Origin of the sequence: Phocaeicola coprocola (assembly GCF_041333015.1) — a bacterium.
GTDB lineage: Bacteria > Bacteroidota > Bacteroidia > Bacteroidales > Bacteroidaceae > Phocaeicola > Phocaeicola coprocola.
This window is the reverse complement of record NZ_JBGKGM010000004.1, coordinates 230,686-288,356: the sequence shown is the minus strand read 5'-3', so window position 1 is coordinate 288,356 and position 57,671 is coordinate 230,686. Positions and strand designations below refer to the sequence as shown.

Genomic DNA, 57,671 nt, shown 5'->3' with positions numbered 1-57,671 from the left:
GGGTAAGTCGTCCACCTTTTCCTTTGCTCAAGCTGGTCTCTACGAACAGGATTTCTCCTCCTACGGCAGTCCATGCAAGGCCTGTTACTACACCTGCATATTCATTTCCCTGATACTTGTCGCGTGAATATTCCGGAACTCCCAGATATTGTCTGATATCGGCAGGTTTCAGTTCATGCAGCCCTTCGAACTTGTCGCTGGCAATCTCGAGAGCTATTTTGCGCATTACCTTGCTGATTTTCTTTTCCAGTTCACGTACTCCGCTTTCGCGTGTATAGTTTTCTATGATATACTCAATGGCAGGTTTGGTAAACTTTACATGTTCACGCTTTAAACCTGTAGCCTCCATTTCTTTCGGGATAAGATGGCGGCGGGCAATTTCTATTTTCTCTTCGGTGATATATCCACTTACTTCAATCAGCTCCATACGGTCGAGCAACGGAGTCGGAATCGTACCCAGATTGTTTGCCGTAGCAATGAACATGACTTTCGACAAATCGTAGTCGAGATCAATGTAATTGTCGTGGAACGAGTTATTTTGTTCCGGGTCGAGAACTTCAAGCATAGCTGAAGCTGGATCTCCCTGACGGTCACTGCTTAATTTATCTATCTCATCGAGGATGATAACCGGATTTGAGGCTTCTGCCTTGATAAGACTTTTAATGATACGTCCCGGCATTGCTCCGATGTATGTTTTGCGATGTCCGCGTATTTCTGCTTCATCATGTACGCCTCCTAGCGACATACGTATGTATTTGCGCTTGAGGGCGGCAGCGATAGAGCGTCCCAACGATGTCTTACCAACTCCCGGAGGGCCGTACAGACAAATGATCGGTGATTTCAGGTCGCCTTTCAGTTTTAAGACAGCAAGATGTTCCAATATACGCTCTTTTACCTTTTCCAGTCCGTAATGATCTTTATTCAGAACTTTTTCCGCGTTGGGTATGTTCAGGACGTCTGTAGTATAGACCTCCCATGGCAATGCCAATAACGTTTGCAGGTAGTTGAGCTGTACGTTGTAGTCGGGCGACTGTGGATTGATGCGTTCCAGTTTCGAAACTTCGCGTTCGAAAACTTCGGCTACTTCTTTTTTCCACTTTTTCTCCTTTCCTTTCTTGCGGAGTTCTTCTATTTCATCATCCTGTCCGTGTCCCAACTCATCCTGAATATTCTTTATCTGTTGTTGCAAGAAATATTCACGCTGCTGTTTGTCAAGTTCTTCCCGTGTACGCATCTGAATATCTTGCTTCAGATTCGCCAACTTGGTTTCGCGGTTGAGCACTTGTATCAGATTGTACAAGCGGTCTTTCAGTGTATTCTGGTTGAGCAAATGAAACTTGTCTTCTATCGAAAGAGGGAAGTTTGTACAGATATAATCTACAAGAATGTGGTTCTTTGGTAAATTCTTTAAAGCGAAAGTGATATCCGGGCTTATCTGTTCTGATGCTTCGATATAATTATTGCTTAACTCGATGCAGGTGTCCATCAAAGCCTTGAATTCGTCAGAATCTGTCGGTTCCATCTGCTCTTCTATCAGGCTTACTTTTCCTCTCAGGTAGGGGCGTGTACCTGTTGCTTCATCAAGATGTACCTTGATGTTGCTTGCCTGAAGGATGACAGTTGTGTTTCCACCAGGCATTTCGAATACGCGTAATACGCGTCCGATAACAGCAACAGGATGCAAGTCTGATATTCCGGGATCTTCTACTTCTGCAACTTTTTGTGTGGCAATGATAATATGTTTTTTATCTTTCATCGCGTCATGCACAAGTTTCAGTGTAGTACGTCGGCCAGCAGTGACAGGCATGACTACGCTGGGAAACATTACCATGTTGCGTAAAGTCATGATGGGGAATTCCTTCTCCAGTTCATCTGCTGACAGATTTTCGGGAGCAGTTTCTATTTCTGTTACCATTGAAAGTTCATCATTTCCAGTTTTTATCGAACTGTCCGTTTCTATTTTCTTTCTTCTTACCATATTCGCGTTTTGTGTATTTTTAATAAGAGCATGTTTGAAAGCTCAAAAACGAGTACAAAGTTAATCATTCCACTTCGAATACGGAAGCGGATTTGTCGTAAATGCAATGTGTCAAACAAAATAAATGACACTTTTACACTGAAAAGCCATGTATTTTATTTATTTTTGACGGAAAATAAGAAATATAAGTAATATGCCTAATCCATATTTTAAGTTCAAGCAGTTCACGGTTTTTCACGATCGTTGCGCCATGAAAGTTGGTACAGACGGTGTGCTTCTCGGAGCATGGGTGCAAGTCGACACGGCAAAAAGGGTGCTTGATATAGGGACGGGAACAGGTTTGATTGCCCTGATGGTGGCCCAGCGTTCTGCTGCTTGTGTCGTAGGAACTGATATTGACGGGGAGGCTGTAGAACAGGCAATGGAAAATGTAAATGCATCACCGTGGAAAAATCGGATCTGTATCTGCCGGAAAGATGTTATGCAGATGAATGGAGAGGAATATGGAAGTTTCGATGTAATAGTGTCTAATCCTCCCTATTTTGTGGAAGAAGTACGTTGCCCGGATGAACGACGGGATACGGCACGGCATACGGGAAACCTTACATTTGGAAATTTGTTGACTGCGGTAGAAAAGCTTTTGACGGAAGATGGAGTTTTTTCTGTGATTATTCCGGCAGATGCTGGCGATTTCTTCGTTTCCCTTGCTGCGGAGAAACATCTTTATATACAACGGAAGACGTTGGTTCATACTAAACCTGGGGCTGAGCCTAAACGTGTGTTACTGGCTTTTGGTCGGAAGATATGTGCCTATGATACAGAGCATCTGGTTGTAGAGCTGGATCGTCATGTGTACAGCAAAGACTATATTGAACTGACGAAAGATTTTTATTTGAATATGTAGATACTTTTACGCCCTATACCTGAACGGAATAGGGCGTGATCTGGTTAAAATCTTTAATTTCTTTTGGATAGCCTGCGTAATAAGTTGTGGTTTATCTGCAAAAGTTCTTTGTGCTTACGCGTAATGGCTGATGTAATCGGGCGGCTACCTATAAAATCGGTAAAATGTTGAAGCACATTAAATGCCTCTACACCCGACTTTGTTTTCTGTGGAGCTATTACTTTAAGTCCTTTTGAAATAACTTCCACCTCAAGGTCTTTTCCTCCCATAGCGGGATCTCCGTCGAAATGGAATACTCCTTCCTTCGTGCGATGTATGGTAATCTTTTTTTCTTTCAGTGTCTTAATGCGGCTGTTTTGGTCAATTGTCTTGTTGAACAGCTGGAAAGAAAGTGCCGGGACATCCAGAACAGTAAAAGGCTCAAGTATAGTGATATCCATCATGCCATCCGTAAGTGACGCCTGGGGAGCTATATAGGCGTTGTTACCGTATTGTGAAGCATTGGCACATGCTATTAAAAAGGCCTTATAACGTACAGTGCCCGAAGAATTTTCTATCTCGTATGTTTCTGGCCGATAGGTAAGACTTTCGTGCAAGGTATTTTCAAGATAGGTGAGTAGTCCTCTCTTTCCTGAATCGGCGAATTTAAGGCTTACGAAAGCATCGAAACCAACTCCGCAGGTGCAGAAGAAAGGGCGACTGTCTATCGTTCCGTAATCGATGGTTTTAATATAGCCTTGATTTAAGACATCAATAGCTCCGCGTGCTTCCAGAGGAATGTGCAAATGTCTTGCCAATCCGTTGCCCGATCCGCAAGGAATAATTCCCATGGCCGTGTCAGTATGTATAAGTGAGCGTCCTATTTCATTGATAGTTCCGTCTCCTCCTATAGCTACCACGGTGTCTTTTTTCTCTTCGGCAGCCTGGCGGGCTATTTCGATAGCATGTCCGGCATATTCGGTTTTACGTATCGTATAATTATATAATGAGTGGTCTAGTCTTTTCTCTATCTGGTGCAAGATAAACTCTTTGCTGTGAGTGCCTGATATAGGATTGACTATAAATACTATTTCTTTTTTTGAATCCATTTTGCGGGTGGGTTGGTTTTTAAGTAAACAAAAGTACGACTATTTTGTTTATCAGATGGTATTTTTTATGTATAAATGATGTCAGAGAAGTTTTTTTTGCTTTAACGAGCACATGAAATAATGAAAATTATTATCTTTGCACACTCTTTTTTGAAATTGCCGGCATGAAGCGTCCGGTTAATATAAATAATGTAAGTCGTTCAGGGCTTACCAGCTATTAGAATATGGGATTATTACAAGACAAACTAAGTAAATTCAGAACACCTCAGATGTACATGGAGAGAGGTGTGTATCCTTACTTCCGCGAAATTGACAGTGCTCAAGACACAGAGGTAATTATGGATGGAAAAAAGGTTTTGATGTTCGGATCTAATTCTTACATGGGACTGACTCACGACCAGCGCATTATCGATGCAGCTATTGCTGCTACCCGCAAGTATGGAACCGGATGTGCCGGTTCGCGTTTGTTGAACGGAACTCTTGATATCCATGTGGAACTGGAAAAGGAGTTGGCAGAATTTGTGGGAAAAGATGAAGCGTTGTGCTTTTCTACCGGTTTCACTGTAAATGAAGGTGTTATCCCACAGCTTGCCGGACGCGGTGACTATATTATTTGTGATGACCGCGACCATGCTTCTATTGTCGACGGACGTCGCCTTTCTTTTGCTACTCAGCTGAAGTACAAACACAATGACATGGAAGCGCTGGAAAAAGAGCTTCAAAAATGTGAACCTGATGCTATCAAACTGATTGTTGTAGATAGCGTATTCTCTATGGAAGGTGATTTGGCAAATCTGCCTGAAATCGTTCGCCTGAAGAAGAAATACAATGCTACTGTATATGTAGACGAAGCTCACGGTCTTGGTGTATTCGGAAGAAACGGACGCGGTGTATGCGATCATTTTGGAGTAACTGAAGATATTGACTTGATTATGGGTACATTCTCTAAGTCATTGGCTTCTATCGGAGGTTTTGTTGCTGGTGATAAGGATGTAATCAACTGGTTGCGCCACAATGCACGTTCTTACATATTCCAGGCTAGTAATACTCCTGCTGCTACTGCTGCGGCAATGGAAGCTCTGCATATTTTCAAGACAGAGCCGGAACGTCAGGAAAACTTGTGGAAAATTACAAATTATGCATTGAAGCGTTTCCGTGAAACTGGCTTTGAAATCGGAGAAACAGAAAGCCCTATTATTCCGTTGTATGTGCGTGATACAGATAAAACTTTTGAGGTAACTAAGCTTGCTTTTGATGAAGGTGTGTTTATAAATCCTGTTATTCCGCCTGCATGTGCACCTCAGGATACATTAGTGCGTTTTGCATTGATGGCTACTCATACAAAGGAACAAGTGGACTTTGCAATAGAAAAGTTAACTAAATGTTTCAAACAACTGGATATATTGAAATAACATTATATTCGACTTTTTTAAGGACTTTTGAAAGGAGGTTTTACTATGGGAGCTGCTGGTAATAAAAAACCGAAAGGCATGCATAAAAAACATGCTCCGGCTTATCAAGTAGAAGAGGCCATTCATGAAAATGACCTGAAAAAAGGAAAAAAGAAATAAATCGTTTTGACGGTTTGTTTTAGAAAAAGGGTTATATTTAGAGCGTCCGATGCTTTGCAGAGGAGCTCGGATATAACCCTTTTGTTATTATTATGTTTTAACTTTAATGTGATATGATACTGAATGAAAGAGACAGTCGCCATGAGCAGGTGTTACAGATTGCTCAACAGATGATGATTGCTGCACGTACTGCTCCGAAAGCGAAAGGAGTAGATATCATTGAGGTGGCAATGGTGACGGAAAGTAATATTCGTATTCTTTCGGATACGATGAAGCAGATGTATGAGGAGAACGGGTTTAAGTTTTTCTTGCGTGATGCTGATAATATTCTGGAAGCTGAGTGTGTGGTACTGATTGGTACGCACGACCATCCGCATGGGATGAACTGCGGGCATTGTGGTTTCGCAACTTGTGGAGAAAGAGAAGATGGTGTTCCGTGTGCTATCAATAGTGTAGATGTAGGTATTGCAATAGGTTCGGCTTGTTCTGTTGCAGCCGATAACAGAGTAGATACTCGTGTTATGTTTTCTGCGGGACTTGCCGCACAGCAACTTGACTGGCTGGATGGATGTACGCAAGTGTATGCTATTCCTGTAAGTGCGTCCTCTAAAAATCCTTTTTTTGACCGGAAGCCTAAAAATCCGTAATAAGTTTTGCCGCAGGAAGAGCATGCTTACTTCCTGCGGTGATTTCTTTAAGCTAAAATAAATTTTTCTACTACAGCTGCTACACCATCTTCATCGTTCGATAGAGTAATATAGTCAGCATTTTCACGTACAACAGGTTGAGCATTTGCCATTGCGACTCCTAAACCTGCGTATTGTATCATAGAGAGATCGTTGAAGCCATCACCTACAGCAATCATCTCTTCTTTTTTCATATTTATTTCTTTCAGCAGGACAGAAAGGGAGCGTGCTTTATCGATACCTTTGGGAACCAGTTCCAAAAAATAAGGTTCGGAACGGAATACGCCCATCCGATCTTTCAAGTGGTCGTACATTTCTTTTTCCAATACAGCCAGTCGGGTAGGATCTCCAACTATCAGACACTTGGTGATAGGATGATTTATTGCTTTAAGAAAATTGTCTACTTTCTTAATTTTCATAACATTAAGCAATGCTTCTTTGAGAACGTATTCGTCGTCTGGATGCTCTGTCAGTACGTATTCGTTCTCGTAGCTGACGATGGCGAAATTATTGTCTTTGGCGCACTGGTATAAATAGGGAAGCACTTCGGGGTCCAGTAGGTTTTTATACATCATTTCACCGGTTTTCCAGTCGATGATTTCTCCTCCATTATAAGAAAGAATATATCCCTCATACTTGTCCAGTTCCAACTGGTTTGCCAATGGGACAACTCCGTAGGTTGGTCTTCCTGATGCAAGGACTATTTTGAGTCCGCGTTTTTGTGCTTCAATCAAAGTGGTACGTGTATGTTCGGTAATGACCTTTTTAGAATTGGTCAGTGTTCCGTCAAGATCGAGTACTAAAAGTTTATATTTCATAATTTGTAAAAGGTGTTTTTTGTCTGTGCAAAGATAGCATAAATCGAATTTTATTCTTATATTTCGAGATAACAAATATTAGAATCTGTAAAAAGCTTCAGCTTTTTAGTTAGGTTTTTGGAAGAGATTTTCTTGTTTAGAAGTATTGCAGTATAATAATATAAGGAGATAGGTGTTATGGATATCTTTTGGGATTTTGCTTTACGGCTTTTTGTTGCTGGTGCAATGGGAGTTTTAATAGGCTTGGAACGTGAGTATCGTGCAAAGGAAGCTGGTTATCGTACTCATTTTCTAGTAGCTTTGGGAAGTGCATTGATGATGATTGTTTCTCAATATGGATTTATGGAAGTGCTGAAAACGGATTTGATTCGTCTGGATCCGAGTCGGATTGCTGCACAGGTAGTGAGTGGAATTGGTTTTATCGGTGCTGGGACAATTATTTTGCAGAAGCAGATTGTTAGGGGGCTGACTACAGCGGCAGGTATCTGGGCGACCTCGGGAATTGGGCTTGCGGTAGGGGCTGGAATGTATGCGGTCGGGATATCGGCTACACTGTTGGTCTTGTTGGGCTTGGAAACGCTAAGTTATTTTTTTAAAAGCATAGGCTTACGTAATATGATGATTGATTTCTCTACAGATGACAAAGAAGCTATCAAAAGAGTATCTAAAAAGTTTAATACACGAAATTATGTGGTAGTATCTTATGAGATGACAGAAGCATATACAAACGGAAAGAATGTTTATCACGTAAGTATGGTAGTGAAAGCTAAAAGGATAAATGAGGAAGGGTTGTTGCTGATGTTTTTACAGGATTTTCCGGATATAACAGTTACTCGGATTATCTGATTGGTAGGCCGTTCATAAAAGAACAACAGGTTGCATCTATATATAAAAAAGATGCAACCTGTTGTTTTTATGAATCCAAATTGAATTTTAACCGATGAATACATTAACGGTCAGAAATATGCAATCGCCTTCTTGATTCATGTCAAAATCAATTTTATCTTCTCTTGCCAACCAGCCTATGGCTGCATTCAACTCTCTATCCGACAAGCCGGAAATTTCTTTTAATTGTTCATATTCCCAGTGCTTATTGTCCTTTAATATGTTCCAAACAATGCCTGCGTTTTCGCCAATTTGCGTTTTGTTCATGTGGTTGTGATTTAAATGGTTTATATTAGGTTTTTAAAATGGTCTGTAGCAAAAATAAGCTAATTCCGAGGATATTGTATGTCTTTTTGATGAATTGTTTTCAAAATGTTCGGTTTTTAACTTTAATTATACTCTGAATGTTTTTTGCTTCTGTAGAGTGGTATTTTTTTGTTTGATTAATCGGATTTTCTATTTTTTTTCTGTTAACTTTGCAAAACGTAAAAAAGAAAGATAAAAATTATGAGGAGGAATAAGGTAAATTGGGTGGTCCCTAAAGGGGTGGAATTGACCGAGTTGGACAAAAAAGTGCTTTATTATCAGAATAAAGGCCATGAGGTTCCTACCCGCAAATTGATTAAAACTCCTGAACAGATAGAAGGTATTCGCAGGAGCGGTATGCTGAATACGGCAGTATTGGATAAAGTGGCAGAGGTGATTCGTGAAGGAATGAGTACCGCCGAAATAGATAAGATAGTATATGATTATACTGTAAGCCATGGAGGAATACCTGCTCCTCTGAACTATGAAGGATTCCCGAAAAGTGTGTGTACCTCTGTAAATGAAGTCGTATGTCACGGTATACCTTCGGAAGAAGAGATTTTGGAAGAAGGGGATATTGTCAATGTAGATGTTACTACTATTTTAAACGGATATTACGCAGATGCATCTCGCATGTTTATTATAGGTAAGACTACTCCGGAGAAAGAAAAACTAGTTCGTGTTGCTAAAGAGTGTTTGGAAATAGGCATAAATGCTGCGCAACCTTTTTCTTTTGTCGGAGATATTGGAAATGCAATAGAAAAACATGCTAAAAAGAACGGATTTTCTGTAGTTCGCGATTTGTGTGGACATGGAACTGGTGTTGAGTTTCATGAAGAGCCGGATGTATTGCATTATGGAAGAAAAGGAACAGGTATGTTGCTGGTTCCAGGTATGGTTTTCACTATCGAACCTATGATTAATATGGGTACATGGGAAGTTTTTATAGATGAAGAAGACGGATGGACGGTAGTGACTGAAGATGAATTGCCTTCTGCGCAGTGGGAACATACGTTTGTTATGACCGACAATGGTCTGGAAATATTGACATATTAATAATGAATATATATTATGGATACTATTATATTAGGTATAGAGTCTTCTTGTGATGATACTTCGGCTGCTGTCATAAAAAATGGCGTTTTGTTGTCGAGTGTTATAGCGAGTCAGGCTGTACATGAATCTTATGGAGGAGTAGTTCCTGAACTTGCTTCCCGTGCCCATCAGCAAAATATTGTGCCGGTAGTGCATGAAGCTTTAAAGCGTGCTGGTGTAACAAAGGAGCAGCTTAGTGCTATTGCTTTTACTCGTGGTCCAGGATTGATGGGGTCTTTGCTGGTAGGTGTGTCGTTCGCAAAAGGTTTGGCGCGCTCTTTAAATATTCCGATGATTGATGTTAATCATCTGCAAGGACATGTGTTAGCTCATTTCATTAAAGAATCAGAAGAAGATGCTGATCAACCCAAATTCCCTTTTATTTGCTTATTGGTTTCCGGTGGAAATTCGCAGATTATCCGTGTGAATGCGTACAACGATATGCAGGTTTTGGGGCAGACTATTGATGATGCTGCGGGTGAAGCAATTGATAAATGCTCTAAAGTAATGGGATTGGGGTATCCGGGTGGTCCTATTATTGATAAGCTGGCGCGACAGGGAAATCCTCTTGCATATACTTTTAGCAAACCTCATATTCCAGGGTATGATTACAGCTTTAGCGGATTGAAAACATCATTCCTTTATTCATTACGCGATTGGTTAAAAGAGGATCCTGATTTTATAGAGCATCATAAAACAGATTTGGCTGCTTCGCTGGAAAAAACGATTGTAGATATCCTTATGGATAAACTGCGTAAAGTGGTAAAAGATACAGGTGTAAATGAAGTGGCTGTGGCGGGAGGAGTATCAGCAAACAACGGTTTGCGTAATGCTTACCGCGAGCATGCGGCAAAATATGGATGGAAGATATATATTCCTAAGTTTGGTTATACGACAGACAATGCTGCTATGATTGCCATTACTGGATATTATAAGTTTTTGGACAAGGATTTTTGCACAATAGACAAACCCGCATATTCACGGGTTACAATTAAGTAACATTAATCAAAGAAATTATTATGTCAGTAGAAACTAAAACACTAAGCAAGGAAATTAGTGAAATATTTTGGCGGGAAGGTTTTACATTGGCTACAGCAGAAAGTTGTACCGCAGGAAATGTAGCTGCAATAATAACAGCTATTCCTGGAAGTTCTCGTTTTTATAAAGGGGGAATTGTTGCTTATGACAATAAAGTAAAGCAGGATTTACTTCATGTAAAAGCTGAAACTTTGGAACAATGTGGAGCTGTAAGTGAAGAAACTGTTATAGAAATGGTAAAAGGCGCAATGCAGACACTTGAAGTTGATTACGCAATGGCTACATCAGGTATAGCTGGTCCGGCAGGAGGAACCCCAGAAAAACCGGTCGGTACAATCTGGATTGCTGCAGGTAATAGCGAAAAAGTAATTACTGCAAAGTTGACAGAGGATGAGGGAAGAGAGAAAAATATACAGGCTGCAACTAAAAAAGCCCTGCAATTATTGCTTGAACTCTGCCAAAATCAAGAAAATGAGTGATGAAACGATAATTAGTTACAGAAAAGCTTGTGTATATAAAATAAAATCACTTATTTTGCACTCCGTTTGAGAGAAATAGGAATAAAACTATAAAAACTAGATAGAAATGTCGAAAATTTGTCAAATTACCGGAAAAAAAGCCATGATTGGCAACAATGTTTCACACTCAAAGAGAAGAACTAAAAGAACTTTCGATGTGAACTTGTTTACTAAGAAATTCTACTATGTAGAACAGGATTGCTGGATTAGCCTGAATATCTGTGCTAACGGCTTGCGAGTTATTAACAAAAAAGGCCTGGACGCTGCGCTGAATGAAGCTGTTGCTAAAGGTTACTGTGATTGGAAAACTATCAAAATTATTGGTTAATTAAAAGGAGAGAAAGACTATGGCTAAGAAAGCTAAGGGTAATAGAGTACAGGTAATCCTTGAATGCACAGAAATGAAGGATAGCGGTATGCCGGGAACTTCTCGTTATATTACTACAAAAAACAGAAAAAATACCGCTGAAAGATTGGAATTGAAAAAGTACAATCCTATTTTGAAAAGAGTAACAGTACATAAAGAAATTAAATAATAAGAAACCATGGCAAAGAAAACAGTCGCAACCCTTCAGACAGGTAAAGAAGGACGTTCTTATACTAAGGTTATCAAAATGGTTAAGTCACCTAAGACTGGTGCTTATGTTTTTGATGAACAAATGGTTCCTAACGAAAAAGTTCAGGACTTCTTTAAGAAATAATATTATTTTCTGATAGATAAAAAAGTTCCTTTTGTCGGAAGACAAAGGGGACTTTTTTTATTGTTTCTATTCTCTTGTGAGGGTGGATAATATGCTTTACAGGATCTGGTGTCGTAAATAATGATGTAATATTTATTTGTGAGTGAACAAGAATAGTTATATCTTTGTATCATAAATAGATAATAAACATAAGCCGTATGGGATTTTTTAGTTTTTTTTCGAAGGAAAAGAAGGAAACTTTGGACAAAGGTTTATCCAAAACAAAAGAAAGTGTTTTTGGTAAGATAGCTCGTGCTGTCGCCGGAAAGTCTAAAGTGGACGATGAAGTGTTGGATAATCTGGAAGAGGTTCTGATAACTTCTGATGTTGGAGTGGAAACAACACTGAAGATTATTAAACGCATCGAAAAAAGAGTTGCTCAAGATAAATATGTAAATACGCAAGAGCTTAATAATATTTTGCGTGAAGAAATTGCTGCTCTGCTTACTGAAAACAATACGGTCGATTCAGAAGAATTTACTGTTCCCGAAGGGAAAAAGCCTTACGTGATAATGGTAGTCGGAGTGAATGGAGTAGGAAAGACTACCACCATCGGTAAACTGGCTTATCAGTTTAAAAAAGCAGGGAAGTCTGTTTATCTGGGTGCTGCCGATACTTTCCGTGCCGCTGCCGTAGAACAGTTGGTGATTTGGGGAGAGCGTGTAGGAGTTCCTGTTATAAAACAAAAAATGGGATCTGATCCTGCTTCTGTTGCTTTTGATACTTTAAGCTCTGCTGTTGCCAATAATGCCGATGTGGTTATTATTGATACAGCCGGACGTTTGCATAATAAAATAGGCCTGATGAACGAGCTGACTAAGATTAAAAATGTAATGCAGAAAGTTGTTCCAGATGCTCCGCATGAAATATTGTTGGTGCTGGATGGTTCTACAGGACAGAATGCTTTTGAACAAGCCAAGCAGTTTACACTGGCAACAGAGGTGAATGCAATGGCGATAACAAAGCTTGACGGTACAGCGAAGGGAGGAGTTGTAATTGGTATCTCTGATCAGTTTAAGATACCTGTTAAATATATTGGTTTGGGCGAAGGTATAGAAGATTTACAGATCTTCCGTCGCCGAGAATTTGTTGATTCATTGTTTGGTACAGCTAACAAATGAGAAAAAATACAATAGACATTATTACGCTAGGGTGCTCCAAGAATCTTGTTGATTCGGAGAAGCTGATGAAACAGCTTGAAGCCAATGGATATAAAGTTACTCATGACAGTGAAAATCCTCAAGGGGAAATTGCAGTCATAAATACGTGCGGATTCATAGGTGATGCTAAGGAGGAGTCAATAAATATGATTCTTGAGTTCTGCCAGGCTAAGGAAGAAGGACGTTTGAAGAAGCTTTATGTGATGGGATGTCTTTCGGAGCGGTACTTGAAAGAACTGCAGGTAGAAATTCCTCAAGTAGATAAATTCTATGGTAAGTTTAACTGGAATGAACTATTGGCAGATTTAGGTAAGACATATCATTCAGATTTTGCTATAGAGCGTCATCTGACAACACCTAAGCATTATGCCTATTTGAAAATATCAGAAGGCTGTGACCGTAAATGTTCATATTGTGCGATTCCTATTATAACAGGAAAGCATGTATCCCGTCCTATGGAGGAAATATTGGACGAGGTACGTTTGCTCGTTTCAGAGGGCGTAAAAGAGTTTCAGGTTATCGCTCAGGAATTAACCTACTATGGCGTTGATCTGTATAAAAAGCAAATGCTTCCGGAACTCATAGAACGTATGGCTGAAATTCCAGGTGTGAAATGGATACGTTTGCATTATGCTTATCCTGCACATTTCCCAAAAGAACTGTTCCGTGTGATGCGTGAACATGATAATGTGTGCAAATACATGGATATTGCCTTACAGCATATCAGTGATAATATGCTGTCGAAGATGCGTCGTCACGTAACAAAAGAGGAAACATATCAGTTGATAGAGGAGTTTCGTAAAGAGGTTCCGGGAATTCATCTGCGCACAACGTTGATGGTAGGCCATCCGGGAGAAACAGATCAGGATTTTGAGGAGCTTAAAGAGTTTGTCCGTAAGGCACGTTTTGATCGTATGGGAGCATTTGCCTATTCGGAAGAAGAAGGAACTTACTCTGCGAAACATTATAAAGATGATATTCCACAAGACGTGAAACAGAAGCGTCTGGATGAACTGATGGAAATACAGCAGGAAATATCAAATGAATTGAGCCATAATAAAATTGGAAAGGAATTTAAAGTAATCATTGATCGCAAGGAAGGTGATTATTACATTGGCCGTACAGAGTTTGATTCGCCTGAAGTGGATCCGGAAGTCTTGATCAAAGATGAAGGCAGAATGCTTCGTACAGGATCATTCCATCAGGTGAAGGTTTATGATGCAGACGATTTTGATTTATATGCAACGTTAGTATAGCTTTTAAATAATTAAGCGGAAGACATGAACAATAAAGAGTTGATAGGCGAATTGTCACGCCGCTTGGGATATACCAACAAGGATGCGGCACGGTTGCTGACATCAGTTACCGGAATAATGGGTGAAGAGTTACAAGAAGGGAAAGTAATCGCTATTCAGGACTTTGGAACATTTGAAGTCAAGAAGAAAATGGAGCGAATTACTGTAAATCCTGTTACTAAACAACGCTTCCTTGTTCCTCCTAAATTGATTTTGAATTTCAGACCTAGTAATCTCTGGAAAGAACGATTAAAGAAAATCTTCGATAATGAGTGATAAATTCACACAGCAGGACTTGGCTGATTTGCTAGCGCAACGCCATGAAATGAATCCGGCAGATGCAGAAGCATTTGTAAGGACTCTTTTTGCTCTTGTCGAAGAATCTGTAATATCTGATAAATATGTAAAGATTAAGGGACTGGGGACTTTTAAGCTGATAGAGGTTGATGCCCGTGAAAGTATCGACATAAATACGGGGGAGAGGATTGAAATACGAGAACACTCACGTATTTCGTTTACTCCAGATTCAACGATGAGGGAGACCGTAAACAAGCCTTTTAGTCATTTTGAAACAGTTTTGCTTAATGAAAATACTCATTTTGATGATTTAGAGGAAACTTCTGAGTTGGAAGATGATACTGAAGGGCAAGAGGAAGAAACTGTTGAAACAGCTTTTGTAGAAGCTGAAGAAGCATCTCATTCTTGTTTAGAGGGTAGCACACAAACATCTCCCGAAGTAGCAGTGGAAGCTGTTGCTGTAGAAGAAAAATCTGATAAGCAGGAAGATGTTTCGGAAAATGTTATGCAAATGCCTCAAAATGAACTTCCGGAGATTAAGGAGGAACCTGTTCGAAAGAATATATTTCGTTTACCATGGTGCATGTTGGCTACAGTTTTGTTGGCTGGAGTTATTTTAGGAGGTATTGTCGTATGGAGTATGTTTTCAGGAAGAAGGTATATTCCTGAATCTGTAGTTGGGATTCTTATGGAGAAGCAGGCCTCTGACTTGAAACAAGATACTATTGTTCGTAAACCAATCCAGAAGAATTCGGTAATTCAAACTCAACAGATTCTACATGCAAAGGAAGACACTGTGCGTGAATCTGTAGCAATGAGTCCGACACCAGAAAAAACAATCACTCCAGTTGTGAAACGGGAAACCTTGGCAGATACGGTTGAGTATGCTATTACAGGTACAAAAACCACTTATACCATCAGACCGGGAGAAAGTCTGGTGCGTGTCGCATTCAAATTTTATGGAAATAAAAAATTATGGCCCTATTTGGTACAACATAATAAAGATATAATTAAAAATGCAGATGTGGTTCCTGTTGGAACTACGATTAAAATACCGGAATTGTCACCTAAGGCTGATAAGAAATAACGGCATACGTTTCGATATTATTTAAATATCTTTAATCCAATAAGACTTAAACGATAGAAGCAACTAGTTTTTTTAATAAAAATTAGTTGCTTCTGTTAATATAATGCCGTACTTTTGGCTTCGATAAAAAAGGTCAGTTGACCGGTAGTTAAAATGTATATTTGAAAACATAAAAATAAAGAAATTATGGCTGAAGCTATTGACATTCGTGAATTAAACGAGCGCATTGAACGCCAGAGTGCATTCGTGACCAACCTGATGGCTGGTATGGATCAGGTGATTGTTGGTCAAAAACATTTGGTTGAATCATTATTAATCGGTTTATTGGCCGACGGACATATTTTGCTGGAAGGTGTTCCTGGATTGGCAAAAACATTGGCAATCAAAACACTGGCATCGTTAATCGACTCTAAATACAGTCGTATTCAGTTTACCCCAGACTTGCTTCCTGCCGATGTGTTGGGTACAATGATATATAGCCAGCGAGATGAGCAGTTCGTTACAAACAAAGGTCCTATTTTTGCAAATTTTGTTCTTGCTGATGAAATTAACCGTGCTCCTGCGAAAGTACAGAGTGCTTTGCTGGAAGCTATGCAGGAACGTCAGGTTACATTAAGTAAAGAAACTTTCCGCTTGCCTGAACCATTTTTGGTAATGGCAACTCAAAACCCGATCGAACAAGAAGGTACTTATCCATTGCCTGAAGCACAGGTGGACCGTTTCATGTTGAAGGTAATCATTGACTATCCGAAGCTGGAAGAAGAAAAGAAGATTATTCGCCAGAATATATCAGGTGATAAAATTAAGATTTCTCCAATTTTGAAGGCAGAAGATATCATGGAAGCTCGTAAGGTTGTTCATCAGGTTTATCTGGATGAAAAGATTGAGCAGTATATTGCAGACATTGTATTTGCTACTCGTTATCCGGAGAAATATGATTTGAAGGATCTGAAAGGCCTGATAGGTTTCGGAGGATCTCCTCGTGCATCTATTAATCTGGCACTGGCCGCACGAAGCTATGCTTTTATCAAACGTCGTGGATATGTAATTCCGGAAGATGTTCGTGCTGTTGCTCATGACGTGCTTCGTCATCGTATTGGCTTGACTTATGAAGCCGAAGCTACCAATGTTACTTCTGATGAGATTGTAAGCAAGATCTTGAATAAAGTAGAAGTGCCCTAATCATTTATCGGAACGATAAAGAATACTTTGCCTGAGCAATTTGGATTCAGATTGCTCAGGTTGGAGAAGAAAGCATATCATTAAGTAAATGATATGTAATATTTGGTGTATTTTGCTTTGGAAATACAAAGCGTAATCCGAAAATAGAATGGAAACAAGTGAACTATTAAAACGCGTTCGTCAGATAGAAATCAAGACACGAGGGCTTTCCAGCAATATTTTTGCCGGCCAGTATCACTCGGCTTTTAAGGGCAGGGGAATGGCCTTTTCCGAGGTGCGTGAATATCAGTATGGCGATGATGTGCGCGATATAGACTGGAATGTAACCGCTCGCTTTGACAAGCCATTCGTAAAGGTTTTCGAGGAAGAACGTGAACTGACTGTCATGTTGCTGGTCGATGTTTCGAACAGTTTGGATTTTGGTACAGTGAAGCAGCTGAAGAAAAATATGGTTGCGGAAATTGCGGCTACCCTGGCTTTCTCGGCTATCCAGAATAATGATAAGATTGGTGTAATTTTCTTTTCAGACCGTATCGAGAAATTTATTCCTCCGAAAAAAGGACGTAAACACATTTTGTATATCATTCGTGAATTGCTGGACTTTAAGCCGGAGAGTACACGTACAAATATTCAGTGTGCCATTGAGTATCTGACAAACGTTTTGAAGAAACGTTGTACGGCATTCATGTTGAGCGACTTTATAGATGACCGTGATTTTCAGAATGCATTGACGATTGCCAACAGAAAACATGACGTAGTAGCTCTGCAGGTATACGACCGTCGTTTGGAAGAGCTACCGGATGTAGGTCTTATGAAAGTAAGAGATGCTGAAACTGGCCACGAGCAATGGATTGATACCTCATCAAAATCTTTACGGAAAACTCATCACGAATGGTGGAAATCTCGTCAGCAAAAGCTTCATGAGATATTCACTCATAGCAATGTGGATGCTGTATCGGTACGTACTGATCAGGATTATGTGAAAGCATTGCTTAATTTATTTGCGAAACGAAACTAAAATAATTATGAAATACAATAGTAGCAAGAGATATGTGAAGGCATTATGGTGTGCGTTGCTTTTGTTTATTGCAGCTCCAGCTGTAAAAGCACAAGTTACGGTAGAAGCTACCATCGACTCTTTACAGCTTCTTATCGGCGAGCAAGCAAAAATAAAACTTCAGGTAAGCATGGATGCTAATCAGAAGTTGCGTTTGCCGTTACTTCGTGATACATTGGTTACAGGTGTTGAAATTCTGGATGTTGCAAAGCCTGATACTCAGCTGCTGAATAATGATAAGCGCTGGCTGATCTCACAAGAGTATACGATTACTTCATTTGACTCTGCATTGTATTATCTTCCTCCTTTTGAGGTTCTGGTAAACGATCAGGCATACCGCTCGAAAGCTTTGGCGTTGAAAGTTTATTCGATTCCGGTAGATACTTTACATCCGGATCAGTTCTTTGGACCAAAAGATATTCGGGAAGTGCCTATAACTTGGAATGATCTTGCTCCGTTGGTTTATTCAGCACTTGCTATGCTGATATTGGGTGCGGCAGCTGTGTTCTTTATCATTCGTTACCGCGATAACAAGCCTATTATCAAGATTATTAAAATTGAACCTAAATTACCTCCTCATCAAGCTGCCATGAAGAAGATTGAGGAGATTAAGGCTGACAAACAAGTGCGACGTGAAGATCCGAAACTGTATTATACGGAGTTGACCGAGGTACTTCGTACATATATAAAAGATCGCTTTGGATTCAATGCGCTGGAAATGACATCTTCGGAAATCATTGAACATTTGTTGGAAGTAAAAGATCAACAGTCAATCAGTGACTTGAAGACTCTGTTTATGACGGCCGATCTTGTAAAATTTGCTAAGCATGCACCTATGATGAATGAAAATGACATGAATCTGGTGAATGCCGTTGATTTTATTAATCAAACCAAAGTGGAAGAAGATCCGAATGTGAAGAAAGAACCAACAGAAATCAGGGTAGAAGAGAAGCGTTCAAAACAAGGTAGAATTGCGCTTCTATGCAGTATTTCAGTGGTAAGTATTGGTGCTGTAGTTTGCCTGTATTTGGTTATTTGCCACATAATCGACCTCTTTTTTTAACATTTAACTTGTGTAAGAACTATGATTTTTGCAAATCTGGAATATCTGTTTTTGTTGCTTCTGCTGATACCATATATCGTATGGTACTTCATGCGTAGAAAGAAAACAGAACCTACTATGCAGGTATCTTCTACCCGCATGTATATGAATGCGCCGAAGAGCTGGAAGATTTATCTTCTTCATGCCCCTTTTGTTTTGAGAATTGTAGCCTTTGTCATGATTGTATTAGTGTTGGCGCGTCCTCAGACAACTGATAACTGGCAAAATACAGAAATAGAAGGTATCGATATCATGCTGGCAGTGGACGTATCAACCAGTATGCTTGCTGAAGATTTGAAACCCAACCGTTTGGAGGCTGCTAAACAAGTAGCTGCTGAATTTATAAATGGACGTCCAAATGATAACATCGGTCTGACTGTCTTTGCTGGAGAAGCATTTACCCAATGTCCGCTTACGGTAGATCATGGGGTATTATTGAATTTATTTAATAGTATCAAAGGTGATATCGCTCAGCGTGGAATGATAGAAGATGGTACTGCTATCGGTATGGGACTTGCCAATGCTATTAGCCGACTGAAAGACAGTAAGGCTAAATCGAAAGTCATCATTTTGCTGACAGATGGTAGTAATAACCGCGGAGATATTTCTCCACTGACTGCGGCTGAAATAGCTAAACAGTTTGGTATCCGTGTTTATACTATCGGAGTGGGTACGAACGGAACAGCTCCTTATCCAATGCAGACCTATGCAGGAGTTCAGTATGTCAATGTTCCAGTAGAGATTGACGAACAAACACTGACCCAAATTGCCGGAACAACAAACGGAAATTATTTCCGTGCTACCAGCAATTCAAAACTGGAGGAAGTCTACAGAGAAATAGATAAGCTGGAAAAAACAAAACTGAACGTCAAAGAATTCAGTAAGCGGGAAGAAGCTTATGCTACTTTTGCTTTGATTGCTTTCTTCTGTATTTTATTGGAAATTTTGCTGCGTAATACAGTATTAAAGAAAATACCTTAAATTCAAGAATAATTATGTTTCGATTTGGAGAACCTGTTTATTTATATCTACTTATCATATTGCCGATATTGGTAGGGCTATATCTCTATTCCAATTATCGCCGACGTAAAAAGATTGCCCAATATGGTGATCCGGAGTTGTTGGCGCATCTTATGCCTGATGTATCGAAATACCGTCCGGATGTAAAGTTCTGGCTCGTTTTTGCTGCACTGGCTATGGTTATTTTTATGCTGGCCCGTCCTCAGTTCGGATCAAAAATGGAAACTGTAAAACGTCAGGGAGTTGAAACTGTTGTAGCACTTGATATATCCAATTCTATGCTGGCTCAGGATGTTACTCCCAGCCGTCTGGAAAAATCGAAGAAATTAATTTCCCGTTTGGTGGAAACTTTCAATAATGATAAAGTTGCCATGATTGTGTTTGCGGGAGAGGCTTTTACCCAGTTGCCTATCACAAGCGATTATATTTCTGCCAAAATGTTTTTGGAAACCATTAATCCTTCACTTATCTCAACACAAGGAACTGATATCGCCGGAGCCATTAATCTGGCTATGAAAAGTTTTACTCCAAATGAGGGAGTCGGTCGTGCCATTGTACTTATAACTGATGGAGAAAACCATGAAGGTGGAGCTGTCGAAGCAGCGCAGGAAGCTGCCAAGAAAGGTGTTCGCGTATTTGTGTTGGGAGTTGGTTCTCCTGATGGAGCGCCCATTCCGGCAGAAGGAACGAATGAGTTCCGTAGAGATAAGGATGGCAATGTTATCGTAACCCGCTTGAATGAACAGATGTGTCAGGAGATAGCAAAAGCAGGTAATGGCATCTATGTTCGGGTAGATAATACAAATAATGCAGAACGGGCATTGAACGCAGAAATAAGCAAATTGGCTAAGGCTGATGTGGAGACTCAGGTCTTTACAGAGTTTGATGAGCAGTTCCAGGTATTGGCATGGCTCGCCTTGATTTTGCTTGCAGCAGATTTAATGTTGCTGGAGCGTAAGAATCCACTATTCAAGAATATAAAACTCTTTAAACAGAATTGATTTTATGTTGCGGAAAAAATATATGATGCTGGGACTCATGTTTGTTTCTGTTGCAGTTTACGGACAGAAAACAGAACGTGACTATTTGCGCAGTGGAAATAAGCTATATAAAGACAGCACTTTTGTAAAAGCGGAAGTCGATTATCGTAAAGCACTGGAGCTTGAACCGAAGTCTACGGATGCGATGTACAATCTGGGAAATGCTCTCTTGATGCAGCAGAAGGCAAAGGAAGCTATGGAACAGTTTGAAGCAGCATCGCGTGTAGAGAAAGACAAGGCTAAACTGGCTCAGATTTATCATAATATGGGAGTGATTCTGCAATCTTCGAAGCAGTTGCCTCAATGTATCGAAGCATATAAACAGGCTCTGAGGAATAATCCGAAAGATGATGAAACCCGATATAATCTGGCACTTGCTCAAAAGCAGCTGAAAGACCAGCAACAGCAGCAAGATCAGAATCAGGAAAAGGATCAGAAGCAAGATCAGAAAAAAGACGAACAACAACAGAATAAAGACCAGCAGGAACAAGATAAGAAAGACCAACAGCAGAACAACCAGCAACAGCAGCAGAATGAAAACCAAATGTCGAAAGAAAATGCGGAACAACTGTTGAAAGCTGCCATGCAGGACGAAAAGAACGTACAGGACAAGGTGAAGAAAGCTGTTCAGGTTCAAGGACGTAAATTGGAAAAAGACTGGTAATTTTAGGTGAATAATTATATAAACGAAATAAGGAAATGATGAGGAAATTTACTTTCTTTCTACTGTTGATTCTTACTACAGTATATGCATGGGCAGATAAAAAAGCGACTTTGACGGCTGAAGCTCCCGATGTGGTAGTAAGCGGGGATCAATTTCGCTTGACATTTACGGTCAACACACAAAAAGTGAAGGATTTTCGCGCTCCTTCTATAACAAAAGGGTTTGATGTGCTGATGGGGCCGAGCCGTTCTCAGCAGAGTAGTACGCAAATTATTAATGGCAAGGTATCTTCAAGCAGTTCTATTACGTATACTTATATATTGATGGCAGGTGATGCGGGAACTTACACGATACCGGCAGCCAGTATCGAAGCCGAAGGTGAGAAGATATTTTCTAATGCCATAACTATAAAGGTCCTTCCTCCCGATCAGTCGGCTGGAAATGCTAAAAGCAGCCAGGGAAGTTCTTCTCAGAGTGCAAGTCAAGTTGCGAGCGGACGTATAACTAACAATGATTTGTTTATTACAGCAACTGCCAGCAAGACCACTGTACACGAACAGGAAGCTATCTTGCTGACTTATAAAGTATATACGCTTGTAAATCTTCGTCAGCTGTTTGGTAAAATGCCGGACTTGAAAGGGTTCCATACGCAAGAAATAGAATTGCCTCAGCAAAAGACTTTCTCATTGGAACACTATAAAGGACGTAACTATAACACGACAGTCTGGAGTCAGTATATATTGTTCCCACAGCAGACAGGTAAGTTGGAGATACCTTCAATAACTTTCGAAGGAGTTGTAGCTGTACAGACAATTTCAGATGATCCGTTTGATGCTTTCTTCAACGGAGGTGGTTATCGGGAAGTGAAGAAGAAAATTGTAACTCCTAAACTGACTATAAACGTGCAGCCTCTTCCGGCAAAGCCTGAAAACTTCTCAGGAGGTGTAGGTGAATTTACTCTTTCGTCTTCTATCAATGCAAAAGATGTAAAGACGAATGATGCTGTTACTATTAAACTGACTATCAACGGATCAGGAAATATGAAACTGATAAGTACTCCGGAAGTGAAATTCCCTGAAGACTTTGAAGTTTACGATCCTAAGGTAACAAATAATTTCGATGTATCACGAAGCGGGCTTACCGGCAGTCAGACAATAGAATATCTGGCCATTCCACGTCATGCTGGAAACTTTACGATTCCGCCTGTTGAGTTTACATATTTCGATTTAAAGACAAATTCGTATAAAACGCTGAAAACTGAGGCTTACAATATTAATGTAGCAAAAGGTAAAGGAAATGCCGATCAGGTAATTGCAGACTTTACGAACAAGGAAAATGTAAAGGTATTGGGCCAAGATATCCGATTTATAAAGTTGGGCGATACGAAGCTTATGCCAAAGGGTGATGTCTTCTTCGGAACAATCAGTTACTATTTATGGTATATCATACCATTTGTTTTGTTCGTGGGACTGGTGGTATTTTTCCGTAAGCAGGCGGCCGAAAATGCAAATGTGGCTAAAGTAAAGACCAAGAAAGCAAATAAAGTGGCAACCAAGAGAATGAAGCTTGCCGGAAAACTATTGGCAGAAAATCGTAAAAATGAGTTCTATGATGAAGTATTGAAAGCTTTGTGGGGATATATCAGTGACAAGCTGAGTATTCCGGTTTCACAACTTTCGAAAGATAATATAGAAGCCGAGCTGGCGAAATACGGAGTTGCTGATGATGTAATAAAAGACTTTATCAATGCCTTGAATGAATGTGAATTTGCTCGTTATGCTCCGGGAGATGAAAACGAAGCAATGGATAAAGTTTATACTACATCGGTAGAAGCTATCAGTAAAATGGAGAATAGTATCAAACATTAACAACAGACCGAACAACAAAAATTGATATGAAAAGACTATCTATAATAATAGCATTCCTGATCGGACTCTTTCAGTTTGCTTCTGCCTCTGTTACAAAGGCTGAAGCAGACAAAGATTATCAGGAAAATAAGTTTGCGGATGCGATAGAAAAATATGAAGCTATTTTGGCTTCAGAAGGTGAGTCGGCTGATATTTATTATAATTTGGGAAACAGTTATTATAAGAATAAAAATATCGCTAAGGCCGTATTAAACTATGAACGTGCGCTATTGATGAATCCAGGAGATGCAGATATTCGTTTCAATCTGGAAATGGCAAGAAGTAAAACAGTTGATCAGGTTACTCCTACAAGTGAAGTTTTTATTGTGACATGGGTAAAATCGCTGACTAACTGCATGAGTGAAAGCGGATGGGGGGTAACTGCTATCATAGCGTTTCTTCTCCTTTTGGCTGGACTGGCACTGTATATATTTGGTAATAGAATTGTATTCAAGAAGATAGGCTTCATTGCAGCTATCATATTTTTAGTCGTAGCTGTATGTGCAAACTTCTTCGCAAGCGAACAGAAAGATGAATTGCTGAACCGTACAGGAGCTATCGTTATGTCGCCAAGTATTACAGTTAAAAGTACTCCTAACGAGAGTGGAACAGACCTGTTTGTACTGCATGAAGGTACTAAGGTATATATAGAAGACAATTCCATGAAAGGATGGAAAGAAATCCGTCTGGAAGATGGAAAAAAAGGATGGCTTCCTGTTTCGGCAATAGAAGTTATCTGATTATTTTCTGTAATAACAGATATTTATGATTGATATACAGCAACTGATTGAAGCAGATAAAGAATTGTTATTAACTCTGAACGGAAGTTCTTCCTTGTTCTGGGACGGATTTATGTGGACTGTTTCCGGAACAAAGATATGGATTCCGGTTGGTGCTATGTTGCTGTATATCATATTCAAGAATACTAAATTTACTCAAGGGTTGCTTATACTCGTGATGCTGGTTTTGACTGTAACGCTTGCCGATCAGTTCTCTTCAGGTCTTTGCAAACCCTTGTTTATGCGTTTCCGTCCGGCTCAGGATCCGGAAATAATGTATATGGTGAATGTCGTGAATGGCTACAGGGGAGGAGCATATGGATTTATATCAAGCCATGCTGCCAATACATTTGCTGTAGCTACCTTTGTAGCTTTGCTCATACGTAATTGCTGGATGACTGTCATTATGTATATATGGGCACTGATACCATCTTTTTCACGTATATATTTAGGGGTACATTATCCGGGAGATATTATTTGTGGTGCTGTTGCAGGATGTGTAATAGCTTCATTGGTTTACTGGCTGTATGCATTTATCGAGAAAAAATATTTCGATCAGGCCCAATATGTTTCTGGACAATATACTATCACGGGTTTTGAGATAACTGATATCAAAGTGTTTCATACCGTTCTGTTATTGACTTATTTCTATGCAGTAGTGGCTGCATTAGTTGTTTGCAAATCCTTTTATTTCTGAGCAAAATAATTGCAGGTATAGCAAAAAAGTTAAATTTTTGTTTGCTTATTCATTTTCTTTCATTACATTTATATCGTGAATTAACAAAAGATTTTGTCTAACACTTTAAATTTTGATTACTATGAACAGAACGATAACATTCAATGAACTTCGTAAAATTAAGGATTCATTACCCAGCGGAAGCATGCATCGCATTGCCGATGAATTAAACTTGAGTGTAGAAACCGTACGTAACTTCTTCGGTGGACATAATTTTAAGGATGGCAAAAGCGTAGGTATCCATCTGGAACCCGGTCCAGACGGTGGGTTGGTGATGTTGGACGATACGACCGTGCTTGATAAAGCAATAGCAATTCTGAAAGAGCAAACAGCCTAAAGCTGACAATAAGTGCAAAATCCTAATCGGTATGTATTTTACTGATTAGGATTTTTTGTTAAGTATGATTCTGTGTGAAACCTTTTAAAACTTTAGTCTATGGAAGATAAACTCATTACATTATCCATTCTTACCTATTCGAAAGCACAAATCCTGAAATCTGTACTCGAAAGTGAAGGTATAGAATCGTACATTCATAATGTGAATCTCATCCAGCCGGTAATTTCATCGGGAGTAAGAGTACGTATTAAGGAAAGTGATTTGCCTCGTGCCTTGAAAATTATAGAAAGTTCTTCGTGGCTGTCTTCTGAGATTCTGGAAGAGAAATCTGCTGACTCCGACTCTGAAAAAGTTCCTAAAGTGCTGATTCCTGTTGATTTTTCAGCTTATTCTCTTAAAGCATGTGATTTTGGCTTCAATGTAGCTTCGCGTATGCATGCAGAAGTTGTTTTATTGCATGTTCATTTCACACCGATTTATATTCCTAGTTTGCAGTATGACATAGAAAACTATCAGGTTCCGTCAGGAAATGATGTGACAACGGTTAAAGGAATGATAGAAAACATACATAAACAGTTGAATAAATTATCGGAGAATATAAATGAAAAGATACAGAACGGAGAATATCCGAATGTAAAATATACATGTGTGTTGCGTGAAGGAATACCGGAAGAAGAAATATTATACTATATTCGTCAGGAGAAACCTCTGATTGTCGTCATGGGTACTCGTGGTGAGCATCAGAAAGATCTGAATCTGATAGGAAGTGTGACCGCTGAAGTTATTGAACGGAGCCGTTCATTTGTGTATGCAATTCCAGAGAATGCACCGGAGAAATCTCTTGAGAATATTCATAAGATTGCTTTGTTTACCAGTTTCGACCAGCGTGACTTGATCGCTTTCGATTCATTGATAACTACTTTTAAAGACAATAAGTTTGAGATTTCCTTTATCCATGTGAATTCTCACGAAGAAAAGCGTACATGGAATGAAATTAAACTGGCGGGTATCAAAGAGTATTTTAAGAAACAATATCCACAGCTTGAGTTTACTTACTTGAATATTGATGAAGATCATTTGCTGGGCAATCTGGATCAGTTTGTGCAGGAAAATGGTATAGATGTGATATGTACTTCGAATTATAAACGTAATATCTTTGCCCGCTTGTTTAATCCTAGCATTGCACGAAAGATGCTTTTCCATTCTAATACACCTATTCTTATTATTAAATAAGAATAAAATAATAAAGCCCTCACCAAATAGGTAAGGGCTTTTGTGTGACCGCGACAGGATTCAAACCTGTAACCGGCTGATCCGTAGTCAGCTACTCTATTCAGTTGAGCTACGCGGCCATACTTTTTCAACATTTCAATAAAGAAGAGTGACCGCGACAGGATTCAAACCTGTAACCGGCTGATCCGTAGTCAGCTACTCTATTCAGTTGAGCTACGCGGCCATACTTTTTCAACATTTCAATAAAGAAGAGTGACCGCGACAGGATTCAAACCTGTAACCGGCTGATCCGTAGTCAGCTACTCTATTCAGTTGAGCTACGCGGCCAATTCTTTCAATATTTCAATCAGAAGAGTGATCGCGACAGGATTCAAACCTGTAACCGGCTGATCCGTAGTCAGCTACTCTATTCAGTTGAGCTACGCGACCATATCTTCATTGCTTCGAAAGAAGAGTGACCGCGACAGGATTCAAACCTGTAACCGGCTGATCCGTAGTCAGCTACTCTATTCAGTTGAGCTACGCGGCCATGTCTTTTTTCTTAACGGGTGCAAAAGTATAGAGTTTCTGCTAAACTTCCAAATATTTTCGCTCTTTTTTTAAGTTTTTTATTCGATAAATCGTGAATTAAATATCTGCCAGCCCAATGTAATGCCAAGATTCCAGTTGTTTGACGGTGAGCTATAGTGATTTAGGTAAACGCTTATCGCTCCGAATGGAAGTTTGGCAACAAGTGAAATTTCTCCCATATATTCTATTTTGCTGAATAATTCACCGTAATATGCTTTCGATTCTTCGTCACGCATTATCGGAAAAATAGGAGCAAAGCCATAAAATTCTGCTCTGGCATGGAAGACTGGTGTTATCTGGAAGATAGGCATAATGCCGGCTCCGATGAACTGATTGGCACGGAAAGCTTCATTATACGTAATCTTGCTATGTGGTGTAGGTGAGAATTCACCTGCCTGCATCATGGTTGCGGTATAATTATGGCTGAAATTACGTGAAGAATAGTAGGCGCGAATATAGTTCCCCAATACGAATTTGGAGGAAAGCGAATAATATCGTTCCATTTCATAGGATAATTGCAGCCAGGACTGGACATAATTATATGTACCGTTATACGGGTCTGGAGTTGATCCTGCTTCATATGATTCCGTTCCGGTGTATATATGTGCCACAAGTCTCTCTCTGCGTCCTGCTGTGGCATATTGTCTGCTGTTTAGTGTATTTCCATCCATTGCCACAGACCCTCCGAAAATAGTGTAGTTGCTGATATCATTTTTGTCATTGTTGAAGTCAATGACATTGTTCTGGAAATACAGGTCTTGTATTTTTCCGATTCCGATGCCGAATTCTGCTTTCTGGCGTGTAAGGAAAGGCATTGAAACCAGCAGCTTGACAAAATTCTCTTTCTTTTTATTGAAAACAGGAGAATTACCTTTTGAGAAAAGTTTTTCTTGCTTAAAATAATCGAATGAAGAGATTGATCCTACCAGGCGGAAGGATGTTGGAATATGGGTAGGGAAATCAATGCGTCCTGCTATTTGCAAATTGTTATAAATTTGTCCTAACTGTCCGTCTAGCGAAACTTCTTTTGAGAAGTTGTTCAAGTTGTGGTAGGTAGCTCCTACATAAATTTGGTTAGCGCCGTTTGAGCCTACGTTTCCTCCTACACGGAGCGATAAGTCATCTTCAATCTTTACTTTTAAGTGTAGGGTAAACGTTGTATCAACTTTATTGTATACTGCATGCGGAATGATTTCTGATATCATATTGTCCGACATCAGACGGAAGTAACCTTTCCGTAAGTCTTCCAAAGAGAATATTTCGTGATCCGATGAATGGAACTCTTTGCGAATATATTTCTTTTGCTGCTCGTTTCCGCCTGTAATCGAGATTTCGCGAAAGCGCAGCTCTGGCATATTTTTCTTGTAAGCAATACGTTTCAGCTCCAGTTGACGATAATTGATTCGTCGTGAGATACGTGCCTTAATAGAATCCATGAGCTGTATGGTACGGTTGTAACCGATGTCGTGGAGTTCGTCAAAGCGGTCGAAATCCATCAGATTCACATTGTCGTACTTGAAAGTCATCAAAATGCCCAATGAGTCGGGTAGAGAGTAATCAGTCTTTTGCATAATCATGTTTTCCAGCTGTCCCATGATATCTCCCTCCTGAGGCTTTCCCGGGTTGGAACTTACTACACTTCCGATAATGACATCCGGATGAAAATCGTTTACCATTACATTTACGGGGAAATTATTGTAGATTCCTCCATCGTAAACCAGTGTCGAATCTATTTCTATGGGTTTGAACATGGCAGGGAAACTCATGGAAGCCCGGACAGCATCTCCCAGATCTCCTTTTTCAAATATCATCGGCCTTTTGTTGTATACGTCCGAAGCAACACATCTGAAAGGCACAAAAAGCTGGTTGAAGTCATTGTTGCATGCAGCAGTGGCCTGACCGAAGAGCTCGAGAAAGGCCAGGTTCATTTGCAACGGATCTACCACACTGGAAGGAAGAAACTGCGTCTTTACCTTGTGCAGGGGATTTTTTAAAGAAACCCTGATATTCAAGAATTCAGGAGTAGGAGGGTTTTTCTTGAAGTAGTAAATATATTTTTCCTCTATATTTCCCGTATACCATCGTTTGAAACTGTCCGATTTCAGTAATCTTTCCATATCATCGGGCGAATACCCCATGGCATATAGCGAACCCACAATAGCTCCCATAGATGTTCCGGCTATATAGTCGATAGGAATGTGATTTTCCTCTAATGCCCTGATGATACCTATGTGGGTCAGGCCTTTTGCTCCGCCTCCACTTAATACAAGACCAACTTTTTGTGCCTGTATCTGGAATGTCAGAACAAAAAGCAGGAAGAACATATATAATGCTTTTTTCATCAATAGAATTATTTTTGATATAAAACCAAAGATAGAAAAAAACTCCTTATCTATTCAAGAAAAAGGGAAAAATTGCGTCCTTTTAAGGAAGATTTGGCTATAGATAATTTTGATGAATCAGAACATTGCCGGAAAAGAACCTGATGTTTTTTGAAAATTTGTACAAAGCTTCCTTATTTTCGTACAAATTTTTTAAAAAATTCATGATATTTTTGACAAAAGAAGATGAAGAATTTATAGAAGATTGATATTGAAAATTGTATGTATAGACAAAAAAACGCCGGATAAAAGGCTGAAGCCCTTATCCGGCGTTAGATATTTTGAGAGAGAATGCTTTTAGATCAGGTCAATACTACGTTTTACGAAGTTTGTCAGAGCTTCCCCTTTCAGCATGTTGTTCTGTAATAAGGCCAAGTCGATCAACTGATGTACGACCTTATTGCTTGCAGCATACTCATTAATGATACTGTCTTTTTGTTTTTTCTGTTCATCAAGCTTCTTCTCGATGTCATGCAGTTCATCTTTTTCTGTTGTAGGAATTTCTTCATCCTTCTTGCCTTCGTGAGCTTTGTGGAATTCGCTTTCGCGAAGCTTCAGCATAGCGATTTCAGATTCTACAGGAACCAGCTTTTCTGAGCAGGAAGCTTCTGCATCATCCAATACCTGTTTGATCAGTCGGTGGTCACTGTTAAGAACCAGATTAAACATATCAGGCATTTCTCCATAGAAACTCATTCCCGGCTGTATGTTGGCCATTTCTTTCATACGACGCATATATTCAGCCTGAGTTATAATGATAGGAGCGGATGTTTCTCCCATAGCTTGTGTTTCTACATGGAACTCTGTCTTCTGTACCTTAGGTAACTGGCCGTTGAATACAGTTGCCAAAATTTCACGTTTGGTATCTGCCAATTCTTCACCTTTCTGTTCTTCTTTGACAATCAGACGGTCGATTACATCACTGTCGACACGTGTGAAATGGCTCTTTTCGAACTTTTGTTCCAGCATGTTTATCATCGGAACATCCAATTGTCCGTCCATCAGCAATACATTGTAGCCTTTGTTCTTTGCAGCATCAATGTATGTATATTGTTCGTCGAGGTTGTTGGCATACAGATAAATCAGACTTCCGTTCTTATCTGTCTGATTGTCTTTAATCAGAGTCTGATATTCTTCGAAAGTATAATATTTGCTGTCTGTATCTTTGAACAAGGCGAACTTATTTGCTTTCTCGTAGAAGTCTTCCTGAGTAAGCATACCGTAATTGATGAAAATCTTCAGGTCATCCCATTTGTTTTCAAACTCTTTACGGTCGTTCTTGAAGATAGATTGCAGACGGTCTGCCACTTTCTTGGTGATGTATGTAGAAATCTTTTTTACATTCGAATCACTCTGCAAGTAAGAACGTGAAACGTTCAGTGGTATATCAGGTGAGTCGATTACACCATGAAGCAATGTCAGGAAGTCGGGTGCGATACCTTCTACAGAATCTGTAACATATACCTGATTGCAGTATAACTGTATTTTGTTTTTCTGCAAATCGATATTGCTCTTTATCTTAGGGAAGTAAAGTACACCTGTCAGGTTGAACGGATAGTCTACATTCAGATGAATCCAGAATAAAGGTTCGTCCGACATCGGATACAAGTCGCGGTAGAACTTCTTGTAATCTTCATCTTTCAGTTCGCTTGGCTTTTTAGTCCAGATAGGGCAAGAGCTGTTGATGATATTGTCTTCTTCTGTATCTACCTGTTTGCCATCCTTCCATTCTTTCTTCTTTCCGAAAGCAACCGGAACCGGCAGGAAACGACAGTATTTGTTAAGCAATCCCTGTATACGTGACTCTTCCAAAAATTCTTTGCAGTCGTCGTCGATGTACAGAATGATATCTGTTCCTCTGTCATCTCTTTCTGCATCTTCCAGAGTAAACTCAGGACTTCCGTCGCAACTCCATTTGATAGCTTTGGCATCTTCTTTATAAGAACGGGTTACTATTTCTACTTTTTTTGCTACCATGAAGGCAGAATAGAAACCTAATCCGAAATGTCCGATGATTGCATTTGCATCGTTCTTATATTTTTCCAGGAAGTCATTAGCTCCAGAGAAGGCAATCTGGTTGATATATTTATCTATTTCTTCGGCAGTAAGTCCTAAACCTCTATCGGAGATGGTAATTGTATCCTTATCTATTTTTACATGGATAGTAAGGTCGCCTAATTCGCCTTTGAAATCTCCTGTAGATGCCAAAGTTTTCAGTTTTTGTGTAGCATCGACTGCATTTGAAACTAATTCACGAAGAAATATTTCATGATCGCTATATAAAAATTTCTTAATGATGGGGAAGATGTTCTCTGTTGTTACCCCAATATTACCTTTTTGCATAGTTCTTATATTTTAATTTTTTACTATTTTGATTCGTTTGTAACAAATTACGATGGCATACTGACAAAAAAAATGCCAGACGAATTTCGCCTGACATTTTGTCTGTTTCTTTAATGTTTATCGTATTGCTTTATTTTACGATTTCCATCTTTATTTCATTTCCTTCTGCGTTTAAACCAACATGAATAGTATCTCCTGCTTGAGGATCTTCATTCAGGATAAGTTCTGCCAGTCCGTCTTCCAGATTATTCTGGATGGAGCGCTTCAAAGGACGTGCGCCGAATTGTACATCATATCCTTTGGACGCAACAAAACGCTTGACTGCATCATCGATAACCAGCTTATAACCTAAAGATTCCATACGTTCGTAAAGTCCTTTCAGTTCAATATCAATGATTTTCTCCAGTGCATTGATATCAAGCTGGTCGAATGTAATAATCTCATCGAGTCGGTTGATAAATTCCGGAGCAAACGATTTGTTCAACGCTTTCGTTATGACGCTTCGTGAATACTCCTTATCGTCTGTACGGGTTTGTGCGGCAAAACCGATTCCCTTGCCGAATTCTTTCAGCTGGCGTGTTCCGATATTTGACGTCATGATAATCACTGTGTTTTTGAAGTCAACAGTTCTGCCATAACTGTCAGTCAAACGTCCTTCATCCATTACCTGAAGCAGCAAATTGAATACGTCGGAGTGTGCTTTTTCTATTTCATCCAGCAAAACGATAGAGTAGGGCTTGCGACGTACTTTTTCTGTCAACTGTCCGCCTTCTTCGTAACCTACGTATCCCGGAGGAGCACCTACGAGTCGTGAAACGGTGAATTTTTCCATATATTCACTCATATCAATACGGATAAGAGCGTCTGCCGAACCAAACATCTGCTTGGCCAGTTCTTTTGCCAAATGAGTCTTTCCAACTCCGGTAGGCCCCAGGAAAAGGAATGTTCCGATAGGCTTGTTGGGGTCTTTCAAACCTACACGACTGCGCTGGATAGCTTTTACCAAGGTGTCTACGGCTTTGTCTTGAGCAATAACTTTAGCAAGCAATTGTTCTTTCATGCCCTTCAGTCGGATACCTTCAGCTTGGGCCATACGCTGTACAGGTATTCCGGAAATCATGGAAACAACATCTGCTATCTGCTCTTTGTCAACTGTTTCCCGATTTTCCTTCAAACTTTCCTCCCAACGCTGTTTCATATCTTCGAGTTCGCTCATCAATGACTTCTCCCGATCGCGGAAACTGGCAGCCAGTTCAAAGTCTTGCAGACGTACGGCTTCGTTTTTATGTGTGCGTGCTTCATCTATCATCTGTTCCTGTTGTTCTATTTCTTTAGGAACTGTGATGTTTTTCAGGTGTACACGTGAACCGGCTTCGTCCATAGCGTCAATGGCCTTGTCAGGGAAATTACGGTCGGTAATGTATCTGTCTGTCAATTTGACACATGCTTCGAGAGCTTCGTCTGTATAAGTCACATTATGATGCTCTTCGTATTTCTCTTTGATATTTTGCAAAATCTGAAGTGTTTCCTCCGGTGTAGTCGGTTCTACAATAACTTTCTGGAAACGTCTCTCCAAAGCACCGTCTTTTTCAATATTCTGACGGTATTCGTCGAGAGTGGTTGCACCGATACATTGAATTTCACCACGTGCCAATGCTGGTTTCAACATATTGGCGGCATCCATAGAGCCCGCTGCCGAACCGGCACCCACTATGTTATGAATTTCATCGATAAACAGAATGATATTCGGATTCTTCTTCAATTCGTTGAGAATTGCACGGATGCGCTCTTCAAATTGTCCGCGGTATTTGGTTCCAGCCACTACAGCCGTCATATCGAGTGCAATCACGCGCTTATCAAACAAGATACGTGATACTTTTTTCTCGATGATGCGTAGTGCCAGACCTTCAACGATTGCAGATTTTCCGACTCCTGGTTCTCCAATTAAAATCGGATTATTCTTTTTGCGGCGGCTTAATATCTGAGCCAGACGTTCTATCTCTTTTTCACGGCCGACAATCGGGTCGAGCTTGCCCTCTGAGGCAGCTTTTGTCATGTCTGTACCGAATGAATCGAGTACAGGAGTGTCATTGTTAGGCTTTTGCTGCTGTGTACGAGTGGTTTGCTTTGCTTCTTGTGAGAAGAATGAGCTTTCTCCGTTGCCTGTTGGCTGTCGGCGTATGCCTTCCTCTTCCTCTTCTTCATCCTCTCCGAAATCCAGTCCGCTTTGCGGTTCAGCCTTGGGGACAAGTTTGTCCATTACTTTCTGATAAGTAACCTCATTCTCTTCCAATATCTGTGAGGCTTTATTTTGATTTTCTCTCATAATTGCTAATAACATGTGTTCTGTATCGGTAGCCGGACTTTTCAGTATGCGCGACTCCAATATGCTCATTTTTAATATTTTCGATGCTTTCTCATCGAATGTAATATCTTCTGAATAATTTTCAGGAGTTACAGCCGATGATCTTAAATCGTTTTCCAACGTTTTTTTGACCATTTCCAGGTCTACGTATAAGTCTTTCAATATTTGGACAGCTTTTCCTTCACCTTCGCGAATAAGTCCCAACAACAGATGCTCTGGACCTATATAATTATTGCGCAGGCGATTTGCTTCTTCTTTACTAAACTGTATTACGTCGGATATTCTTTGTGAAAATGGATTATTCATAAATTTGGTTTTCTCCCTCAAAACATTTCTTTTTGCAAAGATACATTATAAATATAATACTATAATAAGCTCTTTTTTCTATTTAACAAAAATCATGCCAGATATGTTGCGCTTTTGCTTCGTATAATGTGGAAAGATTGTCTTTTATGTCAATGAAATATCGATCTGGTAAAAAGCAAACTCGTTGCAGGTAATATTTCCCAATGATTTTTTATCCTGGTAAAATTCTTTGGTGTTAAGCCTTTGAGTTTGTTTATAGTTTTAACCGAGGTCGAGGTAGGGAATGGCTAAAACTTTATATTTTTTTTTGCTGTTTCAATAAAATGTCGTACTTTAGCGTGGTTTTTAATAAGCCAGAGAGATCTAAATAATAACTAATTTTGTTTCAATGCAAGAACAAGACAGAATAATAAAAATCAACATCGAGGAGGAAATGAAGAAGTCGTACATCGACTACTCTATGTCGGTAATCGTTGCTCGCGCCCTTCCAGATGTAAGAGATGGCTTTAAACCCGTACATCGTCGTATCTTATACGGTATGATGGAGCTGGGAAATACTTCAGACAAGCCATATAAGAAAGCAGCAAGAATCGTAGGTGAAGTTTTAGGTAAATATCATCCGCACGGAGATTTATCTGTGTATGGTGCATTGGTGCGTATGGCGCAGGATTGGGCTATGCGTTATCCATTGGTCGACGGACAAGGAAACTTCGGATCTGTAGACGGGGATAGTCCGGCTGCAATGCGTTATACAGAGGCTCGTTTGAAGAAAATAGGTGAAGACATGATGCAGGACTTGTATAAAGAGACTGTTGACTTCACGAATAACTTTGACGATACATTACAGGAACCGACCGTAATGCCTACACGTATACCTAATCTTCTCGTAAACGGAGCATCGGGTATTGCAGTAGGTATGGCTACCAATATGCCGACTCATAACTTGTCGGAAGTAATCGATGCATGTGTTGCTTACATTGACAATAACGATATTGATGTAGATGGACTCATGCATTATATCAAAGCTCCTGATTTCCCGACTGGTGGATATATTTATGGTATAAGCGGTGTGCGTGATGCTTATGAAACCGGACGTGGACGTGTGGTAATGCGTGCCAAGACGGAAATCGAATCACATCCTACACACGATAAGATTATCGTTAACGAGATTCCTTATAATGTAAATAAGAAGGAGCTGATAGAGAATATAGCAGCTCTGGTAAATGACAAGAAAATAGAAGGTATCTCGTATGTGAACGATGAGTCCGACCGTGAAGGTATGCGCATTGTAATTGATGTAAAACGTGATGCGAATGCCAGCGTTGTATTGAACAAGCTGTTCAAAATGACAGCTTTGCAAACATCTTTCGGCGTAAATAACATTGCCTTGGTACATGGTCGTCCGAAGTTGCTGAATCTGAAAGACTTGATTCGATTGTTTGTTGAGCATCGTCATGAAGTAGTGATCCGTCGTACTCAGTTCGATTTGCGCAAGGCTAAGGAACGTGCTCATATATTGGAAGGACTGATAATTGCTTCTGATAATATCGATGAAGTAATTCGCATCATACGTGCTGCCAAGACTCCGAATGAAGCTATCACAAATTTGATGGATCGTTTCCAGTTGACAGAAGTTCAGTCGCGTGCTATTGTAGAAATGCGCCTTCGTCAGCTTACAGGACTTCTGCAAGATCAGTTGCATGCTGAATATGAAGAACTGATGAAACAGATTGCCTACTTTGAAGAAATTCTGACTAATGAAGAACTTTGTAAGAAGGTTATCAAGGATGAACTTATCGAAGTGAAGGAAAAATATGGTGATCAGCGACGTTCTGAAATTGTATATGCTTCGGAAGAATTCAATCCGGAAGATTTCTATGCTGATGATGAAATGGTGATAACTATTTCTCATTTGGGATATATCAAACGTACTCCGTTGTCTGAATTCCGTGCACAGCATCGTGGTGGAGTAGGGTCGAAGGGTAGTGAAACTCGTGACGAAGACTTTATCGAACATATTTATCCGGCTACAATGCATAATACCATGATGTTCTTTACTCAGAAAGGTAAGTGCTACTGGCTGAAAGTATATGAAATACCTGAAGGAAACAAGACATCGAAGGGTCGTGCTATACAAAATCTGCTGAATATTGATTCTGATGATGTTGTTACTGCATATCTGCGTGTTAAGAATCTGAATGATACAGAATTTATCAATAGTCATTATGTATTGTTCTGCACAAAGAATGGAGTAATCAAGAAAACATTGCTTGAACAATATTCTCGTCCGCGTCAGAATGGTGTAAATGCTATAACAATTCGCGAGGATGACCGTGTAATTGAAGTACGTATGACCAATGGAAACAATGAGATTGTCATTGCTAATCGTAACGGACGTGCTATTCGTTTCCATGAAAGTGCAGTTCGCGAGATGGGACGTACAGCAACCGGAGTTCGTGGTATTACACTCGATGAAGACGGTACAGATGAAGTAATTGGCATGATCTGTATTAAAAATCCGCAGGAAGAAACTATTATGGTTATTTCTGAGAATGGATACGGAAAACGTTCTGATATTGAAGACTATCGTAAAACTAATCGCGGTGGTAAAGGTGTTAAGACTTTAAGCATTACTGAAAAGACAGGAAAACTGGTTGCAATCAAGTCTGTAACAGATGAAAACGATTTGATGATTATCAATAAATCGGGAATAACTATCCGTTTGCATGTAGCAAGTGTTCGCATTATGGGACGTGCAACTCAGGGAGTTCGTCTGATAGACCTTGAAAAGCGTAATGATCAGATTGGTTCTGTTTGTAAGGTAACATCTGAATCGGAAGAGGAGAATGTAGATAATGAAGACTCTGTTTCTGTAGATGGTATACCTTTTAATGAAGAAGGTTCTGCCGACGAAAAACAAGAATAAAATAAATTGAATATATTTGTATTACTAAATCAAAAACAGTTATGAAAAAAGTATTGTTTACTACAGCTTTATTCCTTACAGCATGTGCTGTGTCAGCACAGGAAAGTGTTGTAAAGGAAGCTAAATCTGCAAAAAGTGATCCTGTAAAGGCAGCGCAGATAATTGAACCAGCTTTGGTTGATCCTTCAACTGCCAATGATCCTGAAACATGGAAATTGGCTGGTGATTTCCAGAAGGCAATCTACGATGAAGAAAACATGAAGCTTTATTTGCCGGGTGGTCAGGCTGATACATCAAAATTGTATAACAGTTTGGTTAAAATGTTCGAATATTATACAAAATGTGATGAAGTAGAACAGGCAAAAGTAAAGAGTGGAGAATTGAAGAAGCCTAAATTAAGAAAGAAATTATCAAAGACATTGGCTACAGTTCGTCCCAACTTGACTAATGGTGGTTCTGATGCTTACAATTCAGGAAATTATGCTAATGCTTTGAAATTCTTTGGCTTGTATGTTGATGCAGCAGAAAATCCGATGTTTGAAGAAGAAGATGCAGTAAAGAATGATACATTGACTCCGCTAATCGCATGTTATGCTGCGTTGGCTGCAAACTCTTTGAATGATAAGGATGCAGTTGTTAAATATGCAACTGTAGGTAAATCTCACAAAGAAGAAGGCTATAGAGCTTTGATGTGCTTGGCTGAAGCTTATGGTAAAGGTGAAAATCCTGATTCAACTCAATGGTTAGCTACTATCAAGGAAGGTACAGAAAGATTCCCATCTCAGGAATATTTCATTGGTAACTTGATGGACTATTATATCCAGAAAGGTAGAATTGATGATGGATTAACTGAAATCGATCAGGTTTTGGCAAAGAATGAAACTCCGTACTTCTTGTATGTAAAGGGTGTTTTGCAGTACGAAAAGAAAGATTATGATGCAGCTATTGCTACATTTAACTCTATCATTGCAAAGAACTCTGATTTCGTAGCTGAAGCATATTCTAAGATTGGTGATTGCTATTTCTTCCCAGCACAAGTTATTGTAGAAGAAAACAGTAAGATTTCTATGGACGATCCGAAGTACGCTGCAAATGAAGCTAAGATCAAGGAATATTACGAAAAAGCAAGACCTAACTACGAAAAAGCTAAAGAACTTAAGCCAGACAATAGACAATTATGGGGACAATATTTGTTGAACATATATTGGAAATTGAATAAGGCTGAATATGATGCTTTGGAAAAGGAATTGACTATGTAATTTGAAGTTTTATTCTTTTTACGATAGGGGCTGCCTCAAGAAATTGGGGTGGCCTTTTTTTATTCAATAATCTATAATGAAGTTGTAGGATGGAATAGAAGATTTCTAAATATATAATTAAACATAATACCGATTATAAAATAAAAAAGCTATGCTTAAATGTTAGTAAAGATAGATAAAAAATAAGCCTGATATAGATATCAGGCTTATTTTTTTATATAAAATCAGATTAGCATTTTATTTTCAATTCATTTAAAATACGTCTCATCTCTTCAAAAGTCGTGATGCGTGTTGGAACTAATGGTAAGCGTAAACGATTCTTTATCATTCCCATCATGCTTAACATGGCTTTAACTCCAGCAGGATTTCCATCAACAAATAATAATTTGAATAATTCTGTAAATTGATGATGAATAGATAAAGCACTATTATAATCGCCGGCTAGTGCCAAACGTGTCATACGGCTAAACTCACGAGGAAATGCATTTCCTATTACAGAAATAACTCCTACTGCTCCTAATGTTATTAGCGGGAATGTTATTCCGTCATCACCTGATATAACATCAAAATTAGCAGGTTTATTTTTAATGATATCATCCATTTGGGTAATGTTACCGGAGGCTTCCTTTATTGCTACAATATTGTCGAAATCACGAGCTAAACGAAGTGTTGTTTCGGCCGTCATATTAACACCTGTACGCCCGGGAACATTATATAATACTATAGGCAGTTGAGTAGCTTCAGCAATAGCTTTATAGTGCTGATAAATGCCTTCTTGCGAGGGCTTATTATAATATGGTACAGCCACCAGGACGGCATCTACCCCTGTGAAGTCATCGTTCTTTAAAGTGTCGACCACGGTTTGAGTGCAATTACTGCTTATTCCTAATAATATAGGAATACGTCCATTAACACGTTCTATGACGAGTCGTTTTATCTTCTGCTTTTCTTCATTTGTCAGAGTCGGAGTTTCTGCGGTAGTACCTAATACACACAAAAAATCAGTACCGTTCTGTACCTGAAATTCAACTAATTTTATCAGGGAATCATAGTCCACACTTCCGTCTTCATTGAAGGGAGTAATTAATGCGACTCCCATTCCTTTCAACCTTCTTTGTATCATAAATAAAATATAAATGCTATTTTAAATATACAAAAGTACGAATATTTTCTATTTATACTTCGATTTTATCACTTTTTTGCTTATTAAATGCACGGCTCTTTCATTTAAAACAACCTCTATAATCCTTGTTATTCTCCGAAAAACCATTATTTTTGCGCACAGCGATGCAGGAAGCACCGCTTCCGGTGTTTCTTTTTATCGTTCATATAAAATTATTTTTGTAGGCGGAAATCAAATGCGACAGAGGTCGTTTTTTGATTTCCGCCTTAATTTTCGCTATGCGAAAATAAGATTTATTTTGCTGATATGCAACATTTTGCATGTCTAATATATAAAAAAGAAACATGCATTCTGCCGTCGTGGCAGCATAATGAAACATCTGAAAGAATTTGTGAAATCAGTGCCGGATTACCGCAGGACAGACAAGGGAAACTACAAATACAAGCTGGAAGATATTCTTCTCCTTGTAATACTCGGACGGCTGGGCAAGTGTATGACAAGACCGGATATAATCAGATTCGGCGAGCGTAATCTGAAACGCTTCCGCTCTTTAGGAATTTTGTTGGACGGTGTGCCTTCTGAACCTACGCTCTGCCGTATATTCAAACATATTGATGATGAAGCCATGTCTGAGCGGATGTCTGAATTTACCTCCACCTTCCATGATGAGCTTGTCGGTTGTGCCGGAGACATCCTCTGTATTGACGGCAAGGCAATGAGAGGGACGGTACTTGAAAACGGACGCACCCCCGACATCGTATCCGCCTATTCCCTTGAAGGAGGTTTCACCCTTGCCACGGACATGTGTGAAGAAAAAAGCAACGAGATAACTTCCGTACCCAAACTGTTGGACAAGGTGGATGTGTCAGGATGCATAGTTACGGCAGACGCCATGTCCTTCCAGAAAGCCATCATAGATAAAATCCGGGAAAAAGGCGGTGATTTCCTTATCGAGCTGAAGGCAAACCAGAGAACTCTGCGATATGGGGTTGAGGACAATGTCGAACTTGCAGAGCCTGTGGATGTATATTCGGAAGGCCCTTTTCTTGAACATGGCAGAATAGAGACCAGAGTATGCCGTATCTTTCGTGGAAATGACCTGATTACGGACAGGAAAAAGTGGAATGGAAATCTGACGGTTGTCGAAATACGGACTGCAACGGAGAGAAAATCTGATGGTCAGAAATCTTCCGAGAGGAGGTTCTATGTCTCCAGTTTTCACGGAAGTGCCAGGCGGCTGAGTACAATAGCCAGAATGCATTGGGCAATAGAAAGCATGCACTGGGACCTTGACCGCAACCTGAGGCAGGACTTCATCAGGCGGAATAGTGCAAGGTCCGCCAGAAACCTTGACACGATACAGAGGATAGTACTGGCAATACTTTCTATATGGAAAGGTAAAAGGAAAAAGCTCTCCGACAAGGCTAAGGGAACGGCCGAACTTATTAGAGAACTTTCTTTGGACTTTACCGCAATGATACATATGCTGGATCAAAAATGAGATAATTTGTAATTTCAGAGGATTCGTAACGTTTTGGGTATCAATCATAACAAAATCCCTACTTCCCATAAGAAGTGGGTGGGGGAATTATGTGCCTTTATCTAAGCTTAAATGAAAGAGCCGTGTATTAAATGAGGATATGTCAATTTATTCTTCTTCAATCATAGCCAAAAACTCATTTTCATCCTTAATTGGGATATTAAGCTGTTGTGCCTTTTCCAGTTTACTTGGTCCCATATTGTCTCCAGCCAAAATGAAAGATGTCTTTTTCGATATACTGCCTACATTTTTCCCTCCATGTTTTTCGATTAGGGCTTTATACTCATCGCGTGAATGACGGGCAAAGACTCCGCTTATTACGATAGACATTCCTTTCAGTTTGTCAGAATATCCCGATAAGTCTTCTTCGTCAGCTTCCAGTTTAAGCCCCGACTGACGAAGTCTTTCCACCAATATGCGATTTTTCTCATTAGCAAAATACTGAATGATACTTCCAGCTATTTTTTCACCGATTTCATCTACATGGATTAAATCATCGAGATTGGCCGAAGCAAGTGCCTCTATCGAACGAAAGGCTTTTGCTACCTTTTTAGCAACAGTTTCACCTACGAATCGTATACCTAAAGCAAATAGTACACGTTCATATGGGACCTCTTTAGAACGCTCGATTCCTTGAATAATATTTTCGGCAGATTTCTCTCCCATGCGTTCCAGACGGCAGATATCAGCTGTCTGTAAGGTGTAAAGGTCGGCTATATCGTGAATTAATCCTTCTTGATAAAACAGATCAACAGTTTCAGGACCTAGACCTTCTATATTCATGGCACGACGACTGATAAAATGTTCAATCTTACCTTTAATCTGTGGCGGACATGCCGTTTCGTTCGTACAGTAATAGGCGGCTTCATCTTCGTAACGAACCAATTCACTTCCGCATTCGGGACAATGTGTGATAAAAGTTACTTTTTCACTTCCAGCTGGACGGGCAGAAACTTCCACTCCTGTTATTTTAGGTATAATCTCTCCTCCTTTTTCTACATACACCATATCGCCGATATGAAGGTCGAGAGAAGCAATGATATCAGCGTTATGTAATGAAGCACGACGTACAACAGTTCCCGAAAGCTGTACCGGATCTAGGTTGGCAACGGGTGTTACGGCTCCTGTTCTTCCTACCTGGTAAGTAACTTTTTCGAGTTTTGTAAGCGCACGCTCAGCCTGAAATTTATAAGCTATTGCCCAACGGGGAGATTTTGCTGTATATCCCAAATTACGTTGCTGACGAAGAGAATTTACTTTCAGAACGATACCGTCGGTTGCAACAGGAAGATTTTTGCGTTCTACATCCCAATAGTTGATAAAATCGAACACCTCCTGCAAAGTACGTGCTTTACGCGATATATGCGAAATCTTGAATCCCCACTTGGCTGCTTCCTGAAGGTTTTCATAATGTCCGTCGTGAGGAAGATTATCTCCCAACAAGTAATACAGATAAGCATCAAGCTTACGGTTTGCCACTACAGCAGAGTTCTGCGATTTCAGTGTTCCCGAAGCTGCATTACGAGGATTTGCAAACAAAGGCTCTTCGCGAAGTTCACGTTCGCGATTCAGCTCTTCGAATACATTCCACGGCATCAAAATTTCACCTCGTATTTCAAAATTCTTTGGATATCCTTCTCCATGCAGAACTAAAGGTATAGAACGGATTGTTTTTACATTATCGGTTACGTCATCTCCTCTTACTCCGTCACCTCGAGTTACGGCACGTACTAACTTTCCGTCTTCATACGTCAGTGAGATGGACGTACCATCATATTTCATTTCGCAGCAGAGCTCGAATTCTTCGTTCAATGATTTACTTACACGTTCGTAAAATTCGGTTACTTCTGCCTGAGAATATGTATTGCCCAACGAGAGCATTGGATACTTATGTTCTACTTGCGTGAAGTTCTTATTCAAATCGCTTCCTACACGAACACTAGGTGAATTAGGATCGTAGTATTCTGGGTGTAGTGCTTCCAGATCTTGCAGTTCACGCATCAGCTTATCGAATTCCAGGTCGGAAATAACGGGTGCATTCAGTACATAATAGTTATAGTTATGAACATGCAGTTCTTCACGTAGCTGGTCTATTCTTTCAATGTCAGTCATGTTATATGATAAAATGATGTTTCTTGCAAAAATAGTAAAAATGTCATAGTGGGCTATGTGGGTACGGCGGAAACTTTGTACTTTTGCAAAAAAAATAACAAAGACTTATGAGAATAGATATTATAACTGTTTTGCCAGAAATGATAGAAGGTTTTTTTAATTGTTCTATCATGAGCCGTGCACAAAAGAAAGGTATTGCAGAGATACACATACATAACCTGCGTGATTATGCTTACGACCGCTACCGTAAGGTGGATGATTATCCTTTTGGAGGATGTGCGGGAATGGTTATGAAAATTGAACCTATAGACCGTTGTATCTCGGCTTTAAAAGCTGAGCGTCATTACGATGAAGTTATTTTTACAACTCCCGATGGCGAGCAGTTTAACCAGAAAATGGCGAACACACTTTCCATGAGCGAGAATCTGATTATTCTTTGCGGACACTTTAAAGGCATAGACTATCGTATTCGCGAACATTTCATTACGAAGGAAATCAGTATCGGAGATTACGTGCTGACTGGAGGTGAACTGGCAGCAGCCGTAATATCGGATGCTATCGTGCGAATTATTCCTGGCGTCATTTCCGACGAACAGTCAGCCTTATCAGATTCGTTTCAAGATAATTTACTGGCTCCTCCAGTGTACACCCGTCCGGCTGAATATAATGGTTGGAAAGTTCCTGATGTCCTTTTGTCTGGGCATGAGGCTAAGATTCGTGAATGGGAATTTCAGCAGTCACTGGAGCGTACACAGCGTCTGAGACCAGATTTGCTGGAAGATAAATAAGAATCCTCTTATATAGGATAACATGAATAGTTGTATGTCGTGATATTGCATAATATTCGGATGTTGTTTTATAGTAAATAAAAAAGATAATAATAAAGGAAGAGTTTTTGGGTGTTGAATAATCCAGACTCTTCCTTTATTATATTCAGAAATCCTAATTCCTCATCTACTAATTTGTTCTTTGTATTAAGATCCAGTTTCCTTCTTAAAATAATAGCTCTATAATCTGCGCAAATACCACAGTTTTCACTCCTGCATTAGGGAAATCATAGTACAGACATTTCAATATTCTTTTCCTTTAATAATTCAATCAGTCTTTTTGCATTCTCAGTATATAAGTAGACTTTCTTTCCTTTCTGATCAGTCAGAGATACATTATACCACCCACGAAGAAGATGAAACTTCGCAGATGCATGACAATCTGCTTTTATGATATTTTGTAAAATCAGGGTTTTCACTATGACATGTGGAGTCCGTATCTGTAAGATACCATTCATTAAAGAATAATAGGTACGGCTGTGCATCCAACTTATAACTATTCCTATTACAATGTAGGATGAATAATGGCATAGAAGGCTGGAGTCTTCTTCAGGAGATTGGGTAATTATATTCAGTATATAATAGAATGCCAATCCTCCAAGAAGCCACAGTAAGGCTATGTAACCTCCATAAACCAATCTGTTTTTAACCTTGAAGTTTTCCATACTGTGTCAATTTATAAATATAATATTAATTCATATCCGTTGGGATGTCGATATATTTATCTTCGCCGTTGATGCAGAATTTCAGACGAGAATTTTCCAACTTGGATAGCTTTTTGAATTTTACGATAACTGTTGTTGTATCTCCAAATTGGGCATCCACGTGTTTGGCTTTATAAGTTTTACCATTGTCACATTCGAGCATGATATTTTCTATGCCGAGCCCGTTATTACTATCTTTATCGTCTGAAGTAAGTGTAAAGATAACTGTGGTTTTTCCTCCTTTATTTGAAAGGCTGACGAAATGAGGCTCAGCAAATGCAATAATTGCCATCAGAAGAAGCGAAAGAAAAGATATTGCTTTTTTCATTGGTAATGTAATTTAAGGGTTATTACTTTTATCTTCTCTATACTCACAAATATAAAGTTTTTTGTCGGATTAGCCAAATGAATTGAATGGTTATGTATGACGTATAAATATCTTTACTTTTCAATATCTGACAAGTGACTTAAACTCCATCCCGATATAAGGGCAGGATTCTTTGCTTTTACTTGTATCGGAATATTCTACTGTATTGAGAAATGGTGCCCGATTGGTAGTGTTCGGTTGAATACAAATCTGACATTAGAAAAAAGTTCTGTGTATTGTTGGTTCGATGTAGAACAGAAACCGGCAGGCAGAGTGAAAAGCCATAAGAATTCCCAATTCACCTTTCAGCTTGTTGTTGAATTTTCTATGTTGAATGGCAAATATAGAGAGTGCCCAAAGGAATTCCGAAGCGTTGTACATTGAGCGGGGAATAAACTTAATTAAATATTTTTTATTATAAGTGGATATGAGAAAAGTATGGGCTCTGTTGTATTTCTTAAAAGAACATATGAAATAAGGGTATGTATCTATCAGGCAGCTTACGAGAATACGCTTGTTCGCTTTATTCAAGGAGTACTACTTGTACACGACGTCTGTTTCCGGATTTGCTGAAAGAGAAATAATTTTACATTTTATATCGAAAGGAAGAAAAGAAGAATAATTCATTTTCCCATATATACGAAGAAGAACTATATACATTCTCTTTTCAATGTACATAGTTCTTCTTGTTAGTTAAATAGCTTTATAGAGTATCTGATGTAAAAATATTTTAAACTTCTAAAGCTCCGATAATTTCGCGTACAGATGAGTATCCATGACGTTCCAGATAGTCGTTGATGCCATCGACCACTTTAACTGTAATAGCAGGGTCGATAAAGTTTGCAGTTCCTATCTGAATAGCAGTAGCACCTGCCAGCAAGAACTCAACAGCATCTTTCCAGTTCATGATACCACCTAGTCCTACTACTGGAATCTTTACAGCTTTAGCTACCTGCCAAACCATTCTCAAGGCAATTGGTTTTACGGCAGCACCGCTCATACCACCTGTTACTGTTGATAAGATAGGTTTACGCTTTTCAGCATCGATAGCCATTCCCAGTAAAGTATTGATGAGTGATACACTGTCGGCTCCGGCTCCTTCTGCAGCTCGTGCTATTTCTGTAATGTCGGTTACGTTTGGAGAGAGTTTTACGATCAGTGTTTTGTGATATACCTTACGTACTGCACTGACTACTTCGGCTGCGCCATGCGCTGTAACGCCGAATGCCATACCACCTTGTTTTACGTTCGGGCAGGAAATATTCAGCTCGATGGCCGGGATATTGTCCAGTTCATTAATTATGCTTGCTGTTTCAGCGTAGTCTTCCACTTGTGAACCTGAAACGTTTACAATCATATTTGTGCGTATATCCTTAATCTGCGGATAGATGTGGTCTACAAAGTAATGTACACCTTTGTTTTGCAATCCTACGGCGTTCAGCATACCCATAGGAGTTTCTGCCATACGCGGATACGGATTACCTTCGCGATGATGTAGTGTTGTACCTTTTACAATGATACCGCCAATCTTTTCCAGGTCTACAAAGTCCTGAAATTCTAGTCCATATCCAAATGTACCCGATGCTGTCATCACCGGATTCGACATTTCTAATTTACCGATGTTTACACTTAAATCTGCCATAATAGTTTCTTTATATTAAATACAGGACCTTCTTTACAAACACATACATGACCTTCATCGGTCTTTTCTACGCAGCACAGACAGGCTCCGACGCCGCATGCCATGGTATTTTCCAAAGATACTTCACATTCAATATTGTTAGCTTTGGCATATTTGGCTACAGCTACCATCATTGGTTTGGGACCACAAGTGTAAATCATATCAAACTTATTGTCTTTCAGAACACTGTGCATTGTCACATAACCTTTTTCTCCCATACTTCCGTCTTCAGTAGTGGTATATACATCGCCGAACTGCTCGAACTGTTCCAGTTGCAGCAGATCGTTCTTAGAACGTGCACCCAATAGGAAAGTCGGCTTGCAGCCCATCTTCAGCAATGCTTCACCCAGATAAAGCATCGGAGCAGTACCCACGCCACCACCTACTAAAAGAACTTTTCTGTCAGGATTTTCCGGCATAGAGAACCCGTTTCCTAATGGCAATACTACATTTACTATATCACCTTCTTTTACAGTAGCCAGTTTACGTGTGCCATCACCAACGAGTTGTACAAGAAACCACACCTCGTTGGTCTTTCTGTCTACATAATTAATAGAAATGGGACGCCGAAGGAAGGTTGTATTTGAACCGTCAATACGAATTTCGGCGAACTGCCCCGGAAGCATATCCGGTAGCGGAGCGGACTGAGTCAGCTTAATCAGAACATAGTTTGCATGTAAACGTATGTTCTCTGTTACTGTCAAATCTAATATGTATTTTTTCATAAAAACTAGGGTAAATTCGTTTTGTTTTGCAAAGATAACGAATTTACCCTAGTATCTTTCTTTTGGTTATGGGAAAGTCCCTGATTCTATCTAAATAAATTATCCGATAATAAGCTGTACTTTTATCCGGATATAAAGATTTTATTAGTTTTTTTCAGGTTTGAATACCTGATACGTACCATTATCGAAGAAAATTCTTATTTCAGTGATTTTTGGGTGAGGCTTTTCTATGTATCTAATTTCCTCACGTACAGATTCTTTAGGTGTATAAGCAGGCGTTTCTGATACATTTTCCTTGCGAAAATCAAAAAGAATTGGGCTCTCGGTCGATTTTTCGGGATTCTCAAAGCCTTGTGTGTACTGAGGTGTTGCAGTGTCTGGCGTATTTTCACCTTCCATTTCACCTTCTCCGTATAGTAACCATTCAATGTTAACATATGGACAAGCTTTATGGATACGCATAACAACATCAAGGCTTGGTTTATTTCTGCCATTGAATATATGCGATAGTGAAGATGTGGAAATCCCAATCTTTTCGGCAAACTCGGCATTACTCAAGCCTTCTTTCTGCATGATTTGTATAATACGGTCCTTCATTAACAAATGGAATAGATTATTTATCTGTTTACAAAGGTAATGTTTTATGTTTTCTTTTGCAAATTTACATATATAAAAGTTAGAAACAAAAGTGATTTATAAATGTAAATACTGGATGTGCTTTTTAGTATTTACGAATGTAAATTGCTTGATATAATGTAAAGTAATTACTTTAATATAATGGCATATTCTTCTGATTAATAAATAATTATTATAGTAAAATACATTTGTTTTACCAAGATACTGCTCTTTTATTAAAACAAATGTAAATTTGTTAAAGCTTTTCTTGGAAAATGAATAGTAAAATACTGGTTTTTACTATATTCCATAGTATAATTATTTAATGAATAATCACTCGTTTACATATAGAATTGTATACAAAACAAATGGCTCTCCCCTCTCCTATTCAGGCATTTATCTCTAATACATCTATACTTATGTACTTTTGTGTGGCGGTTTACAAATGTGTTTATTACATTTGTTTACAAAAATACTCAAACAATTGTAAATAGAGATTATTTATTATATACTAGCTTCCTTTAATGACCAAGTTTACACCTATACATTCGTAAAGGAAAAATTTAGAGATTGATTTGTATATTGGGAGAAGTTTATTTCTTGATTCCGTGTTATTGCTGTATTACCCTTTTATGTGTTATACATATTGATTAGGTTTCTTCCCGTTTTATCCAAAATCCTTATGCTCTCAGATTTAAAAAATTGCGGCCAATGATTCGTTCGTTCCTGAATTTTAAAATCTCGTGTGGGTATAAAAAAAAGACTCTGTCCTGTAACATTTAATGATAAAACGTACAGAACAGAGTCTTCCTTTTCGTTTTTTTAGTGGTCAGAAATTAGATGTCAATGAAGAATCATGAAGATAAGTTCCTTTAACAATTCACCATCCGATATTGACGCGTTACCTATTCCTTTCGACTTAGCATCACACATACGGATTGCTCCGATGATCTGCATTACTTTTACTCCCGTGTATCTTCTCATAGCAAGCATATAGTCTTTGGCTTGCCAGGGAGAACGCAGCCCTAATTGTGCGGCGATTCCCTGTTCTGTTTTTTCGGGAGCATAGTATGCCAGCATCAGATTTGCATAGAAATTAAAGAGGACTGCCAGAGTCACCTGAAGTGGATTGTTTTTAGGATTTTCTTCAAAATAATTTACTATCTGATTTGCTTTTAAAATATCTTTGGCGATAAGTGCATTGCGTAATTCGAAGTTATTATAGTCTTTGCTTATTCCGATATTTCGCTCTATTTGTTCCGGAGTGATACGCTTCTGACCGCTGGGCAGGGTGATAATTAATTTTTCCAATTCGCCTGCCATTCGGTTTAAATCGGTACCAACAAATTCGGCCATCATCTCGGCCGCTTTAGGTTCTATTTCTACTTGTTTACGTTTTAAATATGAAGCGATGAATCCCGGAAGCTGTGCATCTTTCAGCTTTTTTGATTCGAACAGAACTCCGGTCTTTTCGATTTCTGCTGTAAGTTTTTTTCTTCGGTCTAATGATCCGTGTTTGTAGCAGATGACCAAAATTGTAGATGGCATAGGCTTTTGCAGGTAGTAAACCAGCTCATCCAGATTCTTTAAATTTTGGGCTTCTTTTACAACCAGAACCTGATATTTCGACATCATCGGATAGCGTTTAGCACCGTTGATAATGGTGGCAATATCTGTATCTGCACCATACAGAACAGTCTGGTTGAACTCCTTTTCGGTTTCATTCAGCACACTGTCCATGATGTAATCAGCTATGCGATCGATATAATAGTCTTCTTCTCCCATAAGAAAATAAATGGGAGAATAGACCTTGTTTTTTATGTTCCTGACTATCTCTTCGTATGTTGTTTCTTTTGCCATGGATAGTAAAATTACCAGTCAAATTTCAGATGCTTCACTGTCTTCTTTTCATCGATAATCATACGTAGCGCATCGATTCCGATCTCTACATGTTCGTTGACAAACTGCTGTGTGACGAGCGAGTCACTCTTTTCTGTTTTTACTCCTTCCGGTATCATTGGCTGGTCGGATACTAACAGTAGTGCGCCTGTCGGGATATGATTTGCAAATCCTGTTGTGAAAAGGGTTGCGGTTTCCATATCTACTGCCATGGCACGTGTCTTCAAAAGATACTTTTTAAAGTCGTCATCGTGTTCCCATATGCGGCGGTTAGTTGTGTAGACTGTGCCGGTCCAATAGTCGCGTGAATGGTCGCGGATAGCAGATGAAACAGCACGCTGTAGCATAAACGCAGGCAAGGCGGGGACTTCTGGCGGGTAATAATCGTTCGAAGTACCTTCGCCTCGTATGGCAGCAATAGGCAGGATCAAATCGCCTATCTGGTTTTTCTTATCTATACCTCCACATTTACCCAGGAAAAGGCAAGCTTTGGGATGGATAGCACTCAGCAGGTCCATGATGATGGCTGCATTCGGGCTTCCCATTCCGAAGTTGATAATAGTAATTCCTTCTGCGTGTGCAGAAATCATATTAGCATCATGACCTAAAATAGGGACGTTAAAGCGATCTGCAAATATCTCTACATACTTGTTGAAGTTGGTCAACAAGATGTATTCTCCGAAGTCTTCTAGTTTTCTTTTTGTGTATCGTGGTAACCAGTTTGCCACGATTTCTGCCTTAGTTTTCATGATATTTTCGTATTTTTGTATGAAAAACGATTTTGTCTATTATTGCAAATTTACGAAATGTTGGCATTAAATTTACCACCTTACTCGTTTAAAATCTCTAATAAAGAGGGAAAAAAATACATTTTCGACGTATTGCGCAAGAAATACGTTGCCCTGACTCCTGAGGAATGGGTGCGACAGCACTTTACCAATTACTTGTTAATGCATAAGGGATATCCTTCAGGATTGCTGGCAAATGAGATACAGATTAACTTAAACGGTACGAAGAAGCGCTGTGATACGGTATTGTACAACCGTAATCTGACGGCTAAAATGATAGTAGAATATAAGGCTCCGGATGTAGTGATTACCCAAGCTGTGTTCGATCAGATAACGCGTTACAACATGGTGCTTCGGGTAGAATATCTGATTGTGACCAATGGTATCAATCATTATTGCTGTCGTATCGATTATGCAACTAACTCATATGTGTTCCTTCCAGAGATTCCGGACTATGCATCTTTGTAGTTTATTTGTTTCTCTTCCGATATGGATCAGCTTCATTCCGGTTGCTATACTGAACGGAGGTTTTCGCGATTATGTGCTGGTAAAATTTCTACTCGATAAGTGTGCTTTGGCTGTTAGTGGAATTATATTAAGCATATCGATATTACTCGTTGCTAAAATATTATTATCTCGCGTCAAGAAGCTCTCCCGTACGGATTGTCTGGTTATATCTTTTGTATGGATATTGCTGACAGTCTTGTTTGAATTCGGTATGGGACTTGCTACGGGAAGCTCTGTCTGTGAACTGTTGAAGGCTTACAATCCCTCAAGTGGAAATTTATGGTTGCTGGTGGTTGTAGCAACTGGAGCAGCTCCATTTCTCGCTTTGAAGTCGAGAAATAAATGAGCCTTGTGATTAAGGCTTTGTCTTAATTTTATCTGTATAATATTATTATCTTTATATTCAGTTTAATACACATCTCTATATATTGATATATAATGTATTAACTATGTAGTTGTTTGATTTGAATTATACAGATTATTTATCATAAGTACAGGAAAATTATTATATTATTTCTTCGCTTAGTAAATAAAAAGATCCGGTATATCCGGCGATGTAAGCCAGAATATACCGGAGCAGTCTATCTTTATGTCCGTAGAACCGGAATATTATTTAATCTTTGTTTCTAAGTGCTTTTCAGCAACAATACCAGCCAGTTCTGGGTCTATCATGATACGTCCGCAATATTCGCACACGATGATTTTCTTACGCATACGGATATCCAACTGTTTCTGAGGCGGGATTTTGTTGAAGCAACCACCACATGCATCACGCTGAACGTAAGTAATACCCAATCCGTTACGAGAGTTCTTACGGATACGTTTGAAAGCCTGAAGCAAACGAGGCTCGATAGTTGTTTCCAGATTCTTAGCTTTTTCTCTCAGCTTTTCTTCTTCCTGCTTGGTTTCAGAAATAATTTCCTCCAGTTCGTTTTTCTTAACTTCCAGGTCTTTCTTTCTTTCTTCCAAAGCTGTATTGCTCTTTTCTATTTCTTCTTCTTTTGCCTTGATTGAAGCAGTATATTCTTTGATACGCTTTTCGCACAGTTCGATTTCCAGGCTCTGGAATTCGATTTCCTTAGTCAGCACGTCATATTCGCGGTTGTTGCGTACATTGTCCTGCTGAGCTTTATATTTTTCAACCGAAGCCTTTGCTGTTTCAATTTCGATTTTCTTGCTGGCAATATTCGACTTCAGTTCGTCTATTTCAGTCTTGATTTTCTCGATACGTGTGCTCAAACCTGTAACTTCGTCTTCCAGGTCTTGTACTTCAAGAGGCAACTCTCCTCTCAATGTCTTGATTTTGTCGATTTCAGACAACATTGTTTGCAACTGATACAGTGCTTTCAGTTTTTCTTCAACGCTCAGTTCGCTGGGATCTTTTTTTGCTTCTTTAGCCATAGTTATTACAAATATTTGATGGGATTTGTATTGACACTCGTCATGCTGACGCTAAGTGACGGAAACATTTCCCGTATGATTGAATAAAATATTTCTTTTGTATATTGTTCACTTTCATAATGCCCTATTTCAGCTACCAGAATACTGTTTTCATAACTGAAATAATCGTGGTATTTCACTTCTCCGGTAATGAATACATCGGCGCCGCTTGCCACTGCACGGGGCAATAAAAATGCACCTGCACCTCCACAAAGAGCAACTTTCCGAATCATCCGTCCGTTGGTGCGCGAATGTTTTACGCAGCCTACTTCGAACGTATGTTTGATGCGATGCAGAAAATCGTCTTCAGCTTCCGGAGTTGGAAGTTCACCCACTACTCCTGCACCAGCCTGGCTCCAGTTGTTTTGCAGAGGATATAAATCGTATGCCGGTTCTTCGTATGGATGAGCAGCAATCAGAGCTCGTACGACTGCCGATTTTTTGAAGGCTGGTAAAATGGTCTCAATACGTACCTCGGGTTCTTCGTGCAGTTCTCCTTGTTTGCCGCAGAAAGGATGTGTACCCTCTCCGGCACGGAAAGTCCCCTTTCCTTCCAGATTATAGCTGCATGAGTCGTAGTTGCCTATACATCCGCATCCGGCATTGAATAGTGCCTGACGGACTTGTTCTGCCTGTTTGACAGGAACAAATGTTACCAGCTTCAGCAGTGCATTTTCTTTGGGTTCCAGTATCTGTACGTTCTGTAAACCTATCTTTTCGGCAATTTTGTAATTGACTCCCTGGGGAGCATTATCCAGATTGGTATGCATCGAGAAGATTACAATATCATGTTTGATTGCCTTCATGATGCAACGTTCTACATAATCTTTCCCGGTTATCGACTTATACCCCTTAAAAATAAGAGGATGGTGTGATACAATCAGGTTGTAACCCAGCGAAATGGCTTCGTCTACCACTGCTTCGGTTACGTCCAGACACAACAAAGCCCCTGCAGCTTCCGCGTCTGTCAATCCGATTTGCAATCCGGCATTGTCGAATCCGTCTTGCAAAGGCAGAGGCGCGAACATCTCAAGGGCATCTACTACTTCCTTAATTTTCATGTTTCGCGAAAATTTTCATGCAAAGATACAAATTTTCTGCGATATATTTATGTTTGAGACATACTTTTTATTGTTTTTGGGTTGCAGCAAGGCTTGTTGACCGTCTGGTAAGGATATGACGAAAAGAAGGAAATCTTCGTTGGGAAAAATCAAGACAAGTTCTGATTTTTTGTACAAACTTTATTCTGTTTTGTACAAAAAATCAGGATAGTTCGTACAAATAAAGCAAACAGTTTGTACAAAAAATAAAAAAATAAGCTGATGTTTTTTCATAAAATTGCCGGAAAAATCGTAATCTTTCCGGCAAGAATATAACAGGTAAGTATTTGTGCGTATTATTTCTCCGGGATAACAGGCAGATACAGGTAGCTGTCGTAGCGTCCTCCTGTATATATACAGTGCTTTCCTGCGTTATGACTAGCGGGGGAAGTTACCACTTCTTTCGGATCGGCACACTGATTTTCATTGCCTCCCAGTGTAACCAGATCGACATTGTTTCCCGGTTGGTAAGTATACCCCTCATTGGGAATGCTGATTCTTGCAGATCCGAAAGGAATGGCCGCCGCGGCAGGGCGATAGGCTTCTACGGTAAGCTGGAGTATTTCATCCTTGTCGAACATCAGCCCCATCGGCCATATTTCAATTTCCAGCGGAACGATTTCGCCGGGTTTCAGTTTTTGTTCCGTAGTGTATGTGTAATATGGTTCCGCTTCTGTGGTACGCAGTGTGTCGAGCTGGCGCATGGATGCCCGCATATATCCTGTAGCGGCGATAGTTGCTCCTGTCGGATCAAAGAAAGGCTTTCCGTCTTTTGAAAGTTTCTCTACTTTGATGGCAAGATCCATATCGTCATGGTCGGGGGCAGATACCCATAAGTGCAGTTTCATATAACCGGTTATTTCGGTAGGTTTTGTCATACGGAACCGATAAGTAACTTTCGGCTGTCTGCTTTCCGACTGGTAGGAACTGATTGTCTCTTTTTGCGGCAGACTGGTTGAAAGTGAAGAGTCGGCAGCCGAAAGATATAGCTTGGTATACTTGGTACGCGCCAACGGGAATTCATTTTCCACACGGTTTACAATATTTTTACCTCCAGGATTAAGTACAGACAAGCGTACTTTAGGTGTTTGCTCCCATCCGTTGTCAATGTTTTTTAAGTAATAATCAAAGAAACGACGCAAGTCTTCCACGTTTTCCGGCGAATAATAATCGTACCACTCATTGGTATCGTGCACTCGTAGCCATTTCTTATCCGATGAGATACGGCGATATCCCGCAAAGGTTCCATGTGTATGTACAGAGTTAGTATAACTTGCTACTACATAGGCCGGGACAGTGATGTTTTCCAGACGGGCTGCCTTGTCTTCCCAATAGCTGCACATGAATGGCTGTTCTACAATCATGCGTGGCTGATCCTCGAGCATTCCGTGGGCAGAAGAGAATGTTTCGGCTATCATTTCCGGAAATTCCGGCATGGGTATTCCTCCCCTGTGACTTGACTCGCGAAAATGATCACAAAAACCTTCCCAAGGAGCGATGGCAGCCAAGTGCTTCGGTTGTTCGGCGGCAATGAACCATTGTGATACTGTCAGCCAAGAATTGCCGGACATGCCAACTTTGCCATTGCACCATTTCTGGGATGCAATCCATTCTATCACATCGCAGCCGTCAAGCGCATCTTCATGTCCCCAGTAAAGCAGGTTGCCTTCAGACATATATGCACCACGTTTGTCGGGATTAACCACAGCATATCCGTGTGCTACCCAATAAGCAGGGTCAGGACCTTCAAATTTTTCGAGCCCTGAGGTGGCACTGATTGCCACACCCGAACGCATCGGGACATCATTGAGCATTTGTCCTCCGATTTCTTTCCCATATGGACTCCAGGCAAGAATAGCCGGACAATTCTCTTCGTTTACCGGACGGAAAACATCGGTGTAGATAGTTACTCCATCGCGTAATTTAATAGGAATATCCCGTTCCAGCAGTATGTCACAGGGCAAAGGCATAGCTCCCTCACGACGTACGGTTCCTGCTTTCAGGATAAGAGTTTCTTGTTTAAATCCAGGATATCGGACACGAGGTGCATCGACGGGAAGTGCCTTACGCAATGGAACGTCGAAGGTTTCGCCTGAAACATTGTGCAAAGTCATTTGCTGTTGCTGTGCAGGTAATAGTTGTGGGGCAAGTATAGCAAGCAATACTGCCCCGATCATGTTTTTTCTACTCATTATCATATCTGTTTTGTTTAATTTTCTTTTTGGCAAAGTTCTGCACTTTTTGCCGTAATTGTATGTTAAATCTGGAAACATAACTGGTTAATTACGAAACAGAATATAAATTTGTAATAGGAAAAAACATTATTTACTGGTTATGGAAGAAAGAATCATTCGTCTGCCGGAGCTGATAACGTATCATCGGATTAATGAAGTATGGGAGGAAAGTATAGCTTGTTTCTGCACCAAAAGCGATATGAAAAATATCAGTAAGATACCCCCTGTTCTTGCAGACATGTTTTCGTTTATAGTTGTGGAGGAAGGTATGGCACACTATATACTCAATTATAAAGAATATAATGTACAGAAAGGTGATATGTTGTTGTTTTCGCCTAATATGCTGGTTTCACTCACAGGTTGTACGGACGATTTCAGATGCATGAACTTGATGTGCGAAAGGAGTTTATTCGAGCATATGCTGTCGTCCAATCCTGCCTTTCAGACATATTCTTATTACTTTTGCCGCACTGATACACCTGTGATTCAACTAAAACAAGAAATGCAGACTGCTATCCTGAAGTGTATGGAACAGATCCGTATGGCTATCATTAGCCGCAATACTTATCAAAAAGAAATTATTCAGAGCCTGGTGTATACTTGTATGTTACTGGTACTTGAGGTGATAGAGGAACGTGTATCTTCCCTTCCGGTATCACTGGGACGTACCGAAAGACTGTTTCACGACTTTATGGCGTTGGTAGTTGCTCATTATAAGCGGGAGCACTATATAAATTTTTATGCCAGCAGGCTGTCTGTTACAACCACTTATCTGTCTCGCATTATTCGGCGGCAGACAGGGAAAACCGCTGCTTATTTTCTGGGGGGCATGCTTTATGCAGAAGCCTGCCGCCTGCTTACCCGTACTGACTATACTGCCCAACAGATTGCAGAGGAACTGAATTTTTCTGATCAGTCAGCCTTCGGCAAATTTTTTAAGTCGAAGGCTGGTGTTTCTCCTCATATATTTCGTCTGAAAGGAGTAAACAGATAAGAGCTGTTCACAGGTAAGCTTACTAGGAAAATGCTCTTATTTCACAGAATAATCTTTTCTAAATCATCGGGAACATAGATGCAGCCAGTAAACACCTGTTGTGCTTCAGCAGTATATCGCTCTTTTCGGGTAGCGAGTGTCTTGTCCTCCGTGTGATAGAGCAGCAGATTCTTTACATTCAGTTTCGAAGCGAGTCGTCCGGCATCGAGAGCTGTACTATGATGCTTTTCGTAAGGCTTGAAGCGTTCACGGTCGTCGTACAGACAGAAAGCCTCACATAACAACCAGTCGGCTCCCATTACGTAATCGTGATTCAATTCATTATAAGGTTCATCACCAAGA

52 protein-coding genes and 5 tRNA genes (2 of these 57 only partly in view) are annotated in these 57,671 nt (G+C 39.7%); 32 read left to right on the top strand and 25 right to left on the bottom strand.

Annotated elements, in window-relative coordinates:
* A protein-coding gene (lon, locus tag ACDG22_RS11850; RefSeq protein WP_007569527.1) for an endopeptidase La crosses the window boundary here: on the bottom strand, nt 1–1,978 show its 5' portion. 503 nt of this gene lie to the left of the window's left edge; the window shows 1,978 of its 2,481 coding nt (coding positions 1–1,978); the start codon lies at nt 1,976–1,978; its stop codon lies beyond the left edge, outside the window.
* A 193-nt stretch (nt 1,979–2,171) separates the two neighbouring features.
* Between lon and ACDG22_RS11845 the strand changes: the two genes are divergently transcribed.
* A complete protein-coding gene (locus ACDG22_RS11845) occupies nt 2,172–2,882 on the top strand; it encodes a tRNA1(Val) (adenine(37)-N6)-methyltransferase (RefSeq protein ID WP_007569529.1) in 711 nt (236 codons plus the stop codon).
* Between the two features lie 53 nt (nt 2,883–2,935).
* Here ACDG22_RS11845 and ACDG22_RS11840 read toward each other — a convergent pair whose 3' ends face one another.
* Entirely contained in the window at nt 2,936–3,970 is a 1,035-nt protein-coding gene (locus ACDG22_RS11840) for a diacylglycerol/lipid kinase family protein (protein WP_178270129.1), read from the bottom strand.
* 224 nt (nt 3,971–4,194) lie between these two features.
* On the opposite strand from ACDG22_RS11840, the gene spt reads away from it, so the two are divergent.
* The gene (gene spt, locus ACDG22_RS11835) at nt 4,195–5,382 is read left to right on the top strand and encodes a serine palmitoyltransferase (RefSeq protein WP_007569536.1); all 1,188 of its coding nucleotides are present in this window, start codon (nt 4,195–4,197) and stop codon (nt 5,380–5,382) included.
* 272 nt (nt 5,383–5,654) lie between these two features.
* Nucleotides 5,655–6,188, top strand: a complete 534-nt coding sequence (locus tag ACDG22_RS11830; protein WP_007569538.1) for a ferredoxin domain-containing protein — start codon at nt 5,655–5,657, stop codon at nt 6,186–6,188.
* A gap of 47 nt (nt 6,189–6,235) precedes the next feature.
* Here the strand turns inward: ACDG22_RS11830 and ACDG22_RS11825 are convergent, their stop codons facing one another.
* On the bottom strand, nt 6,236–7,045 hold the full coding sequence (locus ACDG22_RS11825; RefSeq protein ID WP_007569540.1) for a Cof-type HAD-IIB family hydrolase: 810 nt from the start codon (nt 7,043–7,045) through the stop codon (nt 6,236–6,238).
* 177 nt (nt 7,046–7,222) lie between these two features.
* Here ACDG22_RS11825 and ACDG22_RS11820 point away from each other — a divergent pair, with 177 nt between their 5' ends.
* On the top strand, nt 7,223–7,891 hold the full coding sequence (locus tag ACDG22_RS11820; RefSeq protein ID WP_007569542.1) for an MgtC/SapB family protein: 669 nt from the start codon (nt 7,223–7,225) through the stop codon (nt 7,889–7,891).
* Between the two features lie 87 nt (nt 7,892–7,978).
* Here ACDG22_RS11820 and ACDG22_RS11815 read toward each other — a convergent pair whose 3' ends face one another.
* On the bottom strand, nt 7,979–8,197 hold the full coding sequence (locus ACDG22_RS11815) for a winged helix-turn-helix domain-containing protein (RefSeq protein ID WP_007569544.1): 219 nt from the start codon (nt 8,195–8,197) through the stop codon (nt 7,979–7,981).
* A 240-nt stretch (nt 8,198–8,437) separates the two neighbouring features.
* Between ACDG22_RS11815 and map the strand changes: the two genes are divergently transcribed.
* From map to ACDG22_RS11710, 21 genes are all read left to right on the top strand, one after another.
* Entirely contained in the window at nt 8,438–9,292 is an 855-nt protein-coding gene (gene map / locus ACDG22_RS11810) for a type I methionyl aminopeptidase (protein WP_118485094.1), read from the top strand.
* A 15-nt stretch (nt 9,293–9,307) separates the two neighbouring features.
* Complete coding sequence (gene tsaD, locus ACDG22_RS11805) at nt 9,308–10,330, top strand: tRNA (adenosine(37)-N6)-threonylcarbamoyltransferase complex transferase subunit TsaD (RefSeq protein WP_007569548.1); 1,023 nt, start codon at nt 9,308–9,310, stop codon at nt 10,328–10,330.
* Nucleotides 10,331–10,350: 20 nt separating this feature from the next.
* Nucleotides 10,351–10,848, top strand: a complete 498-nt coding sequence (locus ACDG22_RS11800; RefSeq protein ID WP_007569550.1) for a CinA family protein — start codon at nt 10,351–10,353, stop codon at nt 10,846–10,848.
* A gap of 106 nt (nt 10,849–10,954) precedes the next feature.
* On the top strand, nt 10,955–11,215 hold the full coding sequence (rpmB, locus tag ACDG22_RS11795) for a 50S ribosomal protein L28 (RefSeq protein WP_007569552.1): 261 nt from the start codon (nt 10,955–10,957) through the stop codon (nt 11,213–11,215).
* A 19-nt stretch (nt 11,216–11,234) separates the two neighbouring features.
* Nucleotides 11,235–11,423, top strand: coding sequence for a 50S ribosomal protein L33 (gene rpmG, locus ACDG22_RS11790; protein ID WP_007569553.1), 189 nt, complete (start codon nt 11,235–11,237; stop codon nt 11,421–11,423).
* 9 nt (nt 11,424–11,432) lie between these two features.
* Complete coding sequence (locus ACDG22_RS11785; RefSeq protein ID WP_007558249.1) at nt 11,433–11,588, top strand: DUF4295 domain-containing protein; 156 nt, start codon at nt 11,433–11,435, stop codon at nt 11,586–11,588.
* A gap of 197 nt (nt 11,589–11,785) precedes the next feature.
* A complete protein-coding gene (gene ftsY, locus ACDG22_RS11780) occupies nt 11,786–12,748 on the top strand; it encodes a signal recognition particle-docking protein FtsY (protein ID WP_007569554.1) in 963 nt (320 codons plus the stop codon).
* Nucleotides 12,745–14,043 (top strand): 30S ribosomal protein S12 methylthiotransferase RimO, encoded by a 1,299-nt coding sequence (gene rimO / locus ACDG22_RS11775; RefSeq protein WP_007569555.1) that lies wholly within the window; start codon nt 12,745–12,747, stop codon nt 14,041–14,043. Before ftsY ends, rimO begins: the two co-directional genes overlap by 4 nt.
* A 24-nt stretch (nt 14,044–14,067) precedes the next feature.
* The gene (locus ACDG22_RS11770) at nt 14,068–14,358 is read left to right on the top strand and encodes an HU family DNA-binding protein (RefSeq protein ID WP_007569556.1); all 291 of its coding nucleotides are present in this window, start codon (nt 14,068–14,070) and stop codon (nt 14,356–14,358) included.
* A complete protein-coding gene (locus ACDG22_RS11765; protein WP_007569560.1) occupies nt 14,351–15,466 on the top strand; it encodes an HU family DNA-binding protein in 1,116 nt (371 codons plus the stop codon). Before ACDG22_RS11770 ends, ACDG22_RS11765 begins: the two co-directional genes overlap by 8 nt.
* Before the next feature lie 186 nt (nt 15,467–15,652).
* The gene (locus ACDG22_RS11760; RefSeq protein WP_007569562.1) at nt 15,653–16,648 is read left to right on the top strand and encodes an AAA family ATPase; all 996 of its coding nucleotides are present in this window, start codon (nt 15,653–15,655) and stop codon (nt 16,646–16,648) included.
* Nucleotides 16,649–16,796: 148 nt separating this feature from the next.
* Complete coding sequence (locus ACDG22_RS11755) at nt 16,797–17,666, top strand: DUF58 domain-containing protein (RefSeq protein WP_007569565.1); 870 nt, start codon at nt 16,797–16,799, stop codon at nt 17,664–17,666.
* A 7-nt stretch (nt 17,667–17,673) separates the two neighbouring features.
* On the top strand, nt 17,674–18,768 hold the full coding sequence (locus tag ACDG22_RS11750; protein WP_007569573.1) for a BatD family protein: 1,095 nt from the start codon (nt 17,674–17,676) through the stop codon (nt 18,766–18,768).
* 21 nt (nt 18,769–18,789) lie between these two features.
* On the top strand, nt 18,790–19,788 hold the full coding sequence (locus ACDG22_RS11745) for a vWA domain-containing protein (RefSeq protein WP_007569578.1): 999 nt from the start codon (nt 18,790–18,792) through the stop codon (nt 19,786–19,788).
* 14 nt (nt 19,789–19,802) lie between these two features.
* Nucleotides 19,803–20,828, top strand: coding sequence for a VWA domain-containing protein (locus ACDG22_RS11740; protein WP_007569580.1), 1,026 nt, complete (start codon nt 19,803–19,805; stop codon nt 20,826–20,828).
* A 4-nt stretch (nt 20,829–20,832) separates the two neighbouring features.
* Nucleotides 20,833–21,531, top strand: a complete 699-nt coding sequence (locus tag ACDG22_RS11735) for a tetratricopeptide repeat protein (protein WP_007569582.1) — start codon at nt 20,833–20,835, stop codon at nt 21,529–21,531.
* A 38-nt stretch (nt 21,532–21,569) separates the two neighbouring features.
* Entirely contained in the window at nt 21,570–23,399 is a 1,830-nt protein-coding gene (locus ACDG22_RS11730) for a BatD family protein (RefSeq protein WP_118484804.1), read from the top strand.
* 26 nt (nt 23,400–23,425) lie between these two features.
* Nucleotides 23,426–24,178: a tetratricopeptide repeat protein gene (locus ACDG22_RS11725; RefSeq protein WP_007569585.1), complete on the top strand. Its 753-nt coding sequence runs from the start codon at nt 23,426–23,428 to the stop codon at nt 24,176–24,178.
* A 28-nt stretch (nt 24,179–24,206) separates the two neighbouring features.
* Nucleotides 24,207–24,914: a phosphatase PAP2 family protein gene (locus ACDG22_RS11720; protein ID WP_040312068.1), complete on the top strand. Its 708-nt coding sequence runs from the start codon at nt 24,207–24,209 to the stop codon at nt 24,912–24,914.
* A gap of 121 nt (nt 24,915–25,035) precedes the next feature.
* Nucleotides 25,036–25,290 carry a hypothetical protein gene (locus ACDG22_RS11715; protein ID WP_007569591.1) on the top strand — a complete coding sequence of 85 codons (255 nt, stop codon included), beginning with the start codon at nt 25,036–25,038 and terminating at the stop codon, nt 25,288–25,290.
* A 99-nt stretch (nt 25,291–25,389) separates the two neighbouring features.
* Nucleotides 25,390–26,523: a universal stress protein gene (locus tag ACDG22_RS11710; protein ID WP_270212227.1), complete on the top strand. Its 1,134-nt coding sequence runs from the start codon at nt 25,390–25,392 to the stop codon at nt 26,521–26,523.
* 45 nt (nt 26,524–26,568) lie between these two features.
* Here ACDG22_RS11710 and ACDG22_RS11705 read toward each other — a convergent pair.
* From ACDG22_RS11705 to ACDG22_RS11670, 8 genes are all read right to left on the bottom strand, one after another.
* Nucleotides 26,569–26,642 (bottom strand) — tRNA-Arg (locus ACDG22_RS11705).
* Nucleotides 26,643–26,672: 30 nt separating this feature from the next.
* A tRNA-Arg gene (locus ACDG22_RS11700) sits at nt 26,673–26,746 on the bottom strand.
* A 30-nt stretch (nt 26,747–26,776) separates the two neighbouring features.
* Nucleotides 26,777–26,850, bottom strand: a tRNA-Arg gene (locus ACDG22_RS11695).
* A gap of 28 nt (nt 26,851–26,878) precedes the next feature.
* Nucleotides 26,879–26,952, bottom strand: a tRNA-Arg gene (locus ACDG22_RS11690).
* Nucleotides 26,953–26,978: 26 nt separating this feature from the next.
* Nucleotides 26,979–27,052: transfer RNA gene (locus ACDG22_RS11685), tRNA-Arg, on the bottom strand.
* Between the two features lie 79 nt (nt 27,053–27,131).
* On the bottom strand, nt 27,132–29,435 hold the full coding sequence (locus ACDG22_RS11680; protein ID WP_022125435.1) for a patatin-like phospholipase family protein: 2,304 nt from the start codon (nt 29,433–29,435) through the stop codon (nt 27,132–27,134).
* Between the two features lie 336 nt (nt 29,436–29,771).
* Nucleotides 29,772–31,817 carry a molecular chaperone HtpG gene (gene htpG, locus ACDG22_RS11675; protein WP_370858890.1) on the bottom strand — a complete coding sequence of 682 codons (2,046 nt, stop codon included), beginning with the start codon at nt 31,815–31,817 and terminating at the stop codon, nt 29,772–29,774.
* Nucleotides 31,818–31,947: 130 nt separating this feature from the next.
* On the bottom strand, nt 31,948–34,488 hold the full coding sequence (locus ACDG22_RS11670; protein ID WP_007569600.1) for an ATP-dependent Clp protease ATP-binding subunit: 2,541 nt from the start codon (nt 34,486–34,488) through the stop codon (nt 31,948–31,950).
* A gap of 388 nt (nt 34,489–34,876) precedes the next feature.
* Here ACDG22_RS11670 and gyrA point away from each other — a divergent pair, with 388 nt between their 5' ends.
* On the top strand, nt 34,877–37,414 hold the full coding sequence (gene gyrA, locus ACDG22_RS11665; protein WP_270213038.1) for a DNA gyrase subunit A: 2,538 nt from the start codon (nt 34,877–34,879) through the stop codon (nt 37,412–37,414).
* A gap of 41 nt (nt 37,415–37,455) precedes the next feature.
* Nucleotides 37,456–38,673 (top strand): tetratricopeptide repeat protein, encoded by a 1,218-nt coding sequence (locus ACDG22_RS11660; protein ID WP_007569604.1) that lies wholly within the window; start codon nt 37,456–37,458, stop codon nt 38,671–38,673.
* 229 nt (nt 38,674–38,902) lie between these two features.
* Here the strand turns inward: ACDG22_RS11660 and dapA are convergent, their stop codons facing one another.
* Nucleotides 38,903–39,796 (bottom strand): 4-hydroxy-tetrahydrodipicolinate synthase, encoded by an 894-nt coding sequence (gene dapA / locus ACDG22_RS11655; protein WP_007569606.1) that lies wholly within the window; start codon nt 39,794–39,796, stop codon nt 38,903–38,905.
* Between the two features lie 370 nt (nt 39,797–40,166).
* On the opposite strand from dapA, the gene ACDG22_RS11650 reads away from it, so the two are divergent.
* Entirely contained in the window at nt 40,167–41,297 is a 1,131-nt protein-coding gene (locus ACDG22_RS11650; RefSeq protein ID WP_007565353.1) for an ISAs1 family transposase, read from the top strand.
* Between the two features lie 147 nt (nt 41,298–41,444).
* Here ACDG22_RS11650 and ligA read toward each other — a convergent pair whose 3' ends face one another.
* The gene (ligA, locus tag ACDG22_RS11645; RefSeq protein ID WP_007569611.1) at nt 41,445–43,448 is read right to left on the bottom strand and encodes an NAD-dependent DNA ligase LigA; all 2,004 of its coding nucleotides are present in this window, start codon (nt 43,446–43,448) and stop codon (nt 41,445–41,447) included.
* 107 nt (nt 43,449–43,555) lie between these two features.
* Between ligA and trmD the strand changes: the two genes are divergently transcribed.
* The gene (gene trmD, locus ACDG22_RS11640) at nt 43,556–44,236 is read left to right on the top strand and encodes a tRNA (guanosine(37)-N1)-methyltransferase TrmD (protein WP_007569613.1); all 681 of its coding nucleotides are present in this window, start codon (nt 43,556–43,558) and stop codon (nt 44,234–44,236) included.
* Between the two features lie 266 nt (nt 44,237–44,502).
* On the opposite strand, the gene ACDG22_RS11635 is transcribed toward trmD, so the two are convergent.
* The 7 genes from ACDG22_RS11635 to ACDG22_RS11605 all read right to left on the bottom strand — a co-directional run bounded on the left by ACDG22_RS11635 (nt 44,503) and on the right by ACDG22_RS11605 (nt 51,015).
* Entirely contained in the window at nt 44,503–44,940 is a 438-nt protein-coding gene (locus tag ACDG22_RS11635; protein WP_007569615.1) for a hypothetical protein, read from the bottom strand.
* A 25-nt stretch (nt 44,941–44,965) separates the two neighbouring features.
* A complete protein-coding gene (locus ACDG22_RS11630; protein ID WP_007569617.1) occupies nt 44,966–45,307 on the bottom strand; it encodes a hypothetical protein in 342 nt (113 codons plus the stop codon).
* Between the two features lie 769 nt (nt 45,308–46,076).
* On the bottom strand, nt 46,077–46,988 hold the full coding sequence (locus ACDG22_RS11625; RefSeq protein ID WP_178269939.1) for a dihydroorotate dehydrogenase: 912 nt from the start codon (nt 46,986–46,988) through the stop codon (nt 46,077–46,079).
* Complete coding sequence (locus ACDG22_RS11620) at nt 46,976–47,752, bottom strand: dihydroorotate dehydrogenase electron transfer subunit (RefSeq protein WP_007569625.1); 777 nt, start codon at nt 47,750–47,752, stop codon at nt 46,976–46,978. Before ACDG22_RS11620 ends, ACDG22_RS11625 begins: the two co-directional genes overlap by 13 nt.
* 144 nt (nt 47,753–47,896) lie before the next feature.
* A complete protein-coding gene (locus tag ACDG22_RS11615; RefSeq protein WP_007569627.1) occupies nt 47,897–48,349 on the bottom strand; it encodes a helix-turn-helix domain-containing protein in 453 nt (150 codons plus the stop codon).
* An 861-nt stretch (nt 48,350–49,210) separates the two neighbouring features.
* Nucleotides 49,211–50,227 (bottom strand): DNA polymerase III subunit delta, encoded by a 1,017-nt coding sequence (holA, locus tag ACDG22_RS11610; RefSeq protein ID WP_007569639.1) that lies wholly within the window; start codon nt 50,225–50,227, stop codon nt 49,211–49,213.
* Nucleotides 50,228–50,238: 11 nt separating this feature from the next.
* Nucleotides 50,239–51,015 (bottom strand): AMP nucleosidase, encoded by a 777-nt coding sequence (locus ACDG22_RS11605; protein WP_007569640.1) that lies wholly within the window; start codon nt 51,013–51,015, stop codon nt 50,239–50,241.
* A 57-nt stretch (nt 51,016–51,072) separates the two neighbouring features.
* Here ACDG22_RS11605 and ACDG22_RS11600 point away from each other — a divergent pair, with 57 nt between their 5' ends.
* Nucleotides 51,073–51,522, top strand: a complete 450-nt coding sequence (locus tag ACDG22_RS11600) for a type I restriction enzyme HsdR N-terminal domain-containing protein (RefSeq protein ID WP_007569641.1) — start codon at nt 51,073–51,075, stop codon at nt 51,520–51,522.
* Nucleotides 51,509–51,907, top strand: coding sequence for a hypothetical protein (locus ACDG22_RS11595; protein ID WP_007569642.1), 399 nt, complete (start codon nt 51,509–51,511; stop codon nt 51,905–51,907). Before ACDG22_RS11600 ends, ACDG22_RS11595 begins: the two co-directional genes overlap by 14 nt.
* A gap of 263 nt (nt 51,908–52,170) precedes the next feature.
* Here ACDG22_RS11595 and ACDG22_RS11590 read toward each other — a convergent pair whose 3' ends face one another.
* The 3 genes from ACDG22_RS11590 to ACDG22_RS11580 form a co-directional block, all read right to left on the bottom strand.
* Nucleotides 52,171–52,962, bottom strand: coding sequence for a zinc ribbon domain-containing protein (locus tag ACDG22_RS11590; RefSeq protein WP_007569643.1), 792 nt, complete (start codon nt 52,960–52,962; stop codon nt 52,171–52,173).
* A 5-nt stretch (nt 52,963–52,967) separates the two neighbouring features.
* Nucleotides 52,968–54,062, bottom strand: a complete 1,095-nt coding sequence (locus tag ACDG22_RS11585) for a Nif3-like dinuclear metal center hexameric protein (RefSeq protein WP_022125432.1) — start codon at nt 54,060–54,062, stop codon at nt 52,968–52,970.
* Between the two features lie 335 nt (nt 54,063–54,397).
* Entirely contained in the window at nt 54,398–56,293 is a 1,896-nt protein-coding gene (locus tag ACDG22_RS11580) for a CocE/NonD family hydrolase (RefSeq protein WP_178269940.1), read from the bottom strand.
* Nucleotides 56,294–56,435: 142 nt separating this feature from the next.
* Here ACDG22_RS11580 and ACDG22_RS11575 point away from each other — a divergent pair, with 142 nt between their 5' ends.
* A complete protein-coding gene (locus ACDG22_RS11575) occupies nt 56,436–57,329 on the top strand; it encodes an AraC family transcriptional regulator (protein WP_178269941.1) in 894 nt (297 codons plus the stop codon).
* Between the two features lie 41 nt (nt 57,330–57,370).
* Here the strand turns inward: ACDG22_RS11575 and ACDG22_RS11570 are convergent, their stop codons facing one another.
* Nucleotides 57,371–57,671, bottom strand: the 3' end of a protein-coding gene (locus ACDG22_RS11570) for an MBL fold metallo-hydrolase (RefSeq protein WP_022126497.1). 518 nt of this gene lie beyond the right edge of the window; the window shows 301 of its 819 coding nt (coding positions 519–819); its start codon lies beyond the right edge, outside the window; its stop codon occupies nt 57,371–57,373.

Excerpts from the sequence above, each read along its gene's own strand:
- ACDG22_RS11845 (WP_007569529.1), top strand. The coding sequence starts at position 2,172 with ATGCCTAATCCATATTTTAAGTTCAAGCAGTTCACGGTTTTTCACGAT.
- ACDG22_RS11840 (WP_178270129.1), bottom strand. The coding sequence starts at position 3,970 with ATGGATTCAAAAAAAGAAATAGTATTTATAGTCAATCCTATATCAGGC.
- spt (WP_007569536.1), top strand. The coding sequence starts at position 4,195 with ATGGGATTATTACAAGACAAACTAAGTAAATTCAGAACACCTCAGATG.
- ACDG22_RS11830 (WP_007569538.1), top strand. The coding sequence starts at position 5,655 with ATGATACTGAATGAAAGAGACAGTCGCCATGAGCAGGTGTTACAGATT.
- ACDG22_RS11825 (WP_007569540.1), bottom strand. The coding sequence starts at position 7,045 with ATGAAATATAAACTTTTAGTACTCGATCTTGACGGAACACTGACCAAT.
- ACDG22_RS11820 (WP_007569542.1), top strand. The coding sequence starts at position 7,223 with ATGGATATCTTTTGGGATTTTGCTTTACGGCTTTTTGTTGCTGGTGCA.
- ACDG22_RS11815 (WP_007569544.1), bottom strand. The coding sequence starts at position 8,197 with ATGAACAAAACGCAAATTGGCGAAAACGCAGGCATTGTTTGGAACATA.
- map (WP_118485094.1), top strand. The coding sequence starts at position 8,438 with ATGAGGAGGAATAAGGTAAATTGGGTGGTCCCTAAAGGGGTGGAATTG.
- tsaD (WP_007569548.1), top strand. The coding sequence starts at position 9,308 with ATGGATACTATTATATTAGGTATAGAGTCTTCTTGTGATGATACTTCG.
- ACDG22_RS11800 (WP_007569550.1), top strand. The coding sequence starts at position 10,351 with ATGTCAGTAGAAACTAAAACACTAAGCAAGGAAATTAGTGAAATATTT.
- rpmB (WP_007569552.1), top strand. The coding sequence starts at position 10,955 with ATGTCGAAAATTTGTCAAATTACCGGAAAAAAAGCCATGATTGGCAAC.
- rpmG (WP_007569553.1), top strand. The coding sequence starts at position 11,235 with ATGGCTAAGAAAGCTAAGGGTAATAGAGTACAGGTAATCCTTGAATGC.
- ACDG22_RS11785 (WP_007558249.1), top strand. The coding sequence starts at position 11,433 with ATGGCAAAGAAAACAGTCGCAACCCTTCAGACAGGTAAAGAAGGACGT.
- ftsY (WP_007569554.1), top strand. The coding sequence starts at position 11,786 with ATGGGATTTTTTAGTTTTTTTTCGAAGGAAAAGAAGGAAACTTTGGAC.
- rimO (WP_007569555.1), top strand. The coding sequence starts at position 12,745 with ATGAGAAAAAATACAATAGACATTATTACGCTAGGGTGCTCCAAGAAT.
- ACDG22_RS11770 (WP_007569556.1), top strand. The coding sequence starts at position 14,068 with ATGAACAATAAAGAGTTGATAGGCGAATTGTCACGCCGCTTGGGATAT.
- ACDG22_RS11765 (WP_007569560.1), top strand. The coding sequence starts at position 14,351 with ATGAGTGATAAATTCACACAGCAGGACTTGGCTGATTTGCTAGCGCAA.
- ACDG22_RS11760 (WP_007569562.1), top strand. The coding sequence starts at position 15,653 with ATGGCTGAAGCTATTGACATTCGTGAATTAAACGAGCGCATTGAACGC.
- ACDG22_RS11755 (WP_007569565.1), top strand. The coding sequence starts at position 16,797 with ATGGAAACAAGTGAACTATTAAAACGCGTTCGTCAGATAGAAATCAAG.
- ACDG22_RS11750 (WP_007569573.1), top strand. The coding sequence starts at position 17,674 with ATGAAATACAATAGTAGCAAGAGATATGTGAAGGCATTATGGTGTGCG.
- ACDG22_RS11745 (WP_007569578.1), top strand. The coding sequence starts at position 18,790 with ATGATTTTTGCAAATCTGGAATATCTGTTTTTGTTGCTTCTGCTGATA.
- ACDG22_RS11740 (WP_007569580.1), top strand. The coding sequence starts at position 19,803 with ATGTTTCGATTTGGAGAACCTGTTTATTTATATCTACTTATCATATTG.
- ACDG22_RS11735 (WP_007569582.1), top strand. The coding sequence starts at position 20,833 with ATGTTGCGGAAAAAATATATGATGCTGGGACTCATGTTTGTTTCTGTT.
- ACDG22_RS11730 (WP_118484804.1), top strand. The coding sequence starts at position 21,570 with ATGAGGAAATTTACTTTCTTTCTACTGTTGATTCTTACTACAGTATAT.
- ACDG22_RS11725 (WP_007569585.1), top strand. The coding sequence starts at position 23,426 with ATGAAAAGACTATCTATAATAATAGCATTCCTGATCGGACTCTTTCAG.
- ACDG22_RS11715 (WP_007569591.1), top strand. The coding sequence starts at position 25,036 with ATGAACAGAACGATAACATTCAATGAACTTCGTAAAATTAAGGATTCA.
- ACDG22_RS11710 (WP_270212227.1), top strand. The coding sequence starts at position 25,390 with ATGGAAGATAAACTCATTACATTATCCATTCTTACCTATTCGAAAGCA.
- ACDG22_RS11680 (WP_022125435.1), bottom strand. The coding sequence starts at position 29,435 with ATGAAAAAAGCATTATATATGTTCTTCCTGCTTTTTGTTCTGACATTC.
- htpG (WP_370858890.1), bottom strand. The coding sequence starts at position 31,817 with ATGCAAAAAGGTAATATTGGGGTAACAACAGAGAACATCTTCCCCATC.
- ACDG22_RS11670 (WP_007569600.1), bottom strand. The coding sequence starts at position 34,488 with ATGAATAATCCATTTTCACAAAGAATATCCGACGTAATACAGTTTAGT.
- gyrA (WP_270213038.1), top strand. The coding sequence starts at position 34,877 with ATGCAAGAACAAGACAGAATAATAAAAATCAACATCGAGGAGGAAATG.
- ACDG22_RS11660 (WP_007569604.1), top strand. The coding sequence starts at position 37,456 with ATGAAAAAAGTATTGTTTACTACAGCTTTATTCCTTACAGCATGTGCT.
- dapA (WP_007569606.1), bottom strand. The coding sequence starts at position 39,796 with ATGATACAAAGAAGGTTGAAAGGAATGGGAGTCGCATTAATTACTCCC.
- ACDG22_RS11650 (WP_007565353.1), top strand. The coding sequence starts at position 40,167 with ATGAAACATCTGAAAGAATTTGTGAAATCAGTGCCGGATTACCGCAGG.
- ligA (WP_007569611.1), bottom strand. The coding sequence starts at position 43,448 with ATGACTGACATTGAAAGAATAGACCAGCTACGTGAAGAACTGCATGTT.
- trmD (WP_007569613.1), top strand. The coding sequence starts at position 43,556 with ATGAGAATAGATATTATAACTGTTTTGCCAGAAATGATAGAAGGTTTT.
- ACDG22_RS11635 (WP_007569615.1), bottom strand. The coding sequence starts at position 44,940 with ATGGAAAACTTCAAGGTTAAAAACAGATTGGTTTATGGAGGTTACATA.
- ACDG22_RS11630 (WP_007569617.1), bottom strand. The coding sequence starts at position 45,307 with ATGAAAAAAGCAATATCTTTTCTTTCGCTTCTTCTGATGGCAATTATT.
- ACDG22_RS11625 (WP_178269939.1), bottom strand. The coding sequence starts at position 46,988 with ATGGCAGATTTAAGTGTAAACATCGGTAAATTAGAAATGTCGAATCCG.
- ACDG22_RS11620 (WP_007569625.1), bottom strand. The coding sequence starts at position 47,752 with ATGAAAAAATACATATTAGATTTGACAGTAACAGAGAACATACGTTTA.
- ACDG22_RS11615 (WP_007569627.1), bottom strand. The coding sequence starts at position 48,349 with ATGAAGGACCGTATTATACAAATCATGCAGAAAGAAGGCTTGAGTAAT.
- holA (WP_007569639.1), bottom strand. The coding sequence starts at position 50,227 with ATGGCAAAAGAAACAACATACGAAGAGATAGTCAGGAACATAAAAAAC.
- ACDG22_RS11605 (WP_007569640.1), bottom strand. The coding sequence starts at position 51,015 with ATGAAAACTAAGGCAGAAATCGTGGCAAACTGGTTACCACGATACACA.
- ACDG22_RS11600 (WP_007569641.1), top strand. The coding sequence starts at position 51,073 with ATGTTGGCATTAAATTTACCACCTTACTCGTTTAAAATCTCTAATAAA.
- ACDG22_RS11595 (WP_007569642.1), top strand. The coding sequence starts at position 51,509 with ATGCATCTTTGTAGTTTATTTGTTTCTCTTCCGATATGGATCAGCTTC.
- ACDG22_RS11590 (WP_007569643.1), bottom strand. The coding sequence starts at position 52,962 with ATGGCTAAAGAAGCAAAAAAAGATCCCAGCGAACTGAGCGTTGAAGAA.
- ACDG22_RS11585 (WP_022125432.1), bottom strand. The coding sequence starts at position 54,062 with ATGAAAATTAAGGAAGTAGTAGATGCCCTTGAGATGTTCGCGCCTCTG.
- ACDG22_RS11580 (WP_178269940.1), bottom strand. The coding sequence starts at position 56,293 with ATGAGTAGAAAAAACATGATCGGGGCAGTATTGCTTGCTATACTTGCC.
- ACDG22_RS11575 (WP_178269941.1), top strand. The coding sequence starts at position 56,436 with ATGGAAGAAAGAATCATTCGTCTGCCGGAGCTGATAACGTATCATCGG.